This window comes from Methylocystis sp. (assembly GCF_050251305.1).
Lineage (GTDB): Bacteria > Pseudomonadota > Alphaproteobacteria > Rhizobiales > Beijerinckiaceae > Methylocystis.
On record NZ_JBFWNB010000021.1, the window covers coordinates 1 to 57671 of the forward strand.

50 protein-coding genes and 1 tRNA gene (1 of these 51 running past the window's edge) are annotated in these 57671 nt (G+C 63.9%); 18 read left to right on the forward strand and 33 right to left on the reverse strand.

Annotated features, from left to right (window positions below):
- Positions 1-294: 294 nt before the first annotated feature.
- The 14 genes from AB7F41_RS08990 to AB7F41_RS09055 all read right to left on the reverse strand — a co-directional run bounded on the left by AB7F41_RS08990 (position 295) and on the right by AB7F41_RS09055 (position 13353).
- Positions 295-513, reverse strand: a complete 219-nt coding sequence (locus AB7F41_RS08990) for a hypothetical protein (protein WP_428406512.1) — start codon at positions 511-513, stop codon at positions 295-297.
- A 222-nt stretch (positions 514-735) separates the two neighbouring features.
- Positions 736-1947, reverse strand: a complete 1212-nt coding sequence (locus AB7F41_RS08995; protein WP_428406513.1) for a cytochrome P450 — start codon at positions 1945-1947, stop codon at positions 736-738.
- A 75-nt stretch (positions 1948-2022) separates the two neighbouring features.
- Positions 2023-2295: a hypothetical protein gene (locus AB7F41_RS09000; protein ID WP_428406514.1), complete on the reverse strand. Its 273-nt coding sequence runs from the start codon at positions 2293-2295 to the stop codon at positions 2023-2025.
- Positions 2292-2600 (reverse strand): hypothetical protein, encoded by a 309-nt coding sequence (locus AB7F41_RS09005; RefSeq protein WP_428406515.1) that lies wholly within the window; start codon positions 2598-2600, stop codon positions 2292-2294. Before AB7F41_RS09005 ends, AB7F41_RS09000 begins: the two co-directional genes overlap by 4 nt.
- Positions 2601-3012: 412 nt before the next feature.
- Positions 3013-4422 (reverse strand): AAA family ATPase, encoded by a 1410-nt coding sequence (locus AB7F41_RS09010; protein WP_428406516.1) that lies wholly within the window; start codon positions 4420-4422, stop codon positions 3013-3015.
- The gene (locus AB7F41_RS09015; protein WP_428406517.1) at positions 4415-4672 is read right to left on the reverse strand and encodes a hypothetical protein; all 258 of its coding nucleotides are present in this window, start codon (positions 4670-4672) and stop codon (positions 4415-4417) included. The genes AB7F41_RS09010 and AB7F41_RS09015 overlap by 8 nt, the downstream gene beginning before the upstream one ends.
- Positions 4669-4926: a hypothetical protein gene (locus AB7F41_RS09020; RefSeq protein ID WP_428406518.1), complete on the reverse strand. Its 258-nt coding sequence runs from the start codon at positions 4924-4926 to the stop codon at positions 4669-4671. Before AB7F41_RS09020 ends, AB7F41_RS09015 begins: the two co-directional genes overlap by 4 nt.
- A gap of 3 nt (positions 4927-4929) precedes the next feature.
- Entirely contained in the window at positions 4930-5166 is a 237-nt protein-coding gene (locus tag AB7F41_RS09025) for a hypothetical protein (RefSeq protein ID WP_428406519.1), read from the reverse strand.
- Between the two features lie 106 nt (positions 5167-5272).
- Positions 5273-5950, reverse strand: coding sequence for a hypothetical protein (locus tag AB7F41_RS09030; RefSeq protein ID WP_428406520.1), 678 nt, complete (start codon positions 5948-5950; stop codon positions 5273-5275).
- Between the two features lie 97 nt (positions 5951-6047).
- Entirely contained in the window at positions 6048-7328 is a 1281-nt protein-coding gene (locus AB7F41_RS09035; protein ID WP_428406521.1) for a tyrosine-type recombinase/integrase, read from the reverse strand.
- A gap of 572 nt (positions 7329-7900) precedes the next feature.
- Positions 7901-9391, reverse strand: a complete 1491-nt coding sequence (locus tag AB7F41_RS09040) for a rhomboid family intramembrane serine protease (protein ID WP_428380796.1) — start codon at positions 9389-9391, stop codon at positions 7901-7903.
- A gap of 140 nt (positions 9392-9531) precedes the next feature.
- Positions 9532-11118 carry a GNAT family N-acetyltransferase gene (locus AB7F41_RS09045; RefSeq protein ID WP_428380794.1) on the reverse strand — a complete coding sequence of 529 codons (1587 nt, stop codon included), beginning with the start codon at positions 11116-11118 and terminating at the stop codon, positions 9532-9534.
- A 127-nt stretch (positions 11119-11245) separates the two neighbouring features.
- Positions 11246-12397, reverse strand: coding sequence for a patatin-like phospholipase family protein (locus AB7F41_RS09050; protein ID WP_428380792.1), 1152 nt, complete (start codon positions 12395-12397; stop codon positions 11246-11248).
- Positions 12398-12615: 218 nt separating this feature from the next.
- The gene (locus tag AB7F41_RS09055; protein ID WP_428380790.1) at positions 12616-13353 is read right to left on the reverse strand and encodes an acetoacetate decarboxylase; all 738 of its coding nucleotides are present in this window, start codon (positions 13351-13353) and stop codon (positions 12616-12618) included.
- 379 nt (positions 13354-13732) lie between these two features.
- On the opposite strand from AB7F41_RS09055, the gene cyoA reads away from it, so the two are divergent.
- The 5 genes from cyoA (at position 13733) to AB7F41_RS09080 (ending at position 20436) form a co-directional block, all read left to right on the forward strand.
- Complete coding sequence (cyoA, locus tag AB7F41_RS09060) at positions 13733-14662, forward strand: ubiquinol oxidase subunit II (protein WP_428380788.1); 930 nt, start codon at positions 13733-13735, stop codon at positions 14660-14662.
- On the forward strand, positions 14659-16671 hold the full coding sequence (locus tag AB7F41_RS09065; RefSeq protein WP_428380786.1) for a cbb3-type cytochrome c oxidase subunit I: 2013 nt from the start codon (positions 14659-14661) through the stop codon (positions 16669-16671). The genes cyoA and AB7F41_RS09065 overlap by 4 nt, the downstream gene beginning before the upstream one ends.
- Positions 16668-17333, forward strand: a complete 666-nt coding sequence (locus AB7F41_RS09070; RefSeq protein ID WP_428380784.1) for a cytochrome c oxidase subunit 3 — start codon at positions 16668-16670, stop codon at positions 17331-17333. Before AB7F41_RS09065 ends, AB7F41_RS09070 begins: the two co-directional genes overlap by 4 nt.
- Positions 17330-18475, forward strand: coding sequence for a cytochrome o ubiquinol oxidase subunit IV (gene cyoD, locus AB7F41_RS09075; protein WP_428380782.1), 1146 nt, complete (start codon positions 17330-17332; stop codon positions 18473-18475). Before AB7F41_RS09070 ends, cyoD begins: the two co-directional genes overlap by 4 nt.
- Positions 18476-18663: 188 nt before the next feature.
- Positions 18664-20436 (forward strand): pyrroloquinoline quinone-dependent dehydrogenase, encoded by a 1773-nt coding sequence (locus AB7F41_RS09080; RefSeq protein WP_428380780.1) that lies wholly within the window; start codon positions 18664-18666, stop codon positions 20434-20436.
- Positions 20437-20451: 15 nt separating this feature from the next.
- Here the strand turns inward: AB7F41_RS09080 and AB7F41_RS09085 are convergent, their stop codons facing one another.
- The 8 genes from AB7F41_RS09085 to ald form a co-directional block, all read right to left on the reverse strand.
- Entirely contained in the window at positions 20452-22095 is a 1644-nt protein-coding gene (locus AB7F41_RS09085; RefSeq protein WP_428380778.1) for an amidase, read from the reverse strand.
- Positions 22096-22104: 9 nt separating this feature from the next.
- Positions 22105-23499 (reverse strand): SagB/ThcOx family dehydrogenase, encoded by a 1395-nt coding sequence (locus AB7F41_RS09090; RefSeq protein WP_428380776.1) that lies wholly within the window; start codon positions 23497-23499, stop codon positions 22105-22107.
- A gap of 32 nt (positions 23500-23531) precedes the next feature.
- Entirely contained in the window at positions 23532-25784 is a 2253-nt protein-coding gene (locus AB7F41_RS09095; protein ID WP_428380774.1) for a TOMM precursor leader peptide-binding protein, read from the reverse strand.
- Positions 25785-26476: 692 nt separating this feature from the next.
- Entirely contained in the window at positions 26477-28156 is a 1680-nt protein-coding gene (locus tag AB7F41_RS09100) for a carbamoyltransferase family protein (protein WP_428380772.1), read from the reverse strand.
- A gap of 504 nt (positions 28157-28660) precedes the next feature.
- Positions 28661-28954 (reverse strand): YARHG domain-containing protein, encoded by a 294-nt coding sequence (locus AB7F41_RS09105; RefSeq protein WP_428380770.1) that lies wholly within the window; start codon positions 28952-28954, stop codon positions 28661-28663.
- Between the two features lie 50 nt (positions 28955-29004).
- The gene (locus tag AB7F41_RS09110) at positions 29005-29808 is read right to left on the reverse strand and encodes a M15 family metallopeptidase (protein WP_428380768.1); all 804 of its coding nucleotides are present in this window, start codon (positions 29806-29808) and stop codon (positions 29005-29007) included.
- 194 nt (positions 29809-30002) lie between these two features.
- Positions 30003-32006 carry a class I poly(R)-hydroxyalkanoic acid synthase gene (phaC, locus tag AB7F41_RS09115; protein ID WP_428380766.1) on the reverse strand — a complete coding sequence of 668 codons (2004 nt, stop codon included), beginning with the start codon at positions 32004-32006 and terminating at the stop codon, positions 30003-30005.
- Between the two features lie 239 nt (positions 32007-32245).
- The gene (ald, locus tag AB7F41_RS09120) at positions 32246-33376 is read right to left on the reverse strand and encodes an alanine dehydrogenase (RefSeq protein WP_428380765.1); all 1131 of its coding nucleotides are present in this window, start codon (positions 33374-33376) and stop codon (positions 32246-32248) included.
- A gap of 64 nt (positions 33377-33440) precedes the next feature.
- Here ald and AB7F41_RS09125 point away from each other — a divergent pair, with 64 nt between their 5' ends.
- The 3 genes from AB7F41_RS09125 (at position 33441) to AB7F41_RS09135 (ending at position 35940) form a co-directional block, all read left to right on the forward strand.
- Positions 33441-33905 carry a DUF3775 domain-containing protein gene (locus AB7F41_RS09125; protein WP_428380763.1) on the forward strand — a complete coding sequence of 155 codons (465 nt, stop codon included), beginning with the start codon at positions 33441-33443 and terminating at the stop codon, positions 33903-33905.
- Positions 33906-34035: 130 nt separating this feature from the next.
- Positions 34036-34374 carry a small metal-binding protein SmbP gene (gene smbP / locus AB7F41_RS09130; protein ID WP_428380761.1) on the forward strand — a complete coding sequence of 113 codons (339 nt, stop codon included), beginning with the start codon at positions 34036-34038 and terminating at the stop codon, positions 34372-34374.
- A 153-nt stretch (positions 34375-34527) separates the two neighbouring features.
- Positions 34528-35940 (forward strand): amino acid permease, encoded by a 1413-nt coding sequence (locus tag AB7F41_RS09135; protein ID WP_428380759.1) that lies wholly within the window; start codon positions 34528-34530, stop codon positions 35938-35940.
- 90 nt (positions 35941-36030) lie between these two features.
- Here the strand turns inward: AB7F41_RS09135 and AB7F41_RS09140 are convergent, their stop codons facing one another.
- From AB7F41_RS09140 to AB7F41_RS09155, 4 genes are all read right to left on the reverse strand, one after another.
- The gene (locus tag AB7F41_RS09140) at positions 36031-36369 is read right to left on the reverse strand and encodes a Rieske (2Fe-2S) protein (RefSeq protein ID WP_428380758.1); all 339 of its coding nucleotides are present in this window, start codon (positions 36367-36369) and stop codon (positions 36031-36033) included.
- A 118-nt stretch (positions 36370-36487) separates the two neighbouring features.
- A tRNA-Leu gene (locus AB7F41_RS09145) sits at positions 36488-36576 on the reverse strand.
- 44 nt (positions 36577-36620) lie between these two features.
- A complete protein-coding gene (gpt, locus tag AB7F41_RS09150) occupies positions 36621-37130 on the reverse strand; it encodes a xanthine phosphoribosyltransferase (protein ID WP_428380756.1) in 510 nt (169 codons plus the stop codon).
- Between the two features lie 20 nt (positions 37131-37150).
- Positions 37151-37918, reverse strand: a complete 768-nt coding sequence (locus AB7F41_RS09155; RefSeq protein ID WP_428380754.1) for a competence/damage-inducible protein A — start codon at positions 37916-37918, stop codon at positions 37151-37153.
- Positions 37919-38104: 186 nt separating this feature from the next.
- Between AB7F41_RS09155 and map the strand changes: the two genes are divergently transcribed.
- Genes map through AB7F41_RS09170 form a run of 3 tightly spaced genes read left to right on the forward strand, consistent with a single transcriptional unit; the run spans position 38105 to position 41112 of the window.
- A complete protein-coding gene (map, locus tag AB7F41_RS09160) occupies positions 38105-38941 on the forward strand; it encodes a type I methionyl aminopeptidase (RefSeq protein ID WP_428380752.1) in 837 nt (278 codons plus the stop codon).
- Complete coding sequence (radC, locus tag AB7F41_RS09165; protein ID WP_428380750.1) at positions 38938-39663, forward strand: RadC family protein; 726 nt, start codon at positions 38938-38940, stop codon at positions 39661-39663. Before map ends, radC begins: the two co-directional genes overlap by 4 nt.
- Before the next feature lie 60 nt (positions 39664-39723).
- A complete protein-coding gene (locus tag AB7F41_RS09170; RefSeq protein ID WP_428380749.1) occupies positions 39724-41112 on the forward strand; it encodes a DHA2 family efflux MFS transporter permease subunit in 1389 nt (462 codons plus the stop codon).
- A gap of 33 nt (positions 41113-41145) precedes the next feature.
- Here the strand turns inward: AB7F41_RS09170 and AB7F41_RS09175 are convergent, their stop codons facing one another.
- From AB7F41_RS09175 to AB7F41_RS09205, 7 genes are all read right to left on the reverse strand, one after another.
- On the reverse strand, positions 41146-41844 hold the full coding sequence (locus tag AB7F41_RS09175) for an RlmE family RNA methyltransferase (RefSeq protein WP_428380748.1): 699 nt from the start codon (positions 41842-41844) through the stop codon (positions 41146-41148).
- Complete coding sequence (locus AB7F41_RS09180) at positions 41841-43940, reverse strand: ABC transporter ATP-binding protein/permease (RefSeq protein ID WP_428380746.1); 2100 nt, start codon at positions 43938-43940, stop codon at positions 41841-41843. The genes AB7F41_RS09175 and AB7F41_RS09180 overlap by 4 nt, the downstream gene beginning before the upstream one ends.
- An 82-nt stretch (positions 43941-44022) precedes the next feature.
- Positions 44023-44355 carry an integration host factor subunit alpha gene (locus AB7F41_RS09185; RefSeq protein WP_428380744.1) on the reverse strand — a complete coding sequence of 111 codons (333 nt, stop codon included), beginning with the start codon at positions 44353-44355 and terminating at the stop codon, positions 44023-44025.
- Positions 44356-44568: 213 nt separating this feature from the next.
- The gene (locus AB7F41_RS09190; protein ID WP_428380742.1) at positions 44569-45393 is read right to left on the reverse strand and encodes a carbon-nitrogen hydrolase family protein; all 825 of its coding nucleotides are present in this window, start codon (positions 45391-45393) and stop codon (positions 44569-44571) included.
- Positions 45394-45501: 108 nt separating this feature from the next.
- Positions 45502-46146, reverse strand: coding sequence for a TetR/AcrR family transcriptional regulator (locus AB7F41_RS09195; protein ID WP_428380740.1), 645 nt, complete (start codon positions 46144-46146; stop codon positions 45502-45504).
- Positions 46143-49271, reverse strand: coding sequence for an efflux RND transporter permease subunit (locus AB7F41_RS09200; RefSeq protein ID WP_428380738.1), 3129 nt, complete (start codon positions 49269-49271; stop codon positions 46143-46145). The genes AB7F41_RS09195 and AB7F41_RS09200 overlap by 4 nt, the downstream gene beginning before the upstream one ends.
- A gap of 11 nt (positions 49272-49282) precedes the next feature.
- A complete protein-coding gene (locus AB7F41_RS09205) occupies positions 49283-50377 on the reverse strand; it encodes an efflux RND transporter periplasmic adaptor subunit (protein WP_428380810.1) in 1095 nt (364 codons plus the stop codon).
- Between the two features lie 340 nt (positions 50378-50717).
- Between AB7F41_RS09205 and dnaK the strand changes: the two genes are divergently transcribed.
- The 7 genes from dnaK to AB7F41_RS09240 form a co-directional block, all read left to right on the forward strand.
- Positions 50718-52613 (forward strand): molecular chaperone DnaK, encoded by a 1896-nt coding sequence (dnaK, locus tag AB7F41_RS09210; protein ID WP_428380736.1) that lies wholly within the window; start codon positions 50718-50720, stop codon positions 52611-52613.
- Between the two features lie 108 nt (positions 52614-52721).
- Entirely contained in the window at positions 52722-53843 is a 1122-nt protein-coding gene (dnaJ, locus tag AB7F41_RS09215; protein ID WP_428380734.1) for a molecular chaperone DnaJ, read from the forward strand.
- Positions 53844-54092: 249 nt separating this feature from the next.
- Positions 54093-54749 carry a pyridoxamine 5'-phosphate oxidase family protein gene (locus tag AB7F41_RS09220; protein ID WP_428380732.1) on the forward strand — a complete coding sequence of 219 codons (657 nt, stop codon included), beginning with the start codon at positions 54093-54095 and terminating at the stop codon, positions 54747-54749.
- A 201-nt stretch (positions 54750-54950) separates the two neighbouring features.
- Positions 54951-55595, forward strand: a complete 645-nt coding sequence (locus AB7F41_RS09225; protein WP_428380730.1) for a class I SAM-dependent methyltransferase — start codon at positions 54951-54953, stop codon at positions 55593-55595.
- Complete coding sequence (gene pyrF / locus AB7F41_RS09230; protein ID WP_428380728.1) at positions 55592-56284, forward strand: orotidine-5'-phosphate decarboxylase; 693 nt, start codon at positions 55592-55594, stop codon at positions 56282-56284. Before AB7F41_RS09225 ends, pyrF begins: the two co-directional genes overlap by 4 nt.
- 14 nt (positions 56285-56298) lie before the next feature.
- Positions 56299-56520 carry a ChaB family protein gene (locus tag AB7F41_RS09235; protein WP_428380726.1) on the forward strand — a complete coding sequence of 74 codons (222 nt, stop codon included), beginning with the start codon at positions 56299-56301 and terminating at the stop codon, positions 56518-56520.
- Between the two features lie 80 nt (positions 56521-56600).
- Positions 56601-57671: the 5' portion of a glycosyltransferase gene (locus tag AB7F41_RS09240; RefSeq protein WP_428380724.1), read on the forward strand. The gene runs 150 nt beyond the window's last position; the window shows 1071 of its 1221 coding nt (coding positions 1-1071); the start codon lies at positions 56601-56603; the stop codon falls past the right edge of the window.

Below are 57671 nucleotides of genomic sequence, written 5' to 3' on the forward strand. Positions count from 1 at the left end.
GCCTCTGATCACGCCGCCGCGCGCATCGTAACTCCAGTCGGGCTACGCCCTCCTTCCGTCACGACGCGCGCAACAAGGGGTCAATTTTGGACGCCGATATGGGGTCAAACTTCAACGCCGATTGACATCCGCCCAAGGGTTCTTCGAATAGTTCGAATTGGTGACTTGGAACGACGGCATCATTGTCGTGCCCATGGCGCTATCCTATCGCGATGTATTGGAAAGTAAGGTTGGTCTGTGCGCGCTGGGATTCCGCCAACACGAAGCGGCGTCCAGGAAGAGCGGGCGCGTCGGTCATAGATTCTCAATCTCAGAGATTGAGGAGGCGACTTTGCGAATGATGGACGAGGCCTCGTTGTTTGCCGCGTTCATTTCTTCGGCGAGGCGAAGCCCTTCGCATAGGCTGTAGCGAGCCCGGCGCAGCGCGGCGCCAGTCGGATCCACGGCGGACAGGACTGCATCCGTGATGCAGGCCAGCGCTATGGCGGTTTGATTGGCATCGGTCGAGGACATGCGCTGAGTCTACGGGCGCACATCCTACCCGCCATGTTGTGCTTGCGGGTCTTGCGGACTTTGCGGAGTTTTTTGCTGCGCGCGCCGGAGGCTTGGTCTTTCACGGGCGACGCCGGTCGTCGCCCGTGAAATGCACCGCAAAAAGTCGCGTCCGGAACAATGCGGAGGCAAAAGATGTGGAGAAGGAGGAGGAGGAGGGAGTGAGCAATGCGCCAGAAGCGGTCAATGAGGACGCACCACCACAGGCAGGCTAGCAATGGCACTGAGACCTGGCCGTTCCCGCCATCGAATTTCCGAGTCCGCAACACCCAATTCGAGCTTCGGCCAGCGTTTGAATAGTGCTTGCAATGCGCACTTGCCTTCCACGCGCGCGAGCTGGTGGCCGAGGCAAAAATGAATGCCCGCGCCAAAGGCGAGATGTCGATTGGGGCGCCTCTCGAGATCGAGCTTTTCAGGATGCTCGTTCGCGTCCGGGTCCATGTCAGCCGCCGCCAGCATGGCCATTATTTTATCGCCCTTCTTCAGCCGAATGCCCCCGAGATCTACGTCTTTTCGCACAAAACGCGGCTTGGAAAACTGCACAGGCGAGATGAATCGTAGAAACTCTTCGATCGCGAGATTGGCGCGGCTCCAGTCTGCTGCAAGCCAATCGCGAAGACTGGGATTTCTTACGAGTTCGTAGACAGCACCGCTGATCAGATGCGAGGTAGTCTCTGTGCCCGCCCCCAGCAGAAGAAAGACCATGGCAACCATCTCGCGGGGGCTGATGCGATAGCCTTCTTTCTCGACGCGGATAAGCTCCGCGATCAACCCCTCGCCGCCCTGCGCGCGCGCGATCTCAAGACGTTCCTCGATGTAGCGTTTCATCGCGTACAAAGCGGGGAGCAGGCTGACAAATCCAATGACACCTGTCACGCGCGTAAAGCTGTTGGTCCAGGCCATGAACTTCGGCCTGTCCGACTGCGGCAGACCGAGAAGCTCACAGATGACGGAAATCGGAAGCTTGCGCGCATATCTCTCGACGAGATCGGCTGGGCTTCCGACGGCGAATAGCTGGTCGGCGAGTTCATCGGCGATGGCAAGAATACGCGGCTCCATATCGAGAACCGACCGCCTGCGAAAGGCTTCGTCCACGATGCTGCGCAGACGCGTGTGATCCGGCTCGTCCATCGTCAGCATATTGTCGGCAACCGTGCGGATCAGTCCGGGCATCCACCACCGAAGTCCAGCAACCGTCCCGCCCTCCTTGCGCAGGGTGAACGTCTCGCTCTCTTTTAGAACTCGAGCGGCCAGGTCTTGCGTCGTCGTGACCCAGACCTTGCCGACGATTGGGAAATTTACTTCGACGACGAGCCCCGACGCCCTCAGCCTCTCGATCCCCGCGGCGGGGTTACGGAAATATTCCTGGCTTGCGATATCAACTCGCATCGTCATGGCGGATCCTCGTCGCTATGAGTGTCCACTTTGGATCAAAAGCGCTCTCGTTGGGTTTTTTGCCCCTATCGCGGTCTATAAGCCAGCTCGGCTCAAATAGGCAGCGACGCGGCCCGCGCGCTCGCCGGAGAGATAGGCTCGTAATGCAGCGTTGTCGCCATCGAGCAACATTTGAAGCGCCGGACGCGAAACTCGCCATGGACCGTTTGCAATGCGGCGGCCGATCCGATGGACAACGCACCAATGCTGCATCGTTCTCGGCTTTACGCCCGCGATCTTCGCGGCAATATGGATGGGTATGGCTTCGGAGGCATTGAACGGCCGCAGGACGTGATCTTCCTCGATCATGCGCTCTGGCCTCTGATTTCGTCTGCGATGGCGCCAAGCAATGACGCAGCCGAGCCGTCCGCTTCGCGTGTGAGGACGCGGCGGATCGTGGCGAGATAGGCTCCAGACTGGAGGGCGAGGCTCAGGAGGATTCCCGCGTCGCGGGCGAGCGCCGCATAGCCGCTGCCAGCGCGCGGAGCCGTGACGAAGACTTCGGCCGGAGCGTCTGTGTCGTCAAAGCCGACGCCCAGCGAGAAGCGGCGACCGTCAAACACAATGTCTCGAGACTCGTGTGCGCGGCGGTTGGGAAGACGGCGACGGGTCATGCGCGCCCCCTCGCTCGCAGGCACTCGGCGCATACCCACACGTCGCGGCCGTCATCGCCCGACCAGGCGAAAGTGGCGAGATGGCCGCAACGGCAGAAACGGTCGGTTATCGCCTCACGAGAGGCTGCGGCATTGCGTCGATCGGCTTCGCGCTGGAGGCGGGCCGGGTCGTATGCTGGGACAGGCTCGCCGTCGTTTGTCCGCCAACTTTTCCCACCTTGGCGGAGTGGCGGTCTTGACGGTCTTAATGTTACACCCGTCAGCTCGGCGAGCAGCTCGGACCTATGCTCGCGAAGGATCGGCAGCCATTTCGCGCGCGCCTCTGATGGTCCACAAGCCTTTAATTTGTTGTCACTTTCCAGCTTTACGTTCACGCCTTCGGCGGCTGCCTTTTTGATGAGGAGGGAGGCGTTCATATCTCGTCTTCCCCCCGATCTGGATTAAGACCGTCAAGACCGCCAAGATTTTGAGGTGACAGTGGTGACGGTGTTAATGGCGGCTTTAATCGCCACATCCATCGCCCACCACCACGTACGCCCTCCTCTCCGATGCGCGTAGCCTCGACGCCGAGCGTCTTCTTTGCGCGCTCGACTGTCCGCCACGCGATTGCGTGAGCCTCGGCCGCGGAGCGGAGTTCCTTCGTTGCGGCCGGGCCGTCCGCCAACTGCTCTTTCAGGAAGTCCTCGGCCTCGCCAAACGCGCCCTTGTCCTCTGACGATTCCGCCTCGGCCGCCGCCAGCATGTCGCGGGCCGTGCCCTCTATGGCCTCGCCGAAAATCGCAATGCTCGCGATAATGCGGTCGTCGCCAGGCATCGGCTCTTGCTGAAGCTCATAAGCGAAGCCTCCTTCGTCCGGGCCGATGTTGCTTTTCGCGCGGGCGAGGAAGCGACGCGGCGGCGTCCCGTCTTCGGTTTCACCTTCTTTGCCGGCGATCATTACGACGCGCGCCAGAGCGCCAAAGGCTATCGAGCCGGTAATTCGCTCGATCGGCTCTCGCCCGGCCGTGCCCTTACTGAGGTGAGTGACGCCGAGAAGCGCAGCGTTCGCCGACGCGGCGAGGTCGACCAGCGGCTGCAAGGCTCGGCGAGTCTCTGTGTTTTTGTGGCTGTCGCCCGCGACCGCATTGACCACCGGGTCAACGACTATAAGAGCCGCTCCGTCGATCTTTTCGATCTTCGAGGAAAGCGCCGGCATATCCTTCGCGGGATCGAACGGCCGGCGCTCGGTTCCTACCGTCGTATCGACAACGAAATGAATGCGCGTCATGTCGGCGCCGGAAGCGATCAAGCGGGGAACGAGCGTGTCGGCTGGATCGTCTTCGCCGCTCCATATGACGACGTTGCCGAGAGGTGAATGCGAGCCGTCCGGCCATCGTTCGCCGCGCGTAACGATCGCGGCCATCGCCATTGCGAGCGTCGTCTTTCCAGCGCCAGGCTGCCCGCCGATAATGTGAAGCTTTCCTCGAGCCAGCCAGCCGGGCCAAAGCCATCGGACAGGCTCTGGTCTCAAGTCCGAGGCTCGGACAAGATTCACAGTGGCGGCCGAACTGCCATTGTGCGCAGGATCGGTGACGCCGATCGCTTCTTGAGCGGCGCGGATGTGGTCGGGTTCTTCGACCGGCGCGAGCGCATAAAGTAACGAGCCATTTGCGCTCCGAATCTGATCGCCTGCCGCGGCACGCTGGAAAAGACCGGAGTTCCGTAAGCTGGAGCCGACACGCGGAGTTTGTGTCTCGCGTGTTTGCCTTTCGCGATATTTTCGTGCCTCCTCCGCGCAGTAGGCGTCGCGCTCCGAGGGTGTCATTTCGGAGAATTCAGCCATGGCGCGCGCCTCCTTCCTCTCGAGGCGGCACGGACTCGCGCCAGCTATGAATTGCGGTTGTCAGCGTGCGGCGCGAGGTCCACAGGCGCGCTTCGACCGCGGCCACATCAGCCGCCGCAGCCGCAGCGAGCAACGCGGCGGACTCGCCACAGAGGATCGAAGCAAACTCGACGATGGCGTCGCAGGCGATCAACTGCGCATCGGTCGGCTGTGCGGCGGCGCTGGGGATAGCAATTGGCGCGGCGCTCATTGTCTGCCCTCCGTTGTCTCGAAGGCTAGATCGGCAAGAATGCGCGCCTGCGGCTCGTCGACGCCATGGCGAGACAACAGCCATGCGATGCGGCGCGCCGTTAAATCGGCGACGACGGCATCGGCGGCGACGGAGATCGGTTGAAAGTTCGGCTGGGCTTGATTAGACTCGGGCACATTCGCCGCCACAGCGATGTATTCCCGAGCCCGGCCCGCGTCAGCCCGCGTGGCCGGGTTCGATGTTTTGGAGGCCATCCGTCAAGCGGCCTCCGCATCGGAAGTCGACTTCTGCGGCGCGCCGATCTTCGACAGCGCCCAGGCGTCTAAATCCTCTGGCCGATAGATCGCTGCATTTGCGGCTTTGTGGAAGATTGGACCGCCGCCGACGACGGCGAGCTTCGCCAGTGTCTTTTCGGAGCCGAATCCGAATTTGGATTTCAGATATTCGCCGGCCTGCTTGCGGCGGAGATATTGCGCAGGGTGCAATTTGGTCACTCCTTTGTTGAGCGCCGTAGCGCTTGGAATGACCCGGATATTTACCGGCATTTTCAGAGTTGCGTCGCGCAAAACCACGCAAATTTCTGGAATTGCGCAACTTTGCCTATTTCTGCGAATAAGCTAGGCTCAGTGCTTTATCAAATGTTCTCGGAGAAAATACGCCGATCTCCTTGAGATTTTCATTCTTCAGCAGCCTCATAAATTCATTTTTGTTCATGGATGGCTGCTTAGGAAAACGCTCGCGCATCCAGTCTGCAATCGCTTCTGGCTTCGTCCTACGCTTCTGCCTTTCAGGATCGGTGACAACTGGCTCGACCACATCGGCAACAACAGATTCAACCACATTGACTGGCTTTGACCAGATAGAAGTGACCTCGTCGCGGCTAATGTGAACATCTTCCCAGACCATGCGCCCATGCTGCACGACGCAACCAAGGTCGCCGCCTCCTGAACTTCCGTATGAGACGACACACGGGGAAAGCGCGTCTCCTGACTGAGCCTTTACCCATATTCCGGCGTGGATAGGGACGCGTCGGCCCTTTCCGTTAATGCCGTACGCGACCAACTTCAGATCGACGAGCGCCTGAAATAATTCTCTTTCTGCCGCAGCCCATCCCTTGTCGATTTCCTTGAACCTGCTATTCGCCAGGTACTTCAATGCAGCGTTCGATCCGGGATAAATGGCAGGCAAAGCACCGCCGCCTCGAAACTGATCATCGCGCCACGCGATCCAATAAACCGCTTGTCCCAGGAACCACCAATCGTCCGATAGATTCAGCATCGCGCGTCCTTCGCGATCGTCCAGTGTAGCATGTGAGCAACGAGTGGACGTTCCCGCTTTCGGCCCGTCGGCCTAGCTCACGCGCGTTCCCGCGCGCCTATCGGCGCGGAACTTTGCTCAACGGCACAACCTCGGCCTTCCCCCCATCCATCGCAGCCGAGATCGTCGCGCCTATCGTGTCGACAGCGCGGCGCAGTGGATCTGCGTCGAGATGCGCATAGCGATGCGTTGTCGCCGCCTGTGAATGTCCCAGCAACTTGCCGATGATCGGAAGGCCGAGCGACGCCCCTGCCCCGAAGCTGGCGAACGAGTGACGAAGATCATGCAGCCGGACGCCCTCAAGGCCAGCGGCTCGCTTCACAGCAGCCCAAGGCTTCTTGAGGTCTGCGCGCGGCGCGCCTTCCTTCGCCCCGGCAATGATGTGCGGATTGCCTTCGATGCGCGGCAGCGACGCCAATACGGCTTGCGCCGCGGCGCTCAAGTAGATCGGCTTCTTGCCCGTCTTGGAGTCGGCAAGGAAGATCACGCCCCGTTCCAAGTCGACCTGCGACCATCGGGCGTCGAGGATTTCCCGAAGGCGCGCGCCGGTGAGGATCAAGAGTCGGATCGCTGCGACGGCGAACGGATCGAGCTTGATACGGCGGTTGTCAGGCTTCGCAAGATGCTTGGCTCTTGGTCCGCCCTCATCGGCCGCCCACGGCAAGCCAATCGTCTCCGCGTCTCGCAAGGCGTCGCCAAGCCGGGAAAGCTCCTCGCTCGTCAGGAAGCGCTCCCGGCCTTGTTCGGGATACCGTTCGATCCCCTTGGCCGGGTTGTCGGCAAGCGCGACCTCGTCTCGACGTGCTGCCCAGTTCCAGACCGCGGAAACCAGCGCCACCGCGCGGTTCGCCTGAAATGGTCGATCGGCCATTCGCGCGTGAAGCCGCGCCACATCGGCGCGACGCACGTCGAGAATGCGCTTCGCGCCGATGGCTGGCAGAACATGGCCCCGCAAGAGCGCTGAGTATTCTTCGCTCGTCCGGCCTTTGCGCTTGGCGGCGACGTGGAGGGAAAGGAAGTTTTCCGCGACCTGGCCAAACGTCCGAACGGCCCGCGCGGCGCGACGCTCGGCGATCGGGTCACTGCCTTTTTCGACAGCCCCGAGGATGACCTTGGCCTGCGAACGGGCTTCGTCCGGAGTCAACCGCCCGTGCTCACCGATGGTGACGCGGCGCGAACGCCCGTCTTTGCGATACTGCGCCACATAAGCCTTGCGGCCCGTGGGAAATGCCACGGCGCCAAAGCCCGCGAGCGCGTCATCCCAAAGAAAGGCGCGATCTTTCCCGGCTTCACAATACAGAGCGTCGACAGCTCTCTTGGTGACGCGACCCTGCGCCATGCGCGGACCCTCTGACTTTCGGTTCTGGTAAGCAGCCGGTAAGCAGATGCTGGAAACATCAGTCGCTTACCAGAAATAGCGAGGGTACGGTAGATACCTTGTATTACATACCTTCTAGCGTCGATGGAAATTTGTGGAAATTGTCAGAAAACAACAACCGTCAAACTCTTAATCAGCGGGTCCAAGGTTCGAGCCCTTGTGCGCCCACCAATAAAATCAGGAAGTTACGGCAACTTTGTCCGTCCCGGCGGCCAACGTGGTTCGCGAAAGGCCGCATCGCGGCGGCGGTTGATCGAATGACGCGCTCGGGGTTGAGCCGGAACCACTCGCCCAACTAAGCGCCCGGCGATACCTTCGCGCGATGCAGCTAACCACTGCCGATCTTCGCGCCGAAGGCGACGCTCGCGCATTGGATTCGGCGCGGCGGCTTCGCGTGCGCTCGATGCCTTTGGCGCGAGCGTGTTACGCCTTTTCTTGGCGATCAGACCCGTTGTGGCCTTCGAACCGCTCGGACCCGGCTCATCTCGACGCCGCACGATGCGGGCTCGACTTTAGTGTTGATGCCGTTAGCATCAGCGCCTTGCCGGCGGCGCGCTCGGTCCGTTGAGTTGCAGCGGCGCCCGGCTTCGCGCCATAGAGTCAGGCAGCCGATAATTGGAGAAGTCGCTCTGCGGAAGGCGCGGCAGAGATTCCGCAGTCGCCGGCCGAGTGGCGGTCTGCTCGGGAACGTCATTGTTCGAGATCACCGCGCCGACGCCGATTAACGCGTACAGGCCCGCGCCGATTGCCGCGACTTTCCCAAAGCGTGGCCGGGTGAGCGCCTGCGGCCACAACGCGAGTAGCGCGAAACCAAGCGCCGCGCCGCCAAGAGCGCCGCCAAAATGGGCGGCGTAGTCGATTTTATTCCCGCCTGGCGCAGTGATGAGCGGAATCAGCGAAGGCAGAAGAGTCTGCACCGCCGTCGTCGCCATCAGCGTGCGCATCCGACCCGGCGGGAAATGCCGGCTCGCCAGAGCCGTCGCGGCGAACAGGCCGACGATGCCGCCCGAGGCCCCGACGCTGACCAGATTCGGCGGATTGAACGCCACCGACATCAGCGATCCGGCAATGGCGCTGCCGGCAAAAACCGCCGCAAACCATCCAGAGCCGACATAGCGTTCGAACCGCACGCCGACGATCCACAATGAAATGCAGTTCAGCGCCAGATGTTCGAAATTCGCATGCAAAAGCGGCGCGGTAAAAATGCGCAGCCACTGCCCCTCATCGACCGCCGATCTGAAGACGCCGCCAAATTGCACCAGCGTCTCAATCGAAGGCGACATCGCGTCGCCTGACGATCCGTTCGTCAGGCCCAGTTCGGCGAAGAAAATCAGGGCGAGCAACGCGGTCAATCCCGCGGTGACGTATGGGAAAGTCGCTTCGGCCTCGCTCTGCGACTCATGCGCCTGAGCCCGTGCGGCGACATCGGCGTTTCGCGCGTCGATCTGCCGCAAATGCGAATCTTCAGGCTGCGCCGCTTTGGCGGCGCCCACGCGCGCGCTGAAGACGTCAAGAAACCGCGCCTCGTCTTCGCGACGCGAATTGAGCGGGATGGCGAAACCCGCCGGCGACTTCTTTCCGTACAAGGACGAGGTCCAACCGGTGAAGCCTTTCCAACTCATATCGTCGGCGACATGGGGATAAGGCGTCACAATTAGGACGCGGCTCTTGCCCCTTTCGACACATTCGTAGTTCTGCACCGCTCCCCAGGGAAGCACGCCGTCATAGGCCGCGGGATACGTCACGCCCTCATGCGTCAGAATGGCGGTGGCGCGCCCGGATGCAATGAGGCGACCTAAAAGCACTAGGCCGCCCAGCCCAAAGAAGACGACCGCCATGATTCCAAAGGCCGCGTCCGGTTGGCTAGGCCGAGGATTTGACACCATCGCCACGCCAATCGCGACGAAAACAAGACTGATGAGAAACCAGGCTAACAGCCGGCCGCGCGACTCGCGCAATTGGAAGAATATCTGGTCAGTTTCGATTTGCACCGCAGGCGCGGCCTGCTGCGTGGCCGAGACCATGCCCCGCCTTTCCGAACAATGATTCAGTGAGTTTTGCCTAAAGCGCCAACTTGACTATAGGCTTTCCTCGAATTTGTCACCCTCAGAAGACGCAACGGCGTCAAAGGGGGAGGCGCCATCAGACGCGGCCGGGGCGGCGCTTACTTAGAGGATTTCGCTTCGTCGCGCCACACCAGGCGGTACAGATCGAAGCGTCGGTCGCGAAGGTTGCGAACCGTGCCCTCGCGCCGCGCCCAGCCAATGTCGGAGAGATCGAGATCCGCTACCGCGATGGTTTCGACGTTCTCCGTGGTCTCCGCGGCGACGCCGTCGCGCGCGAAAGGGAAGTCGCAAGGAGTCAATATGCACGACTGCGCGTATTGCACGTCCATATTTTCGACGCCGGGCAGATTGCCGACATTGCCGGACATGATGACATAACATTGATTTTCGATGGCGCGCGCCTGGGCGCAATAACGCACGCGCAAATACCCCTGACGATTGTCCGTGCAGAACGGGACGAACAGCAGTTTCGCGCCCTCGTCGACAAGCCGCCGTGCAAGTTCCGGAAACTGCGTATCGTAACAGACGAGCACGCCGATCGGCCCGCAGTCGGTGTCGATCGCCTGAATCTTTTCGCCGCCCTTGATGTTCCACCAATTGCGCTCATTCGGCGTCGGGTGAATTTTTTCCTGGGCGTGCACGGAGCCGTCACGCAGGAAGACATAGGCGACATTGCGTATGTCGCCATTGGAGACGCGGGTCGGATGCGATCCGCCAATAATGTTGATGTTGTAGGACAAGGCCATCTCGCGCAGCGCGTCGACCAAAGGATTGGTTCGCTTCGTCAGCGCCTCGATCGCCTCGACCGGACCCAGGCGGCCTTTCTCCAACGCCAGCAATTGCATGGTGAACAGCTCGGGAAAAACCACGAAATCCGATTTGTAGTCCGAGACGACGTCGACGAAATATTCGATGTTGGAGATAAACTCTTCGAAACTCGTCACGGCGCGCTGTTGGAACTGCACGGTTGCGACTCGCACCCAGCTCTTCGGATGAATCGCGTTCTTTGGCGCGCTCGTATCCTGATCGACATAGGGATTGCGCCAGACCATATGCGCGGCGTAACCAAGGCTTTCCTTGTCGCTCGGCAGGTAGTCCTCGAGCAGCCCGATCGGCTCGAAGCCGTTGCCCATCTGAAAGCTGGCGACCTGATCGCGCACTTTCCCGGATTTGACCGCCTCGAGATAGGATTCGGCGCTCTTGAATTCACGGATTCTACGCGACAATCCGGGCAAGCGTCCGCCAAAGACGACGCCTTTCAACTCCAGTTCTTCGGCGAGGCGCTTGCGCGCTTCATAGAGACGCTGGCCAATTCTCAATCCGCGCCAGTCCGGATCGACGCAGACCTCCATGCCATAGAGCCACGCGCCCGACGCGTCATGACGAGACGCGTGCCCGCCGCCGGTGATCTCGGCCCAGCTATGCGGCGCGAACGCCGTCGCCTCGTCGATTCTGAAGGTCGCCGCATAGCCGACAATCTGCCCCTCATATTCGGCGACGAACTGTCCTTCCGGGAACGCGGTTATCTGACCCAACAGATTTCCCGGCGTAAGGGCCGGCAGGTTCGTATAGGCGCGCTTCATCATTGCGATGATGTTGGGAACGTCCCGGCGCGCCGCATGGCGAATTTCCAGCCGCTTCTTCGATCTCGACGCGCGCGACTTCAACTTACTCGGAGCTGTCATCCTGGTTCCTTCAACGCCGTTACGCGATCTTATCATGCGCGACGCGTCAGCGCATTTGCTCATGTCCGATTGATCGCGCGCCGACGCCCGCTCGTTTGGGGATGCTCTGGTCGACGCGTTGAGTCCGTCAATCCACCTCGGCGCGCACGAATGTATCCAGATGTTCGTCGTGTTCAAAAAGCGCGACGCCGGACACGCCGTCCGGCGGCGTTCGCCATTGGTTCGACAACAGGGCGTTGTCGGCGGCGGCGCGCCCCGCGTCCCAGTGACGCTCCATCGAAACTCTCGAGAACTCGCAATCCTTGGCGACGCCTTCAAAGGCCGCGCCCGAGTAGACGAGACGCACGATGGCGAAAACGCATTCCTTGCCATGCGCGAGCAACTCCGCGATCTTCGGCGTCGACGCGATATCGGAGGGTATGACGTCGCGCAACAGAAAGATGGCGCGCCGCAATTCATGAATCTCCTTGAAATGAACGACGCTCGTGCGCGTGCGGCTCGAATAGATAATGTCCTTCCGCCGTTCCAGAACGTCGTTGATCGTTTTCGGCGCTTTTCCCCTCGGGCTAAAAAGATCGACTTCGAAGATCAGCGATTTCGGACGCTGGGCGGCGTCGAGAACATAGGAGAGCGGCGTATTCGAGATGATGCCGCCATCCCAGTAATAATCAGACCCGATCTGGATCGGCGGGAATCCCGGCGGCAGCGCGCCGCTCGCCATGACATTCTCAGGGCCGATGCGCGTCTCGCGGTTGTCGAAACAGGCCACCTGGCCGGTTTTCACATTGACGGAGCGAAGGCTCAGTCGCACGGAGCCGGAATTGATGATGTCGAAATCGACATGCTGTTCGAGCCGCTTCCGCAATGGCGACGTGTCGTAGAAGCTGGTGTCGCCGGCGCCGACAAGTTCGTCGAACGAAAAATCGATGCGCGGCGAAAAAAATCCCGGAACCCCGAACGTAAAGCACCGTAGGGCGCTGAGCGATGCATAGAGGCTTTGGCCGCTCGCGCCTGAAAAAGCAAAGGCGGCCGGCGGATAATCCGCCGTCACGCTTTCCCAGAAAGACCGCAGCCTGTCCACGCGGCGCTCGGGCGGGTTGCCCGCGATGATCGACGCGTTGATCGCGCCGATCGAGACGCCGACGATCCAATCGAATTCGAGCCCCGCGCGCGCAAGGCTCTCGAAGGCTCCCGCCTGATATGCGCCCAACGATCCGCCGCCTTGAAGCACGAGAATCTTTTCGTCATATTCTCTATCGAGCCCAAGCTGATTGTTCATGGTTCAACGTCCGGGTTGCGAAGGACGCCCGCCGCCGCAGCTCCCGGGCGCTCGTTATCTGAATCTACGACCTTGCTACATAGCGTCCTTGCCGCGTCCTGCTTTTGACGCGAGCGCGAACGCCGTCGCGGCCCGTTTCGACCTACGCGGTCGAGACTTCGGCGGCCGAGACTTGGGCGGCCTCAGAATATGATGGATCGCAGACGAGCTCGACTCCTTCAGGCAAGATAATCGAAGACGACCTTGCCGAGGCCGAGCGTGAGATCGGCGACGATGTGCGTGGCGCCAAGGATTTCGCGCACCGGCAGATCAGCGACCGGCGCCAGCGCATGTGGATGAAGTTCGAGCGAGGCCGGACCCCTATAGGCGCTTTTCAAAACGACGTCCTTGAGACGATAATCGACGAGCTCCAGAACGCGCGGCGAACCGTCGACATGCGGAATGATCTTCAGGAGATAGTTCGGCGTCGCCAGCGCCTTGAGGATCTCGTCATGATCCAGGCTCTTGTGATTATAGCCCATGACGCCGCTCGCGACGCGCACGGGTCCGTAGTCGAGCGCGCCGACAAGCGCGTCGCGCACGACATGAAGCTTTGGCTGAGCTAATTTTTTGGGAAACCCCCAGAGCTCGCGACCGCCGTAGATCGGCGGACCGTCGTTCAAGAACATCGCATGGGTATATTGGCCTTTGACGCCGTTGAAGCTGACGGGAATGACCTGTCCCGACTCGCAATAATCGCCGAAACCCGTCGAGTCGGGCATTCTGATGAATTCGAACCTGACAATTGGCTCGTCGATTTCGAGCGGCTCCGGCACCACGCGCTCCAGCGCCTCGCGATCGGTGCGGTAGCTTATGACCAGAAACTCACGGTTGAAGAACCGATAAGGCCCCGGCGGAAAGGCGGGGCTTGTGAGCGGCATGGCGAACGCCGTCTTTCGTACCTCGTCGATCTTCATGATGCGACTCTCCTGGTCAGTTCCCTGATGCAGTCAAAGACGGCGAGCGAACCTCGGCTGGACGTCAGTTGAAAGACATAGTTCGAATTGAACGCCGGCACGAGGCCATATCGCTCGATCCGAAATCGTTGGCCGCGGCGCGCCGTCTGATCTTGGATGAATCCTGCAATTTGAATTCCAAGACGTCAGTGACGCGATCCGCGGCGCGCGCGGCGCCGACTCTTTGCCTTGATTGTCGTGCGACAGAGACCTATCCTTCACGAAGCGCTTTTAGCCTCCGATCGCTCGTCGGCCGCCCTTCGACGACGGGCGGAATTCACGTCACGCCATTCCGCTCTGTCGACTGAGAAAGACCGCTTAACTCAGAGAGATCGTTCACATGCGGCCGAACCCTCCAGCGCGGCGCCGTCTGGCGCGGAGTTTCAGAAGACTGGAAGCGGTTGGGCTCGGGGCGTCGCTGCTGCTGTTGGCGGGCTGCTCTGGCGGCGTGCTCGACCCGAAAGGTCAGATCGCCGCCGAACAAAGCGAGATTCTCCTCAATTCAGTCGCCACCATGCTGGTCATCGTCGCGCCGACGATTCTCGCGACGCTTGGAATCGCCTGGTGGTTCCGCGCATCCAATCGCAGGGCGCGCTATCTTCCCAATTGGGTGTTCTCCGGACGCTTGGAGCTCGTCAACTGGGGGTACCCGCTGCTGATCATTCTCTTTCTCGGCGGCTTGATCTGGATCGGCTCGCACCGACTCGATCCGTTCCGGCCGATCGCCGCCGCCGGCAAGGAACTCGAGGTGCAGGTCGTCTCGCTCGACTGGAAATGGCTCTTCATCTATCCGGAGCAGTCTGTCGCGAGCGTCAACGAGCTCGTTGTGCCGGTCGAAACTCCGGTTCATTTCTCCATCACCTCCGCCACGGTGATGAACTCGTTCTTTGTGCCGCAACTCGGAGGCATGATCGCCGCGATGCCCAGGATGATCACGCAGCTCCATTTGAAGGCGGATCACCTGGGCGATCTCTGGGGCCTGTCGACGCAATTCAGCGGCGACGGTTTCGCCGGCATGCGCTTCAACGTGCGGGTCAAATCGAAGGAGGATTTTGACGGCTGGGTCGCGGATGCGCGCAAGAGCGCCTGCGATCTCGATCACGACGGTTTCGCCGCTCTCATGCGCGAGAGCCAGAACGTGCGTCCCTTCGTCTACCGCTCCGTCGCGCCATCTCTCTTCACCCAGATCGTTAACGGGAAATTCTCGCCGTCGACTGCGACGGGCGCACAGAAAGCTTCCGTCGTCGCGTGCCCGGAGGCGTCGCAATGAACTTCTTTGGCAATCTGTCCTGGGACGCCATTCCGTGGAATTCGCCGCTGCCCTTGATCGCCGGCGGGGTCGTCATCGCCATTTGCATCGCGATCGCCGCATGGATCGTGCTCGCCGGCCACCTGCCCTATCTCTGGAAGGAATGGATCACCAGCGTCGATCACAAGCGCATCGGCGTCATGTATATCGTGCTCGGCTGCGTCATGATGCTGCGCGGCTTCGCCGACGCGATTCTGATGCGCTCGCAGCAGGCCTACGCCTATCGCGCTGAGGGCTATCTCCCTCCGGAGCATTTCGATCAGATCTTCAGTTCCCATGGAACGATCATGATCTTCTTCGCCGCCATGCCGATGATGATCGGGCTGATGAATTTCGTCATCCCCCTACAGCTCGGCATACGCGACGTCGCCTTTCCGACATGGAACTCGACGAGCCTGTGGCTCACCGCCACCGGCGCGCTGCTTGTCAATATCTCGCTCGTCGTCGGCGTGTTCTCGCGCGCCGGCTGGCTACCCTATCCGCCGCTCTCCGAGCTCGAGTTCTCGCCCGACGTCGGCGTCGATTATTATTTATGGGCGCTGCTCATTTCCGGCGTCGGCACGCTCGTCACCGGGATCAATTTCGTCACCACCATCCTCAAGATGCGCGCGCCCGGCATGGGCTATCTCAGGATGTCGATGTATTGCTGGACCGCGCTTGCGTCCAATCTTCTGATCGTCGCCGCTTTCCCGATCCTGACGGCGACGCTCATCATGCTCACTCTCGACCGCTACCTCGGCTTTCATTTTTTCACCGCCGACGGCGGCGGCAATATGATGATGTTCATCAATCTGATCTGGGCCTGGGGGCACCCTGAGGTCTACATCCTCGTCCTGCCCGCTTTCGGCATTTTTTCGGAAATCATCTCGACGTTCTCCAACAAGCCGCTGTTCGGCTATCGGTCAATGGTCATCGCGACCCTCGGCATCTGCATCATCTCCTTTCTGGTGTGGCTGCATCATTTCTTCACCATGGGCGCGGGCGGCACCGTCAATGCGGCGTTCGGCATCGCCACCAGCGTGATCGCGGTCGTGACCGGCGTCAAAGTCTTCAATTGGCTCTTCACAATGTATGGCGGCCGCATCCACTACAAGACGCCGATGCTGTGGGCGCTCGGCTTCCTCGTGACCTTCGTGATCGGCGGCATGACGGGCGTTCTCCTCGCGGTTCCGCCCGCGGATTTTCTTCTGCACAACAGTCTCTTCCTCGTCGCCCATTTCCACAACACCATCATCGGCGGCGTGGTGTTTGGCGCCTTCGCCGGCATTGCCTACTGGTTCCCGAAAGCCTTCGGATTCCGCCTGCACGAAGGCTGGGGCGCGGCCGCCTTCTGGTTTACGCTCGCCGCCTTCTACGCCGTCTTCATCCCCCTCTACATGGTCGGCCTGCTCGGCATGCCGCGCCGCATGCAGCACTATGACATGGAGATGTGGCGCCCCTTCATACTGGCGGCGATGGTCGGCATCTTCCTCTTCTGCGTCGCCTTGATCTGCCAAGTGATCCAGCTCGTCGTCAGCATCCGGCAGCGCGAACGACTCCGCGACGAGACCGGCGATCCCTGGAACGGCCGCTCGCTTGAATGGGCGACCTCGTCGCCGCCGCCGAAGTTCAACTTCGCGGTGCAGCCCACCGTCTATGGCGAAGAGCCATATCAGGAGCTCAAGCGGCGGGCGATCGCCCGTCCGCAGAACGACGAGCGCTACGAAACGATCAAGCTGCCGAGAAATAGCGCGACCGGATTCGTGACAGGCTTTTTCGCGACGATCACCGGCTTCGCGATGGTGTGGAAAATCTGGTGGCTCGCGATCCTCGGCCTTGTCGCCGCCTATGCCGTGTTCGTCTGGCACGCGTGGCGCGAAATTCCCGAGGAGCAAATTTCCGCCGAGGAAGCGGCGCGCATCGATCGCGCCTACCGCGAACGCCGCGCCGCGTGGCTCGCGCAGCATTCCGAGAAAGGCGAGACGGCATGACGACGATCGAGGCGCAGCCCGCCCCGCGCGGCCGACCGCTCGACCCCTACGGGCTCGGCCGCGCCGAGGGCTTGGCGACGAGCCATAGCGAGGCCGGGCCGGCGTCGGAGCGCGTCATCATCGCCTTCGGATTCTGGATCTTCCTGCTCAGCGACATCGTCATGTTCTCCGCCTTTTTCGCGGCGCATGCGGTGTTGCAGACGGCGACCGACAACGGGCCTACCGGCCGAGAACTGTTCGATCCGTCGCGGGTCGCGATCGAAACCGCCTGTCTGCTCGCATCAAGCTTCACATGCGGCCTGTCCGCGGTGGCGACGAATGCGCGCAACTATGTCTGGACGCAGGCGGCGCTGCTCGCGACGGGCCTGCTCGGCCTCGCCTTCCTGGGCCTGGAGGCGCATGAATTCTCTGGCATGATCGCCAATGGCGCGGGGCCTGATCGCAGCGCCTTTCTCTCGTCCTTCTTCGCGCTCGTCGGCCTGCATGGCGCCCATGTCAGCGTGGGGCTGCTTTGGCTCGGCACGATGATGGCGCAGCTCTTCGTCAAGGGCTTCGGCCCCATCATCCATCGGCTGATCTGCTTCAATCTCTTCTGGCATGTGCTCGACATCATCTGGGTCGCGATATTCACGGTCGTCTATTTGATCGGAGAGGGGCGATGAGCGAGACCGAAGGACAAAACGCCGCGGACGTCGCGCCTGGGTTTATGGACGCGCCGGACCACAGCGTGCGTGAAGGTCTCCTGACCTACACGATCGGCTTCGCGCTCGCCGCCGTTCTCACCGCCGCGTCCTTCCTTCTCGTTCGGACGGATCTGATTTGGGGACCCGGCATCACCATGGCGCTGGTCGCCCTGGCGATCGCCCAGATCGGCGTGCATCTCGTCTTTTTTCTCCACCTCACCACGGCGCCGGACAACACCAATAATGCGCTTGCGCTCGCATTCGGCGTGCTGATCGTCACGCTGGTCGTCGGCGGCTCCTTATGGATCATGGCGCATCTCAGCCACAATGTGATGCCCGGCCACGGATTGGCGCAGATGGATCAGGAGACTCTTGCGGCCGAGGATGTCGTGCGCGCGCAGGGCGTCGTCGCTTCCGTCGCGCCGGAGTCGATCGAGGCGCCCGTCTCGGGCGTCGTTACGTCCGTTCAATGCGAAGAAGGCATGCATGTCGAAGCGGGCCAGGTCTGCGTCGAGATCGATCCGCAGCCGCTTCAGGCGGCCGTCGACAAGACGGCTGACGAATTGCGCGCGGCCGCGGCGGGCCTCGAACGCAACCAGAAAGCGCTCGGCGCCGCGCGCGCCACTCTCGAGCGTCGGGAAGCCGCCGGCGCACGCAGCAGATCCGTCAGCCGGCTGCGACGATCGGTCGAACGACTGCAGGCGCAGGTCGAGCGCGCCGAGAGCGACGTTCAGCGCGCGCAGGCCGCGCTGACGGCGGCCAAGACCGCGGTCGGCGAGACGCGCATCGTTTCGCCGATCGAGGGAACGATCCGCACGCGCAATGTCGCGCAGGGCCACAAGATTTCGGCAAAAGCCAAAACGCCGCTGTTCGTCGTTGCGCCGGATTCGGCGCAGGTCGACGTTACGATCGACGCCGCGCAAGGCGGCCGGATCTCAGTCGGCGATGCGGCGGTCATCACCGTGGACGACCTCCCGGGCCAGACGTTTTCAGGCGCTGTGACGAAGATCGAACCTGCGCAAGCCGGCGCGGAGACGATTGTCGGGATTGCCGCGCGCGATCCGAATCACGCCCTCAGTCCCGGAATGGCGGCGACGGTGCGCTTCCCAACGCTGCAGTAGCGCGATTTTTCGCCATTGCGCCGAGACGTCGCGTCGAGCCTCCAAACTGGCCTGGCCGCCCGCGCGGGGGAGACGGGCGGCGCTGAATTTTGAGCAAGGACGGCGAAGCTTCGGCGCTGGAGGCTTCGGGACGCTGGAAGCTTCTGCTTTTTTGCAAGCCGACGTCATCCGGCGAGAGGAGCGGGCCGATGAAGAAAGCGACAAAAATAGCGATTGGCGTGACGGCCGTCGTCGGCGTTGCGGCCGCTGGCGCGATCTACGCCAATTGGAACGCCTTCGTTCCGATCGCCGCCATGGGCATAAATTATGTGCGCTATCTCAATGCGCCCAAGGGCGAGCTGATAGTCGAGACCGCGCAGGATTTTGATGCTGCGCACACGGCCGCCGCAGCCCGCCCTGTTCCGCCTGACGATGGTCTTTGGCCAAGCTACAACAAGACGCTCACCTCCGACCGCTTCTCCTCCCTAAACGAGATCAACCGCGAGAACGCGGCACGGCTCAAAGTGCTCTGCACCTACGACACCGGCCAATACACCGGCTTCAACTCCGGTCTGCTGATGGTGGAAGGAGCGCTGCTCTTTGCGACCGAATATGACACCTTTTCCATCGACCCGACGACCTGCCGTGAAAACTGGCGCAAACATGAGAACTATACGCCGGCGACGCCTCAGGGCGTGAACCGCGGCGTCGCCTATCTAGACGGGCGCGTGTTCCGCGGCACGCAGGACGGGCGCGTGCTCGCTTATGATTTCAAGACCGGCGAACGCCTGTGGGAAACCGCGATCGCCGACCCCAGGAAGAGCGAGAGCGCGCCCGCCGCGCCTATCGCCTGGAACGGCCTCGTGTTCATCGGCAATGCGGGCGGCGACTTCAAAGGCGTGAAGGGCCGCATGTATGCGCTCGACGCGGCGACCGGACGGATCGTCTGGGAGTTCTATCTGGTCCCCAAACAGCCCGGCGATCCGACCCGCGGCCCGCAGGGCGAAACGCCGCTCGACGCGTCGAGCTGGAAAATGGCCGCCAATTTGCCGATCTCGGGCGGCGCGACCTGGACGTCCTATACGCTCGATCCGCAGACGGGACTGCTATATGTGCCGGGCGGCAATCCGGCGCCGGACTTTGCGGTGATGCTGCGCGGGGGCGAAAATCTCTACGCGAATTCGGTGATCGTGCTCGACGCGAAGACCGGAGCCTATCGCGCGCATTTCAAGCTGCTGCCCAAGGATTGGCATGATTGGGACGTCTCCAGCGCGCCGGCGCTGGTCACGACCGCATCGGGCCGGCGCATGATGCTGGTCGCGCCCAAGGACGGGCATCTCTATGGCTTCGATCTCGACACGAAAGAACGGCTCTATCGGGTCCCGGTGACGAAGATCGAGAACGCCGACGTTCCTTTCGCGGCGGATAGGAGCGTGCATTTTTGTCCCGGTTCGGTGGGCGGCGCCGAATGGAACGGACCCGCCTACGACCCGCAGAACAATCTTGTTCTCATCGGCGAGGTTCAATGGTGCACGACTGTCCGAATCGAGCCTGAGAAGGAGATCGAGGGCGCGCCGATATTCACGCCCTGGTCCGGAGAGGATTCCATCAATCCCTTCAACATGTGGGGCAAAGCCGATCCGGTGTTCCAATGGGCGGGCTGGCTCTATGCGGTCGATGCGGACAGCGGGCGATGGCGCTGGCGCGCCAAGACCAACTATCCCGTGCAGAGCGGCGTCGCGCCGACGGCGGGCGGCGTTGTTTTCTTCGGCGATATGGGCGGAAATTTCTATGCGCTCGACGCGGCGACGGGACGCAGGCTGTGGGGCGAGAAGATCGGCGGCGCCGTCGGCGGCGGCGTCATCACCTTTTCGACGCCCAAGGGTCAACGCGTCGCAGCCGCGACCGGTCTGACGGAAGTCCTGTGGCCGACCGAGATCACGACGGCGAAGGTGTCGATCCTGGGCGTCGCCCCGAATTGAGGACGCGGCGCATGGTCACCGGCAGACGCGCCGCGCACCATTCATCGCAGGCGGCGTGAATCCGCCGAAGGCGCGCTCAAGCTGCGTCGCAAAGGCGATCGTTGTGCGATCCTCGAGATAGGGGCCGATGATCTGCACGCCGATCGGCAGGCCTGAGCCGTCGTGATCGATCGGCGCGACAGTCGCGGGCAGTCCGGCGATCGTCGCCGGCGCCGCCCAGATCGTGTGGACATCCAGATAGGCGTAGAGCCTGCCGTCGATGCGGGCGCGGCGCGCCTCGAGCGGCATCGAATGATCGTGCGGAAACGCCGTCGTCGGCGCGGCGGGACAAAGAACCACGTCGAAGTCGTGGAAGAACTCGCGCCATTTCCGCCGCAGTTGCGCGCGTTCAGCCTCTGCGCCGCGCCACTCCCGGAAACTCAGCACCGCGCCGCGGGCGCGCTCGGCCGCGAGGCTCTGGTCCCGCAAAGACCGCGAGTCCGCATCTCGAAAAAGTTTTTCATAGGTGCCGAACGGAAGACCGGCGCCCCAATAGGCCGACAGCAGGCGCGCATGCAGACGCGTCGCTTGTGCGAGATCCGGCGCGCGCGCGCGTTCGTCAGAGACTTTGGCGCCGGCCTGCGCGAGCCTTTCCGCCAATCTCGCGAGCGCCTCGCGCACGACGTGCGAGGTCGGTCCCAGCGGATGCGCGTCAATCATCAGCGCTCGAAAGTCGCTCAGCCGATCGTGACGCGGCGGCGGCAAGGCGAGCCCGTAGCCGACGCCCGCGGTCATCTCGTCCGGCCCGGCGACGACGTCGAGCGCCAGCGCGAGATCGGCGGCGCTGCGCGCCATCGGGCCGATCACCGCAAGTTCGTGCTCCTCCGGCAAGGGCGCCGCGCCCGGACGCGCATGGCCCCTGCGCGGAACAAGCCCTTGTGTCGGCTTATGGGCGTAGATCCCGCAATAATGCGCCGGCTCGCGCATCGACCCGCCCATGTCCGAGCCGAGCGAGAGCGCGCAAAACCCCGCCGCCAACGCCGCCGCCGAGCCGCCGGACGATCCGCCCGGCGTGCGGCAAGGATCGAACGGATTGTGCGTCGTTCCGTAGACCGGGTTGTAGCTCTGCCAATCGCTCAGCCATTGCGACACATTCGTCTTGCCGAGAATGACGGCGCCGGCCGTTTTCAATCGGGACACGGCGAGCGCGTCGTCCTTCGGCGTGAAACGCCTGAAGCGCGGATCGCCCCAGCTGGTCGGCAATCCGGCGACATTGAAGGATTCCTTCACAGTGACGGGGACGCCGAGCAGCGCGCGCTTCTCGCCGCGCGCGAGCGCCGCATCGGCGACGCGGGCGGCCGCACGGGCGCGCTCGAAGTCGCGCGCCGGCACGGCGTTGACGCCCGCATCCAGCGCCTCGATCCGCGCGATCGCGCGATCCGTGAGCTCCAAGGCGGATATGCGCCGCTCCCGAAGCGCGGCGACAAGGTCGCCAGCGGACCAGTAATCCCACTCCGAGGGCGCAAGCGCCTGCGCTGCGACCTCTTGCGCCGCGATCGCCGCCGATGCGCCGCCGGCCCCCGCCGAGGCCGCACAGGCGCCCGCCTTAAGAAGAAAATCGCGTCTTGTCGAAGCGGCGGCGGCGCCGTGTGACGATCGGGACTCATCACGGCGATCCATGCCGGCGCGTCACGCGTTGGGCGCGGGCCGGCCAATCGCCATCTGGCCCACCGCGCCTTCGACGTGAAACGGCAGCCCGGTCATCCGGGCGAAGAGATCGATGTCGCCGACGCCGATGGCGCAGGCGCCAAGCTCCATCTCCGTCGCCATCAGATAGAGCGTCTGCATGACGACGCCGACATGCTTCAAGACCAGGGCATAAGCGAAGCCGCTGTATTTCCACGACACGCGTCCAAAGCGCGCCGCCATTGTGATCATGATCTGCGGCGGCTTGGGCGCGCCCATCGCAAACTGGCCGTCGTCGATGATCGCTTCGAGCTGGCGCTGCGTGACCTCGATCGCCACGAGCGCATGGCGATCCGCGTCATAATGATAGAAACCGCGCGCCAGTCCGTCGCATTTGTCGACGGCAAGATAAAGCTCCAGCTCGTAGCTCGCGCCGCCGGAAGGGTACGGCCGTGCGGCGATCTCGATCTCGGCGCCGTCCGCTTCGATCAGCCGTTGGCGCGAAACGATCCGCGCCGCGCCGTCGAGAAATCGCGCGACTTCAGCGAGGGTGATTGGATGCGCATCGTCGAAGATGCGTTCCGAACGCCGTTTGCGCAGCAGCGCCGCAACAGCGGAATCATTCGCGTCGGCGATCCTGGCGAGCTCGATCGCCGGGCCAGGCCAAGCGGGCCGCGCCGCGGGCGGCTGCGGGACGAGATCCGCATGGGCGTAAAGTCCGCCGGTTGGATTGGCGTGGCGGCCGTTGGTGCTGCGAACATGGAAGAGAAGATCGTGAAACTCCCAAAGCGCGAGATCTTCATCGCCCTCGCCTGCGCGCAAAGCTTTGCCCGGATCGGTCGCGAAGGCGATCCTGCAATCGACAAGCAGCGCGAGAAATTCTTCTCCGGGGAAATCCGGCTCGCTGCGCAACTCGGCGAGCGTTCGCGGCGTCGCGAGCAGCGCAATGGCGGAAGCCGCGCGCGCGTCGCAAAGGCGAAATGCGGCGCCAGCCAGAGGCGATTCCAAAATCAGGTCCTCGCCGCGCCGCCGCAGATAGGCGAAGCGCGAAAGAACAAATCGACGCGCGGCGTCGAGTTTCTCAAGGTTCGGCCGATAATCCCGCATCTGCGGCTCGACGACCAGAATGTCCCGTCCGCCCGCGCCGCGGGCAAGCCGGTATTCGACGAGGCCGTGAAGAGCGAGCCGCTGGATCAGCCCGCGCAGCTCCTTGTCCTCGGGGCCCTCATTCCTCCTGACGGCCGACAGCGGGCGGCCCGTGGCGAATTCGGACGCGTGGCGGAGGGAGGCGGCGCTGAACTTCCCGAGGAGCAGCGTTTCACGATCGAACCGCGCGCGAAGGACGCCGCCCGCCTCTTCGTCCAGGGAAACCCCAGGGCCCAGTTTGGCGAGAAGCATTGCGGGCGCGCGGCTCCGATCGGCGCTCAATTTTATGTCCGTGGGTGCAAAGGATTGAGATCCCGTTCCCGCGTCGGGCGCTGACGCAAGCCCATCGCGACGGGCGTGTCGTAGAGCCGGCCAGGTCCGAAGCGGCGATAGAAATGCCTGAGGCCCGGAACGATCACCCGCACGACGGGCACCTCGATGTCGGGCCGCGTCTGATCGAGCACGAGGAAGTCGAACCCCTTTTTGGCCATATGCGCCACGCAGGCGCGCACCTGTTCGCGGCGGTCGCGGGTCGCAAAATCCTTGAAGCGCGACCGGCCGAAACTCGCCTTGCCCTTCGGGCGCAAATAAGCGTGCTTACGCAGCGGCAGCGGATCGCCCCCGTAATCGTCGCCGTCCTGTTCCGGCCGTCCCCGCAAATGCTCGATCGCGAGAAACTGGTTGAGCTCGGTCATCGCGCGCAGCGTCGCGATACGGGGATCGAAATGCGCGCCGGCGGCGACTTCGATGAACTCGCGTCCCTCATCCTTCCAGTGCGCCACGGCGATGACGGCGGGAATGCCGACGTCTGTGGTGACGTTGAGCGCCCACACGTCGCGCCCCATTGCGGCGAAGGCGGCGCGCAGGTCGCAGACATAGCTGTCGCGCAATTTGTCGAGATCGATCTCCGGAGCCCGCAACCGGTTGTACCACCAGATCGCATAGGCGTCCCGCTCAACGAGTTCGAGAAACCCCTGGAGGATCGCTTCTTCGATCGTATTGCCGGCCGCGCAGCCGTTCGAGTCCGCGCTCAGCGCGTTGCCGCAATCCGAATTGTGGAAAAAATAGAGAAGGCCGGTCGGCGCATATTTGAAGCGTTCGTCGCGCAGCGACCAGACGGGCGACCATTCCGTCTCGAGCGAAGGATCGAACCGGCGCGGCGCCTCATCGCTGGAGCAGCAGCCTTGCGCGCCCTCTCCATATTGCGCGTCGCTGTAGTGGACGATCTCTTCGGGATGGATCGCCTCGCCGGCCGAGAAATCGACGAAGCGGCGCGCGACCCTGATCTCGTCGCCCTGAAAGATCCCGCAATAGCGTTCGATCGCCTCCATCAGGGCGCTGGCTTCGCCCTGCTCCGCGATGCTGCCCTTGCCATAGCTGTCGCCGCTCAACCCAGCCTGCAGGGCGTCGACCGTGTCCGGACGAGGCGAAAAGTTGTGGCGGGCGAGGAAGCTTGCGTCGAGCGGCTGATCGCTCTTGATCCGCTCGAGATGCGAGACGACGCCGGTCAGCGGGCTCACATGTTTGCGATAGCGGGCGACGGTCTCGCTGGGCGTCATGGAGCGATAGCCGCCGCTCGTCACGACGATTCTGCCGCCGGCGCGCAGCCGGATGGGAATCGGCTGGCGTTCGGGATCCCGCGACGGCGCGTCGCCGCAGACCGGGCATTGCGGCCGCGCCGGCACATAATGGCGCGCCACTTCGGAGCCCAGCATGTCGAGACTGACGATATGCTGGCCGAGGTCCGTGCGAAATCCGCTGGCGATGGCTTTGCCGATCTCGACGGCGGCGAGCGAGACGCCGCTGCGTCCGAGCGTCTCTGCGCCAAGCGGCGAAGCCGAGACGCAGCGCGCCGCCTTGCGATCGAGAAAGGCTTTGACCTGCCGGTTCCATTTCATCCGATCGGACAGGCATCTCCAGCAGGCGCCTTTGCCGGGGCTGAAAATCGGGCCGACGAGCGGAAACAGTCCTGTTGGCTGAACAGGCAGCCAATCCGCCTTCGCTTCAAGCTGGCGTTGATTGAACGCCGCGAGCCGCTCGTCGAGATAATCGCCGACCAGCGCGACGGTAAGATCGCCGCCGCCATCGACCAGCCTGACGCCGAAGCCGCGCAGCGCGTCTGCGCATTCCTCTTTGCCGCCGACGCCCAGCGATTCGATCGCCACGCTGACATTTTGCAAATTTTCACCCGCGGCGTCGGGGCTGAGACCGAGGCTTGCCCAATAGGCGGCCGTCACGTCCTGCGCAGCGTCGGAGGGGACGACGAAGCGGCGATCCGTCAGCCGCCTGAACGCCTCCTCGATCTTGGCCACGGGAAACTCGGCGGCGAGCGCATGGACGATCGACGTCTGATCCTCGCCCGCGGCGATGCGTTCGGCGAGCGCGCAATACAGCGCGCCGCGCAAAAAGAACTTCCTGTTCTCGGAATAGAGGCAGACGACGTCAGGCGGAAAAATATAGACCGCAAAATTCGGCGCAAAGCGAAGCGCCCCGCCGGCTTGCGCCTCCAATTGTCGCGCGGGCGCTTCCATCGCCATCTATCGACCGCCGGCCTCCTCAGTTCTTCCGCCAGCGACGCGACGGGCGACGCCGCGCACCCGCAGCAGCGATTCGCGCGCGCATAGGACATGGATACCCGCCGCCGCGGGCTCTGATGAACTCCCGCGGCGCATGCCCGCTTGACGTCAAACCTTATGGAAAAGGACTTAGGCGCCGCAGCCCCTGCAGCCTCTGCATCCTCTGCAACCGCCACAGCCGCGGCATCCTCTGCAACCGCCGCAGCCGCGGCATCCGCCACAGCCGCGTCCCCAGGCGACGGTTTCGGACTTGGCTTCGCCAATGTCCTCACGATCGAACAGACGGAAGGAGCTGAGGCCGACGTCGAACACCTCCTGTTCATGGAGGTCCATGTCCATCAACCGCATATTGCTGGTCGCCGGCTCGGTCGCAGCCTCGGCCGGAGCGCTCTCTGCGCAGGCGGCCCCCGCGAGCGAGAAAGAGACACCGATAACGCCGAGCGCCTTTGCGCTTCGATTTGGGCTCTTAGAATGGTCCGATGAACGCGCCATTGCCCGACCTCCCCAAAAAGTAAATGCGGCCCCAACGGCTTTAGTCTAGCACCCGTCCCCCGGTCGTCAATGCCCGGGTCGGCGCGCGACGCGGGTCGCGCCAGCGAATCAAATGCTTGCCCCCTGTTTGGCCGCGCCCGAGGCCGATCGATGCATGCGCATCAGCTTTCGGACGTGACGCAAATGTCGCCCATGAACAGGGCGTCGAGACCGGCCCCGCGAAAGGTGGCGACGGCGTGGGACGGGGTGCAGACGATCGGCTCATTGTCATTGAAGGAAGTGTTGAGCACCAGGGGCACGCCGGTCCGCTCGAAAAATCGCGAAATCAGCGCGTGATAACGGGGATTCGCGGCGCGGCGCACGATTTGGACGCGCGCGGTCCCGTCCTCATGGAGCACGGCGGGAATGCGCGCCGCGCGGCCCGGCTTTGTCGGACAGGCGAAGAGCATGAATTCGTGACTGAGCGACGCCGGCCCCAGATCGAACCAATCGTCCGCATGTTCCGCGAGCACGCTCGGCGCGAACGGCCGAAAGTCTTCGCGGTGCTTCACCCTCTGGTTGAGAATGGCGCGCGTGTCCGGCCGACGCGGATCGGCCAGCAGCGACCGATTGCCCAGCGCCCGAGGACCAAACTCCATCCGCCCTTGAAACCAGCCGACGATATTGCCGTCGGCGATCATCTCCGCGGCCTCCCGAGGCGCATCCTTGCATTTGCGCGGCTTCAGACCGGCGGCGCGGACGGCCGCCAGAGCTTCCCGCTCGTCATATTCAGGTCCGAGATAGGGCGTTGCGCCGCCTGTCGGCCGCTTCGCCCCGCGTTGCGCGCAATGCGCGACAAGCGCGGCGCCGATCGCGGTCCCGGCGTCGTGCGGCGCGGACGGAATGAAAATGCCGCTGAAGCCGCTTGCCTGCGCGAGCCGCGCATTGGTCACGCAATTGAGCGCGACGCCGCCGGCCAGACATAGGGCGCCGCCCGGCGCCTCGCGTTCGAGACGGCGCAGAAGCGAAAGCGCCGCGAGGTCCGTCGCGTTCTGAAGCGCCGCCGCAACATTCATGTGGTGGGGAAGGAAGTCGCCGTCCGGCGCGCGCCGCGGACCAAAAAGCGCGTCGAGCCCGCGCGGTTCGAGCGAATTGAAGCCGATCGCCGCGGCGTCCACGGCGTAGCCCTGCTCCGTGACCTGAATGATCGAGGCGAACTCCCGCTGAAACGCCTCCGGATCGCCATAGGCTGCAAGGCCCATGACTTTTGCGGCGTCATAGGCGGAAAAGCCGAGATAGACGCTCGTGTGCTCCCATACGAAGCCGAGCGAGTGCGGATAGGAGAGGCTCGCGAGAACGCTGATATGGCCGCCTTCGCCACGCGCCAGCATGGTGCAATCGGCCTCGCCGATTCCGTCGACCACCAAGATCGCGGCCTTGTCGAAGCCCGAAGGATAATAGGCGGACGCGGCGTGGGCGAGGTGATGCGGCACGAATTTGAGCGCCCGGCCGAAGCGCCGCCCCATCAGCCGCGCCACGGCGTCGTCGACCTCGTCCAGCCACTTCAGAAACACGTCTTCGAGACTGCTGTCCGGCCACCATTCGGAACGAAATTTGGTGCGGCGCAACCGCGGTTCGAAGGAATAGGCCACGATGTCGACGTCTTCAGGCCGCAGGCCGGCATAATCGAGACAAAACCGCATCGCCTGCTCGGGCAATTCATGCGGATTGTCGACCCGCGCCTCCTTGGCGTGTTTGACGCGCGAAAAGCGTTCCTCTTCACAGGCCGCGACGACCTTCCCATCCACCACAAGCGCCGCCGACGATTCGTGAAAGACAGAATTGATTCCGAGAATATTCATCTGTCGGACTGTCTCCCTTTATCGCCGCGCTGGTCCGGATGGACATCGGGGAGCTTAATCGAGAGCGTGAACTGGGAGAAACCCGAACGCGACGCTGACCGCCCAATCTATGGCAAAAGAGAATCGCCGGAAATGACTCGCTTTCGGCGCTGTCGATCGATCATTTTCCGCCGCGTCTCGATAAGCGCCGCACGCGTCCGGAGCGTATTTGCGATGGCCAAGCGCCGGCGCCTTCGCAGAGGCGACAAACCTCCGCATCCCGCCGACGGCGTCGCGTCGAGAAACTGTTCGTTGTTACGAAATTTGTCCGAGCTTCAAGCCGCATGGCCGACGCCAACCGTTATGGCGCGACGTTGCGCGAGACCGGCGCATGAACCGCCTCCAACAGATCGCGGAGGCGTCACGTAAGCCGTCTGGCGCCGGCCTTCCGATCCGGCGCCAGTTCGACGTTTGCGTCAGGACGGAACTTCGCGTTCGGCGCGCGCAGGCGTCGGCCGAAACGGATCAGCACCCTTTACGCGCTTCCCACATCTGCAATTCGTTCACGCGACGGCGTTCCCAGCCGCGCAACGCGCCATAGGGCGGGAAACAGCCGCGTCCGAACTCGGCCCGCGCGCGCGGGGTCTTGAAGCAATAGCCGTTGCGCGCGTAAATCGCGTTTCGCGCATACCAAAGTTCGCCGCAGGACATATAAGCGGCGTCTTGAGCACGGGCGGGCGACGGCGCGCCCAGCATCGTCAAACCGACAAGCGCGCCTGCGGCGGCGCCGAAGACGGAGAGAAAGATCGTCTTTTTCATTTTTCGTTCTCCCTACAAGGATTCCAATCTAGCGCGCGCATGCATCTCAGTTAATGCGGCGCTTTGTCCGAATTCTCCTTATGTGGGGCGCCGACGAAAAACTCCGGCCGATATTCGAAATGCATCGTGTCGTAATGCCCCCATTTTCCGCCCCAGATGAATCCGTGGCGTTCGAAAATCTCGACGATTTTATAAGGGATCCGGTTGCGATAGGCGCCTTTGCTCCATAGCCAGTAATCCGAATATTTCACATTGACGTCGATCGCGGCGCCATAGGCGTGCATGCTCCGCTTTCCCGTGTCCTTCACCACCCGACAACTGAATGTTCCTGCGCTCGGAACGGCGAAGCGCTTCAAATCCGCCGGCAGAGTTTCGAGCTCGCGAGCGACGCTTCGCAACTTCTCGGCGACGCCATTGACCGACGTCGCCTTCAGTTTTTGCCCGCCGACCCATGCGATGGTCACCAGGCGCTTCTGCGTCTCTCCTCGATCGCAGTCGCCATACATTTTGTCGAAAAAGGCGGCGTTGCGAAAACGTCCGGGATCGTCTTGCGGTCCCGGCGGCTGAGACAGCGGACCCTTCGGATATGGCAGGCTGAGCTGATCGAGAAGCGAAGCGTTTCTCAGCTTTTCGTCGAAACTCTTGTCGCGCGATCCATTCGACAGCGGCTGCTTCGTTCCTTCACGCCAAACAAGCGAATCGCCATCCAGACCGCGAAGCTGTTCGGGATAGGCCGCGACGAGCGCCTCGGGCGAAATCGCCTGCGCGCAGGCGAGTCCGCCTCCTCCGACGACGCACGCACCGACGACGAGAACGCGCCAAACGCCCGCAACGCGTCGCTCTTCATTTTTCATGAATCCCTCCCCGAAGTCGCCGCGACCTTTACTCCGCTTGAGATCGCGCTCGCCCCACATGCGGAGCGTGAGTCGACGCCCGCCGTTCTTGCCGACGCATGGGCGCAGTTCGAAGCGCGACCTTGTTGCGGAAATCGACAAACGCCATCTGGCGTTCCGACCAAAACGTGCGGCTTAAAGCGCGACGCCGGCGCCTATCCACGCACCCGCACATATTCGCCGGGCGCGTCGCAAATGACCTTGAGCTTGCCGCCGCCGGGCTGGCGCGCGGGCGTTTTTTCGGGAGCCTGCGCCGTGATCCAGGCCAGCCAGAGCGGCCACCAGGAGCCTTTCGTCTCCTTCGCCTTCTTGATCCAGTCCTCGAAGACGCCCTGCACAGGGCCGCCTGTCCAATACTGATATTTGTCCTTGGAGGGCGGATTGATGATCCCCGCAATATGGCCCGATCCGCCAAGCACGAAGGTCACGTCGCCGCCGAAGAACTTCGCGCCGCGAAACACGGATTGCGCCGGCGCGATATGATCCTCCTTGGTCGCGATCTCAAAGACCGGAATTTGAACCTGACGCAGATTCAGCCGGATCCCGTCAATGACCATCTCGCCGCGCGCGAGTCGATTTTCGAGATAGCAGCTCCGCAGGTAAAAGGAATGATTGGCGCGCGGAATGCGCGTCGAATCGGAGTTCCAATACAGGAGATCGAACGCGGCAGGCTCGACGCCCTTCATGTAATTGTTGACGACATAGTTCCAGATGAGCTCGTTCGGGCGCAGCATGTTGAAGGCGTTGGCCATCTTCACGCCTTCGAGATAGCCGGTGCGCGCCATGCTTTCATCGAGCGCCGCAAGCCGCGCCTCGTCGACGAAAATTTGCAGGTCGCCTGCATCTGAAAAGTCGACCTGCGTCGCAAAGAAGGTGACGCTGTCGATGCGATCGTCGCCGGTCGCAGCCATATAGGCGAGCGTCAGCGCGAGCAGCGTGCCGCCGACGCAATAGCCCGCCGCCGTCACCTTGCGCGCGCCCGTCGCCTTTTCGATCACATCAAGCGCGGTCAGCACGCCTTCGTGCATATAGGCTTCGAAGCCCTTCTTGGCCTTGCTCTCGTCGGGATTGACCCAGGAGATGATGAAGACCGTGAAGCCCTGCTCGACCGCCCAGCGCACGAAACTTTTTTCGGCGTTGAGATCCAGCACGTAGAATTTATTGATCCAGGGCGGGGTGATGAGCAGCGGCCGCGCATAGACCTCCGCCGTCGTCGGCTCATATTGAATGAGCTCCATCACGTCATTGCGCCAGATCACCTTGCCGGGCGTGTTCGCCAGATCGGCGCCGAGTTCGAATTTGCGGTCCGCGCTCTGCCGAATCTTCAGCACGCCGCCGCCCGCGGAGATGTCTTCCGCAAGCATCTTCAAGCCGCGGACGAGATTCTCGCCTTTCGCGTCGATCGTCGCGCGCAGCAGTTCGGGATTGGTCGGCACGAAATTCGACGGCGAGACAGCGCTCGAAATCAGCCGCGTGTAAAAGACCGCCCTGGCCTTCGTCTGCGGGTCGAGGCCTTCGGTTCTCTCGACCATGTCGCCGGCCCAGCGCGACGCCAGCAGATAGGATTGCCGCAGCCAATCGAAGAATGGATTTTCGTTCCACTCAGGACCGGCGAAACGCTTGTCCGAGAAATCGGAAGGAACGATCGGCGCGACATCCTCGCCGCCGTAGCGGCGCAGCGTCTGGCGCCAGATTTCGCTGAGGCCGCTGTAGAGGTCGGCTTGCGCGGCGGCGGCGCGTTCAGGCTTCGACAGCCAATATTCGGCGACCGCGCCGAGAGTTTTCGTCGCGTCGGCGACGCTCGCGGCGAGTTCGCTGCGCGCCTCGTCGGGGTTGACGCCGCCGATCGCCGCAGCCAGCGCCTTGCGGCCCTGATCCACAAGCTGCGCCATATTGTCGGCCATCGCTTCGATGTCGAGCTTGGCGAATGTTTCCAGGCCGGGCGGCGGCGCGAGCGCGCCGGCGCTGTTGGGCTTGGCGACAACAGCCTCTAGCGCGGGCGCGGGGGCCGCCGAGGTGTTCTCAGCGACAGATTTTTTCTTGGCCTTGCGCGCCGGTTTCTTCGGCGCCGCGGCTTTGTCGCGCGATGGGACCTTGCCCGCCGCCGGGGCCCGTCGTCTCCGGCCGGCCGCGGAGTCTTGGTCCTTGTTCGCGCTCATGCCCTAACCTGTCCCGTTTCAAAATGCGCGGGCGCCGCTTCGCGCCGCCGCGTCATTCTGGTCTAACAACTGCGCGCTGATGAGAAAAGCTCTATGGCCGGGCGTCGAGAGGATGCGCTTCGGCGAGATAAGCTCGAAATATTACAATGCAATATCGGGTCCTCTCCGCCGGACAGAGCAGCCTGTCGCGGAAATTCGGCGAAAAGGTCGCACGGGCCTTGCTCTTCGTGGAAGCGACGCTATGCGGCCCCGGCGCTGTCCAAGACATCGAGATGCGACGACAGCGGCAGGCCATGCGCGGCCGCGACCGGCGGCGACAGGATGCGGCCCGACGAGACCTCCAATCCGGCGCGAAGATGCGGATCATTTTCTATGGCGCGACGCCAGCCCTTGTTGGCGAGCGCCAGCACGAAGGGCAAGGTGGCGTTGTTGAGCGCGAACGTCGACGTGCGCGGCGTGATCCCGGGCATGTTGGTGACGCAGTAATGCACGACGCCGTCGACGACATAGGTCGGATCGGAATGGCTCGTCGGTCGCGACGTCTCGCAGCACCCGCCCTGATCGATCGCGACATCGACGATCACGGCGCCCCGCTTCATCGTCGTCAGCATGTCGCGCGTGATCAGGATCGGCGCTTTCGCGCCCGGCGCCAGAGCCGCGCATATGATGAGATCGGCGCGCTTCGCCGACTCGGCGATCGCGGCGCGCGTCGAATAAATGGTGCGCGCCGCGAAACCGAAGCGCGTCTCGAGACGCCGAAGCGCCTCCGGATTGCGGTCGGCGACAAGCACGCTGGCGCCCATGCCGAGCGCAATGGCCGTCGCCTGCGCGCCGACGCTGCCGGCGCCGAGCACGAGGACATCGGCCGGCGGCACGCCCGGCGCGCCGGCGAGCAGAACGCCGCGGCCGCCCGCCTGCTTCTCGAGAAAATGCGCGCCGACTTGCGGGGCGAGGCGCCCTGCGATTTCCGACATTGGCGCAAGCAGGGGCAGTCCGCCGCCGGGCGCCGTCACCGTCTCATAGGCGATGCAATGCGCGCCGCTCGCCATCAGCGCGCGGGTCAGCTCAGCGTCCGCGGCAAGATGAAAATAGGCGAAAAGCGCCTGGTCAGGGCGGAGATAGGCGATCTCGCGCCTTTGCGGCTCCTTCACCTTGACGATCAGTTGCGCCGCGGCGAAGAGCGCCTCGGGACCGTCCACGAGCTTCGCTCCCGCCGCCGAATAGTCCGAATCCGACAGACCAGCGCCCTCGCCTGCGCCGCGCTCGATGAAGACGTCGTGTCCGGCATGAGCGAGTTCGGCGACCGAAGAAGGCGTCAGGCCGACGCGATATTCATTGTCCTTGGTTTCCCGCGGCGCGCCGACACGCATGTCCTGCTCCAAAAAAGACGGCGTCGACTTGGGTAAAAATCTCGCCTGAGAGAGATATATGCAAATGGCCGCCTTTCGCGGCAAGGGCGAAGGTCAAGCGGGCTTTCAGAACGGGAGCGAAGGAAAAATGCCCACCATCAATACGGACAAAGTCTGTTTCATCGTCGTCAAGGCTCGCGAGCTTGAAAGCGAAGACGAAGGCGTCGAACCCGACGCCTCCAACGCCACGGACGACGGTTTCGTCAGCGTGCTGACCGAAGACGCCTTTCCCACCATTCGCAAGGAGATTTCGTCCTTCATCGAATCGATGGACATCGATGAGCAGGTCGAGCTCGTCGCCCTGATGTGGGTGGGTCGCGGCGACTTCGTCGCGAGCGAATGGAATGAGGCGGTCAGGCAGGCGCGGGCCCGGCATGAGGGCGCGACGTCGACCTATCTCCTCGGCGTTCCCCTTCTGGCCTCTTTCCTCGAGGGCGGGCTGGCGGAATTCGGCGAAAGTTGCGAACTTTACGCGGCCGACCGCCAGTGAGCGCGCCGCAAAGCAGGCGCGCGCGCAGGCGTTCTCGGCGATTGGCGTCAAGGCTAAGGATCAGCCCTCGATACTGCAGCGAAAATGACCATATTACGGATCATGCGGCGCAAGCAGTGAGGAGATGCCTATGAATCGCAGAATCTTTGCAACCGCACTGGCTCTATCCATCGCAGCCTTTTTCGCTCCGCGACTGGCCTATGCAGAGGACCATCTGAGTGAAGCCATCACCCACACCAAGCAGGCGATCAGCGAAGGCAAGGCAGGAAAGGCCGACGCGCTGACGACGCATGCGGAAGAAGCGCTGAAACACGCCAAGGCGGCCGAGGCCGAGAAGGCGAACGAGCACACCAAGCAAGGCGTGTCGCATCTTGAAATGGCCATTGATCACGGCAAGCAGAATCACGCCGACGTTGCGACCAAACACGCCGAAGAGGCGCTGACCCATCTGGAGGCGGCGACGAAGTAGGCGTCGTTTCGCCAAACGAAAGAGCGGCCTTCCAGGGCCGCTCTTTTTTCGTCTGCGCCGCCTCTGTCGGCGCCGCCCTGCGGAACGCCATGACAGCGCCGGCCGGATCGCCTATGGACGTCGTGGCGGACCGCCCGCCGACGGGCCTGATTGATGAAGCTGTCCTCCTCGCTGTTGCGCGCCAAATCCATCGAATCGCTGCAAGCGGAAGCCGACCGGCCCGGCGGGTTCCGTCGCGTGCTGGGCGTCTGGCAGCTCACCGGCATCGGCCTCGGCGGCCTCATCGGCGTCGGCATTTTCGTGCTGACCGGCGTGGTCGCCGCCACTCAGGCGGGGCCGGGCGTCGCCCTTTCGTTCCTCATCGCGGGCGTCGCGAGCGCCGCGGCGGCGCTCTCCTACGCCGAATTCGCCGGCATGATCCCCGTCGCCGGCAGCGCCTACACATATGCCTATGCGGTGCTGGGCGAACTCGCCGCCTGGATTATCGGCTGGGACCTTCTGCTTGAATATGCGCTCGTCGTCGCCGTTGTGGCGATCGGCTGGTCGGCCTATTTGCAGGCGCTCCTGGCGCAATTCGGCCTCGCTCTTCCCGACTGGGCCAGCGGCGCGTCGGGCACCGGTCCGGGCCGGGCGGTCGATCTCTTCGCCGCGCTCGGCGCGCTCGGCGTCGCCGGCCTGTTGACGCTGCGCATCGAGCTTGGCGCGCGTTTCAACGCCGTGATGGTCGTCGTGAAGATCGCGGCGGCGCTCCTGGTGATCGTCGCCGGCGCGCCCTATGTGCGCCTCGAAAACTGGTCGCCCTTCATGCCCTACGGCTTTTCCGGCGTGGCGCAGGGCGCGGCGGTCGTCTTCTTCGCCGTGTTCGGCTACGACACGCTGACGACGGCGGCCGAAGAAGCCCGCGCGCCGCAGCGCGACGTGCCGCGCGCCGTTCTCCTGTCGCTGGTCGTGGCGCTGACGCTCTATATCGCCATGTCGCTCGTGCTCACCGGCGTCGTGCGCTACGACACGCTCGACAATCCGGCGCCGGTCGCGACGGCGTTCGCGTCGATCGGCCTGCCCTGGATCGCCTTCGTCGTATCGCTTGCGGCGGTCGCCGGCATTATCAGCGTCATGCTCGCCTTTCTCCTTGCCTGCGCGCGCATCTGGTTCGCGATGAGCCGCGACGGCCTGCTGCCCGGCTGGTTTGCGGAGGTTCATCCGCGATTCCACACGCCCTATCGGCCGACGCTGATCGCCGGCGCGCTGACCGCGCTCGTCGCCGCGCTGTATTCGATCAAGGAAGTGGCGGAGCTGGTGAATATCGGCACGCTCTCCGCTTTCGTCGTCATCTGTTCGTCGATCATCGTGCTGCGGCGCACGCGTCCCGACGCGGCGCGCAGCTTCCGCACGCCTTTCGTGCCCTATACGCCGCTGATGGGCGTCGCCTTCTCACTCTGGCTGCTGTCGCGGCTTCCCGCCGTCGCCTGGGAGCGTTTCGCGATCTGGATGGCGATCGGGCTCGCGATCTATTTTCTCTATGCGCGCAAACGAAGCCGGCTGGCGGAGAACGCTGCGGAAAACTAGCGCCGGCGCCGACGCCGCAACGAGAGTTATGCGCGGAACCAGACACGGATGTTTCCCGCCGCCGCCGCGCGACTGGCTCGTTCGGCGGTCCTACGCCTGCGCGCGCGCCGGCTTGACCGGTCCGACGTCGACCTGAATCTCGTCGCCCTCCACGCGAATCTCATAAGGGTGGAGCGCATTGCGGACGAGATGCGTCACGCATTTGCCGCTTGTGCTGTCGAATCCCCATTGGTGGTGCGGACAGGTGACTGTCTGCCCGTTGAAGGTGGCTTCGCTCAATGGCATGTCGGCATGCGGACAACGCCCGCGATAGGCCTTGAGCTCGCCGCCGGTCGGCCAAACCAGCAGCACGCTCTTCTTGCCGGCGTGAAACAGGCCCATGCCGCCTTCGCTCACGGAACCGGTGTTGCAGATTGTGGTGAACGCCATCGTGATCGCCTTCAGCAAATCAATTTCTGTGAGGCGTTAGCAAGTAGCGGACCAAGAGCCCCGCCGCTGTCCGCGGGGCCGATTTGCAGCGCGCGGCGGTCATCGCGGCGATGCGTTCTGGTGCGGGCGGCCGGAATCGAACCGGCACAGGCCTTGCGGCCCTACGGATTTTAAGTCCGTTGCGTCTACCAGTTTCGCCACGCCCGCGAGCCGCTCGTATATAGGCGGCGCCGTATCCGAACGCCAAACTTTTATGCCCGGCGGCGCGGCTTGGCGTCGGGCTTGCCGATCGGCGCCTGAAACGACAGGCCGGTGTCCCAGGGAAAGAAGATCCAGGTGTCCTGCGAGACTTCGGTGACGAATGTGTCGACCAACGGCAGGCCCTGCGGCTTGGCGTAGACCGTGGCGAAATGCGCGTCGGACAGCATGTCGCGCACCGCCTTCGCCGTGGCCCCCGTGTCGACAAGATCGTCGATGATCAGCACCTCGGCGCTCGGCCGCGCGAGAATCGTGTCGGTCAGCGGCTTCAGCACCTGGACCTCGCCGCGCTCCCGCTCCTCGTGATAGCTCGCGACGCAGACGGTTTCGACGACCCGGATTCCGAGTTCGCGCGCCACGATCGCCGCCGGCACGAGTCCGCCGCGGGTCACCGCCACGATCGCCGAAAATCCGCCGATGGAGGCGAGACGCCAGGCGAGCGCGCGCGCGTCGCGATGAAACGTGTCCCAGGAGACCGGAAAAACCTTGTCAGACCCATGCATTTGCTTCGAGCCTCCGCAGGTCACGCCTTCAGCGCCAGTTCCTTCGACAGCGACGCGATCATCGCCCGCGCCGCTTCCGTCGCTTGCGCCAGCAGCGTCGCGTCGCGGCTGCGCAGCACGATCTGGTTCCTGATCCCGCCGCTGGTGAAGGCGGGATAGGAGCCGACGCTCACGCCGACATGGCCGCGCGCGATTTCCTCCAAGCCTGCGGCGTAGGCGCCTTCGGAAACGCCATGCGCCTCGACCGTCTCGACCAGCACCGGCGGACCCGCGGCGAGCCGCGGCCCGACCACATCCATCATGTTCTGCATGATCATCGGCACCCCGGCCATGACGATCACATTGCCGATCCAGAATCCCGGTGCCTTGGAAATGGCGTTGAAAATCAATTCCGCGCCGCTCGGTATGCGGGCCATCCGCCGGCGCGCCGAATTGAGCTCCGCCTCGGCGAAGCGCTCGCTCAGCAAAGCGATGGCGCGCGGGTCCTCGCCGATCTCGACTCCAAAGGCGCGGGCGATCGCGTCGGCGGTGATGTCGTCATGGGTCGGCCCGATGCCGCCCGTCGTGAAGACATAGGTGTAGCGGGCGCGCAGCGCGTTGAGCGCCTCGACGATCGCCTCCATATCGTCGGGCACAATGCGCGCCTCGAGCAGATCGACGCCGATCTGCGCGAGATAATTCGCGATGTAGCGTGTGTTCACGTCCTGCGTGCGGCCGGACAATATTTCGTCGCCGATCACGAGAACCGCCGCGCTCGCCGGCTTGTCGCCAGCCGTTTCTTGCGCCATTGCCGGCCTCCCTGCCGCCGATTATGACCATGGCGGCGGCGAACGCCAACCCTGCGCCGCCGCGCCCCCCGGGCAAGGCCCCGAAAGCCGGCGGAAAGCCCCTCCGGCCCGGCAGCCTTGCGTTGCGGCCTCAAACGATTACCTTGTCGGGGAATCTCCGCCCGGAAAGCCGAACCTCCGCGTGACATGACCTTTATCGAATCCCATCTCGCGCCCGCCGCCCGCAAAAGCGGACAGATCAAGCTGCATGGCCCCGCGGACTTCGAGGGGATGCGCGCCGCCGGCAAACTGACCGCGGAGGCGCTGGACATGCTGGTCGAACACGTCGAGCCGGGCGTGACGACGCAAGCGCTCGACGATCTCGTTTTCGACTTCGCGATGGCGCATGGCGCCTATCCCGCGCCGCTCGACTATCGCGGCTATCGAAAATCCATCTGCACCTCGATCAACCATGTCGTCTGCCATGGCGTGCCGGACAACAAGCCGCTCCGCGAAGGCGACATCGTCAATATCGACGTGACGTTCATCCTCGACGGCTGGCACGGCGACGCCAGCCGCATGTTCGCCGTGGGCGAAATTCCGCGGCGGGCGCAGCGACTGATCGATGTCACCTATGAATCGCTGCAGCGTGGAATCGCCGTCGTCAAGCCCGGCGCGACGACCGGCGACATCGGCGCGGCGATTCAGCAATATGCCGAAGCCGAGCGCTGCTCCGTCGTTCGGGATTTCTGCGGCCACGGGCTGGGGCGCGTTTTCCACGACGAGCCGAACATTCTGCACTATGGCGCGAAGAGCCAGGGCGTGGAGCTGCGTCCCGGCATGTTCTTCACCATCGAGCCGATGATCAATCTCGGGCGTTCGCAGGTCAAAATCCTGTCGGACGGCTGGACGGCCGTCACGCGCGACCGCTCGCTGTCCGCGCAATTCGAACATTCGATCGGCGTCACCGAAACGGGCGTGGAAGTCTTCACGAAGTCGCCGGCGGGGCTCGACAATCCCTCAGCCGCGCGCGCCGACGCATGAGGAAGGCGGCTGACGCCGCAACAAGCGACGGCCCAGGGTCGCGCGATTCTTCGCCACACTATCTTGGTCACCGCCAGCGTCTGCGCGATCGCTTCATGGACGCCGGCGAAGCCGCGCTCGCCGATTATGAAATGCTGGAGCTGCTGTTGTTTCGCGCGATCGCGCGGCGCGACGTGAAGCCGCTCGCCAAGGCCCTGATCGCCCGCTTCGGCTCCTTCGCCGAGACTGTGACGGCGCGGCCGGAGCGGCTGCGCGAAGTCGACGGCCTCAGCGACGCAGCGATCGTCGAACTCAAGCTTGTCGAGGCGGCCGCGAAACGCCTGGCGCGCGGCGCCTTGCAGAAGCGTCCCGTGCTCTCCTCCTTCATGGAGGTGCTCGATTATTGCCGAACGGCGATGGCTTTCGCCGAGCGCGAGGAATTCCGCATCCTGTTTCTCGACAAGCGCAACGCGCTGATCGCCGATGAAGTGCAGGGCGTCGGCACCATCGACCATACGCCCGTCTATCCTCGCGAAATCGTCAGACGGGCGCTGGAGCTCGGCGCGAGCGCGCTCATCCTCGCGCATAACCATCCCTCCGGAGACCCGACGCCATCGGCCGCCGACATACGCATGACCAAAGACATCGCCGTGATCGCGCAGCCGTTCGGCATTACGGTTCACGACCATCTGATCGTCGGCCGTCACGGCCATTCGAGCTTCAGAGGGCTGAAGCTCATTTGACGCGGAGCCCCTTTCCAGACGTCAGGATCGACGCAACGCGCCTGAAAAAGGGGTGACGCGTTGTCCTATTTCGTCACGCCGCTCATCATCGCCACGGCGCTCTTTATGGAGCAGCTCGACGGCACGGTGCTCGCCACGGCGCTGCCGGCGATGGCGGCCGATCTTCACGAGGATCCGGTCGCGCTCAAACTTGCGCTGACCTCCTATCTTCTTTCACTTGCGGTGTTCATCCCGCTCTCCGGCTGGGCGGCGGATCGTTTCGGCGCGCGACGCGTGTTTCGCGCCGCGATCATCGTCTTCACCTTCGGCTCGATTCTCTGCGGCCTGGCCAATTCGCTCGGCGCGATCGTCGCCTTTCGGGTCGTGCAGGGCCTCGGCGGGGCGATGATGACGCCCGTCGGGCGCCTCGTGCTGCTGCGCACCGCGCCGCGCCATGAACTCGTGCGCGCCATGGCCTATCTCACCATTCCTGCGCTGCTCGGCCCGATGATCGGTCCGCCGATCGGCGGCTTCATCGCCACCTATTTCAACTGGCGTTACATCTTCTGGGTGAATGTGCCGATCGGCGCGCTCGGCGTCATGCTCGTGACGCGCTTTATCCCGGATCTGCGTGAGGAATGGACGCCGCCGCTGGATGTCGCCGGCGCGATCCTTTCAGGAGTCGGCCTCTCCTGCCTCGTCTTCGGCTTCACGATCGCCGGACGCGGATTCGCGCCGACGCCGGTCGTCGCGCTGATCGTCGCGCTCGGCGCCGCGGCGCTCTTCGCCTATGTCCGCCACGCCAAACGCGCCCCCTATCCGATCGTCGATCTCGATCTGTTGCGCATTCCGACCTTTCGCGCGGCGGTCTTCGGCGGCTTCCTGTTTCGCATCGGACTCGGCGCGACGCCCTTTCTGCTGCCGCTCCTGCTGCAGGCGGGCTTCGGCCTGTCCGCCTATGAAGCGGGGCTTCTGACCTTCGTTTCGGCGGCGGGCGCGATGGCGATGAAGACGACCGCGCAGCCGATCCTGCGGAGGTTCGGCTTTCGGCGGGTGCTGATCGTCAACGCCCTCATCTCCGCCGCGTTTCTCGCCTTCAACGCCAGTTTCACGGTGGCGACGCCGCATCTCCTCATCATGGGCGCGCTGCTTGTCGGCGGCTTTTTCCGCTCGCTGGAGTTCACCGCGCTCAACGCCATCGCCTACGCCGACGTCGATCAGGAGGCAATGAGTCGCGCGACGAGCTTCGCCTCCGTCGCGCAGCAATTGTCGCTGTCGACAGGCGTCGCCATCGGCGCCGCCGCGCTGGAGGCCGCGCGCGCGCTGCGCGGCGGCGGCGCGCTGGAGGCGGCGGATTTCACGCCGGCGTTTCTCGTCGTGGCGGCGATTTCGACGCTGTCGGTGACGAGCTTCCTGCCGCTCGCGTCCAATGCGGGCGACAATCTGGTCAGGCGGCGAGGACGCGTGTGATCTTCGCCGGCGATCGAGGTGCGGCCGCGCCTGCTATTCGGCGCTGCGCCCGCGAAAGCCCGTCGCCAGCACATAGAGCTCGGCCGAGTCCGCCCGGCTCGCGGCCGGTTTCACATGGCGCACGCTCGCAAAATCGCGCTTGAGCCGCGCGAGCAGCTGGCCCTCGGTGCCGCCCTGCAGAACTTTCGCGACGAAGAAGCCGCCTTCCGCCAGCACGTCGCAGGCGAAGTCGGCGGCAAGCTCGGCGAGCGCGACGATGCGCAGATGGTCGGTCGCCTTATGGCCGGTGGCGTTCGCGGCCATGTCCGACATCACCCCGTCGGCGCCGCCGCCGAGCATGTTCTTGATGAATTCCGGCGCGTCAGGATCGTTGAAATCCTTCACGGCGAATTCGACGCCGGCGATCGGCTCCATGTCGAGCAGGTCGACCGCGACGACTTTGCCTTTTCCCTCCTTGGCCTTCACGCGCGCGGCGGCGATCTGCGACCAGCCGCCGGGCGCGGCGCCGAGATCGACGATGCGGCCGCCCGGCTTGAACAGATGATGGCGGTCATCCATCTCGAGGAGCTTGTAGGCGGCGCGTGAACGATAGCCCTCGCGCTTGGCGCGCGCGACGTAAGGGTCATTGAGCTGACGCTCGAGCCACAGCGTCGACGAGAGCGATCGCTTGCGCGCCGTCTTGACGCGCGTCTTGAGCGACCTTCCGCCTTCGCGCCCCGACTCTTTCGTCACGCGTGCACCTTGTCATGCGGGCTGAAAACGCCGCCCGGCGCCGGCTCCATGACGATGTGACGGTCGTGGAACGCAAGCAGAGTCGAGCGATGGCCGATCGAGACGATCGTCGCGCCGGGCAAACGCTCGCGCAGCATGGCGTAGATGTCGTCTTCGAGCTGTTCGTCGAGCGCAGAGGTCGCTTCGTCGAGGAAGAGCCAGTCGGGCTTGGCGAGAAGCGCACGGGCGATCGCGACGCGCTGCTGCTCGCCGCCGGAGAGGCGTTGCCCCCAGTTATTTTCTTCGTCGAGGCGGTCGACGAACGGCGCAAGCCGCGCAGCGCGCAACGCCTCCTGCATCTCGGCGCGCGAGTAGTCGTTGACATGGCCCGGATAGACGATCGCCTCGGCCAGCGCGCCCATAGGAATATAGGGACGTTGCGGCGCGAGCATCACCTTCGCGCCGCGCGGCGTCAGCACCTCGCCCGAGGCGTAAGGCCAGATGCCGGCGATCGCGCGAAACAGCGTCGACTTGCCCGAACCCGACGGGCCGGTGAGCAGCGCGGATTGGCCGGCGGCGAGCGTCAGATCGTCGACCGTCACGATCCGCCGCCCGTCGGGCAGCGCAAGCGTCAAGGCGCGCAGGCGAATGTCGGCGCCCTCGGCCGACGCGATGAGCTGCGTCGCAAACATCTGCCGACGCGCCGTATCGATGGCGTGGTCGAAGGACGTCAGGCGGTCGAGCACCGACTTGAAGTTGGCCAGCGAGGTATAATAGTTGATGAAGAACGTCAGCGCGCTCTCCACCCGTCCGAAGGCGCTCGCCGTCTGAGTCATGACGCCGAGCTGGATGCGGCCGGCGAAGTAGAACGGCGCCGTGATCACGTAAGGGATGATCGGCGACATCTGTCCGTAAGTCGAGGTGAACGCCATCAGCTGTTTGCGCTTCTGCACGATCGCCAGATAGTTCACGATAATGCCCGTGAAGCGTTGAAGCAGCGAGCCGCGCTCGGCGGGCTCGCCGCCAAGCAGAGCGATCTGCTCGCTGTATTCGCGCATGCGCGCCAGCGAGAATCGGAAATCGGCCTCGCGCCTCTGGCGGTCGAAATAGAGCCCGGTGAGCGAGCGGCCGATCAGATGAGTCACCAGCGTTCCGACCGCCGCATAGAGCAGCACCACCCAGAAGAGAAAGCCAGGAATATAGATTTCCGTTCCCGGCAGCGGATAATTGCCCGACAAATCCCACAGCACATAGGCGAAGGAGACGAGCGAACTCAGAGTGGCGATCAGCAAGATTGAGTAGGAGTAGATGCCGTAGCCCTCCTCTGCGCCGCTGATGAAGCGATTGACGTCTTCGGCGATGCGCTGGTCGGGGTTGTCGGCCCCGCCGCCAGCGAGCGCCATGCCGTAATGCGTATGCGCGCCGAGCCAGCGCTCGATGTAATGTTCCGTCAGCCAGCGGCGCCAACGGATGATCAGCATTGACTGCAGAACGAATTCGATGATGACGGAGGTGACGTAAACGAACGCCCAGGGCGTGAAGACGAAGAACAGCTGCCGCCAAAATTCCGCGGCGTTCTTTTCCTGAATGGCGTTGAACCAGTCGCGATTGAAGAAGGACAGGCGCACGGTGATGCCGACCTGTCCCTGATTGAGGAGCACCAGGACGACGACCATCGCGGTGGCGATGGCGCTCTCGCGGGCCGCGAAAGACGGAAACGGCCAGACGCGCCCTTCGCCACGCTCGCGGGACTCGAAATAGAGATCGGCGATGCGCGTCATTTCCCGAACGACGGGAATGTACGAGATCGCGTAAACGATGATCGAGAACACGGCCACGGTCAGCGGCATGGTTTCGGGCGGCGCGTAGTCTTTCAGCGACTCCGGCCAGATCCCTTCCGCCTGCATGAGGCCGATGAGTCCGAAGACGATCGTCTCAGTCGAAAAAATGAAGGCGAAGATCTTCAGGAAGCTCGACATGCCGGCCGCGCGCCATGTCGTGTATGCGCATAGGGCGGCGGCGGCGGCGAGAACGAACAGGCTGGAGTCGCCCCTATGGGCGCCGACCAGCGCGGTAAGAGCCGCGAAGACGGCGACCGCCACGCTCAATTTCTGCATCTTTCACCTTGGATATGAGAAGCCGCTCGGCCCGCCGCGAACGCGTCGCCGGCTTTTACCGTCTCGCCCCATGATAGAGGAGTCAGTCCTCTTCAGGAATGACCGCGTCTCCATTGACATGGGCGACCAGCACTGGCGAGGCCTTGAAGGTCAGCACCCGCCGCGGCGTTATCGTCGCCTCGACGCCCGTCTTCGGGTTGCGGCCGACGCGCTCCCGCTTGGAGCGCACGTTGAAAGTCCCGAAAGATCGTAATTTTACGGATTCTCCGCGAAGCAACGCTTCGCTGATCTCGTCGAAGGTCGCGTCCAGGATCTTGCGGGCTTCGGCGCGGGACAGCGAAGGACAGCAGCCATAGACGGCCTCACGGAGCGCCGCCCGCGTCAAAGTGCTGCCCGGAGCAGTTTTCCTTACCATCCGAATGGAGCGCTGAATGTTAGCTTTATCGGGAATGGGCTGAACACAACTCCCCCTCGAAGCTTCTGGCAATGGTTAACATGGCAATGAATGGGCATCGCGCCCCGCGCCACAATAGTACGCATAAACGGTCGATTTGCAAGGGCGATCACGCCCTCGCGCGCTCCGCTGCACAGCGGGCGCGCGAGCTCGGACGGAAACCAGGCGGCGCGCTCAAACCGCCAATTTCACCTTATGTTGCGCCACCGGTATCATGGCGCGGATCTTACGAATGCGGTCGACGTCCACATAGGACGACACCAGCCCCGGTCCGTCAGACGCCTTGGCGACGACATGGCCCCAGGGATCGGCGATCAGCGAATTGCCGTAGGTGAACCGGGTTTCATGGCCGGCCTTGTGCGCGCCCGTCTGCGCCGGCGCGCAGATATAGGCCTGCATCTCGATTGCCCGCGCGCGGCACAAGACTTCCCAATGGTCCTTGCCCGTGACGAGCGTAAACGCCGCCGGCAAAGCGACGATATCGGCGCCCTTCTCGGCGAGCGCATGGAACAGATAGGAGAACCGCAGATCGTAACAGATCGCGCAGCCGACGGTGACGCCCTCGCAATCATAGGTGACGACGGCGTCGCCCGGCTTGAAAGCCGCGCTCTCGTGATATTTGGCGCCGTCCGGCGCCGTGATGTCGAACATGTGGATCTTGCGGTAGCGCGCCACCTCCTCGCCCGCGCGATTGAAGGCGACGCTCGTGTTGTGCAGCCGCTCTTCTCCAGGCGCCTTTTCGAGAATGGATCCAGCGTGAATAAAGACCTTATGCTCACGCGCGAGCGTCCGGCACATCTCATAGGCGGGACCGCCCGGGAGTTCCTCGGCCGCCGCCATCTTCTCGGCGCGCGAGCCCCCGATGAAATCGAAGACTTCCGGCAGACAGATCCAGTCTGGACGCTCCTGGACGACGGCGCGCTCGATCAAGGCGCGGGCGTTGGCGAGGTTCAAGGCCTTATCGCCAACGGAATTCATTTGAACCAGAGTAACCTTCATTGACCGCCCGATATCTTTCGCTCTTGCTCGGCGACGTCGCAGCCGCTCCGCTCTAACCCAATCGCGTCATTATACGTCGCCGACGCCGCAGGTATAGGTCCAATCGCGCTAACGCGGCGACGCCGGAGAGGGCTCGGGATCGCGGGCGCCGGCGCGCAGCGCGGCGATGCAAAATTCGACCATTTGCGCGCTCGTCGGAATCGGGCGATCGGCGCACTCCACCATGAGCCGCGGGTGGCAGTAGCGGATACAGGCGGCGTGCACCAGCCGCGCCGCAAGCCGCGCATCGCCCTTGGCGAATTCGCCGCTCGCCATGCCCGAGCGAATGATCTCCTCGATCGAGGCGTCGATGCGATCGATGTGGTCCGAAATGATCGGCCAGTTCTCCTCGAGCGCGGCTTCGACCATGTCGTGCAGCTTGCGATCGGCGACATAACGTTCGGCGTTCATCGCCTCGTTCGACAGGATCAGCTTGCGTAGCCGCTGCTCGGCCGAGCCGGGCCCTTCCGCAACGCTCTGCGCCGCCTCCTCCACTTCGTTCATCAGATGACGCGCGACGGCGGCGTTGATTTCCGATTTGGCGCTGAAGAAACGGTAGACGTTCGCCGGCGACATTCGCAATTCGCGCGCGATGTCGGCCACCGTCGTCTTCTGAAAGCCGATCTCGCGGAACAGCCGCCCTGCGGTGGCGATGATCCGCGCGCGTTGCTCGGTCTCGCGCGCGCTCTGCGCGCTGTCTCCCATGACGCTCATTCGGCCGCCCCCCTCGCATAGCCGTCAGTCAGCGCATCGACCCGCGCGCCCCCGGTTTCGGCCAGCCCCTCGCCCAGGTGACGCCGGAACCAGGTCGCATAAAGCGCCGGCAGGAACAGAACGGTGAGAAAAGTGGCCACAAAAAGCCCGCCCATGATGGTCAGCGCCATCGGCCCCCAAAAGGCGGAGCGCGACAATGGAATCATTGCGAGAATCGCGGCGAGCGCCGTCAGCGCGACCGGCCGCACCCGCCGAATGGTCGCGCCGATGATCGCCTCGCGGTAGTTCTCCCCGCGCTCGAGGTCCTGCCGCACCTGATCGACGAGAATGATGGAATTGCGCATATCCATGCCCGACAGCGCGATCAGGCCGAGCAGCGCGACGAAGCCGAAGGGCGCATGCGCGAGATTGAGCGCGAGCGAGGCGCCGATGACGCCGAGCGGCGCGCTCATCATCACCAGCGCCACGCGCGTGAAATTCTGCAGCTGGAACATCACGATCGTCAGCATGACCAGGCCGACGAGCGGAAACACCGCGAAGATCGAGGCGTTGCCTTTCCGCGACTCCTCGATCGCGCCGCCAATTTCGATGCGATAGCCGGGCGGGAGAGTTTCGCGAATCTGCGCAAGCCGCGGCCAAATGCGCGTGGTCACGTCGGGCGCCTGCACGCCATCCTTCACGCCGGAGCGCACGGTGATGCTCATGTCGCGATTGCGGCGCCAGAAAATCGGCTCCTCGTGATCGTAGACGATCTTCGCGACCTGCGAGACCGTCACCGCCTTGCCGTCGCGCGAATAGATGACCATGTCGCCGATTCTGGAGAGATCGCCCCGCTCCTGCGGCACAGCGCGCGCGACCACCTCGACCTGATCCACCCCGTCGCGCAACGTCGTGACCGTCACGCCGGAAATCGCCAGACGGAGCCGGTTCGAGATGTCCTGCGGCGTCAGACCGAGGAGCCGCGCGCGGTCCTGATCGATGACGAGCCGCACCCGCGGCGTCTGCTCGTTCCAGTTCAAATGTGGATCATCGACGCCTTCGTCGCCGCGCATGACGTCGCGCACCTGATAGGCGATGGCGCGCACCTTCGCGGGATCGGCGCCGACGACCCGAAACTGCACCGGAAAGCCGACGGGCGGCCCGTAATAGAATCTGTCGACGCGGGCGCGCGCCTGCGGCACCGCGCCATTGGCGATGGCCGCCTCGAGCTTCTTCTTCAAGCGTTCGCGCGCCGCGATGTCCTTCGCGACGATGACGATCTCCGAATAGGCTTCATTCGGCAGCTGCGGATTCAATCCGAGCCAGAACCGCGGCGGACCCTGCCCGACATAGCTCGTGTAGAGCGCCGCGTCGGGGTCGTCCTTCAGCAGCGCCTCGGCCTGCTTTGTGGCCTCGAGCGACGCGCCGATCGACGATCCCTCCGGAAGGCGCATCTGGAAAAAGAGCTCCAGACGCTCGGCGTAAGGGAAGAACTGTTTCTGCACGACGAAGAAGCCGAAGACGGCGAGCGCGAAAATGCCGACAATGCCCGCGATCACCACGCCGCGATAATCGACCGCCCAGGTGACAACGGCGCGCAGCCGCCGATAGAAGGGCGTCTGATAGATTTCGTCCGGATCGCGGTGCGGATGCAGCTTCGCGAAATCCGGAAGGAGCTTCACGCCGAGATAGGGCGTGAACATCACCGCGACAAACCATGACGCGATCAGCGCAACGAGCAACACCCAAAACATCGATCCCGTATATTCGCCGACGCTCGAATTCGCGAAGCCGACGGGCAGGAAGCCCGCCACGGTGACGAGCGTGCCGGTGAGCATCGGAAAAGCCGTCGAATCCCAGGCGAAGGTCGCGGCTTTGATCCGGTCGAAGCCCTGCTCCATCTTCACCATCATCATCTCGACGGCGATGATCGCATCGTCGACGAGAAGCCCGAGCGCGATGATCAGCGCGCCGAGCGAGATGCGCTGGAGATCGATGCCGAGCGGCCCCATGAAGATGAAGACGATGGCGAGCACCAGAGGCACGGAGAGCGCGACGATGATCCCCGTGCGGAAGCCGAGCGAGAGGAAGCTCACGCCGAGCACGATCACCAAAGCTTCGAGAAAGGCGCGCGTGAATTCGCTGATCGCCTCCTCGACGACTTTCGGCTGATCGGCGATCTGATCGATGTCGATGCCGACCGGCGTTTTCGCGCGCATCTCCTCGACCGCCGCATCGACGTTCTCGCCGAATTTGAGGACGTTGGCGCCTTTCGCCATGACGACGCCGACGACGATCGTCGGCTGGCCTTTGTAGCGCGCGAGAAAACTGGGCGGATCCTCGAAGCCGGAATACACGTTCGCGATGTCGCCGAGCCGGACCACCTTGCCGTTGGCCTCGATCGGAATGGCGGCGATGGCGTCGGCGCCTTTCAGATCGCTCGTCACCTGGACGCGCACGCGGTTCGAAGAGGTCTCGAACACGCCGGCGTCGTCGATCGCGTTCTGCTTGGCGAGGGAATCGAAGACGGCCTGCGGCTGGATCGCCAGACTCGCGAGCTTCGCCTCGCTGAACTCGACGAAGATGCGCCGTCCCTGATCGCCGTAGACGTCGACCTTGACGACGTCCTGGACGGAGAGCAGCCGCTGTCGCAGCGCCTGAACCACCTTGTCGAGGACGTGATAGTCCGCGCCGTCGCCGGTCACCGCATACATCACCGTATCGACGTCGCCATATTCATCATTGACCTGAGGGCCGCGCACGCCGGCGGGAAGCGTGGGCGCGATGTCGTCGAGCTTCTTGCGCAGCTGATAGAAGAGTTGCGGCACGTCTTTGGGCGGCGTCGTGTCCTTGAAGGTCACCTGCATCGCCAGAAAGCCAGGCTTGGTGTAGGTCTCGATCTTGTCGAGGAACGGCAGCTCCTGAAGCTTCTTCTCCATCAGATCGGAGACCTGATCGCGCATCTCCGTCGCTGTCGCGCCCGGCCAGGAGGCGGTGACGATGGCGACCTTGATGGTGAACGACGGATCCTCGGCGCGCCCCAGCTTCAGATAGGAATAGACGCCGGTCACGCTGATCGCGATCATCAGAAACAGCATCAGCGTCGGCCGTTGGACGGCCCAGCGCGAGAGGTTGACGCCAGCCATGGCCGTTTCCTTTAGAGCGCTTGCCGCGACATCACGCGGACTTTCATGTTGGGATCGAGCTTGTGAACTCCGAGGACAACGATGTTGTCCCCGTCCTTGACGCCGCCGGACACGAGCGCGGAGTCGCTTTCAAGGCGCACCAGCGTCACAGGAACGAGCTTCAAATTCCCTTCGGCGTCGACCTTCCAGAGCGAGGGTCCGGAACCCTGATTGTAGATCGCCGAGAGCGGCACGCTCACGACGGGTTGCGCATCCGAGCCGGCAATGCGCAGCGTCGCGCTCATGCCGAGCGCAATGGCGGAGTCCGGATTGAGAATGGAGAAACGCGCGGCGAAGGTGCGCGTGACCGGGTCGGCGGCGGGACTCAATTCGCGCAGCTTGGCGCGATAGACAGCGCCAGGCTTCGACCAGAGCGTCAGACTCGCCTCCCCTTTTCCCGCCGCCGCGGCGAAGGCTTCCGGGAGGGCGACGGCGGCCTCGAGTTCGCCGGCGTGCGCGATGCGGACGGCCGGCTGCCCCGCCGCGACCACCTGGCCCGGTTCGACGAGCGTTTGCGTGACGACGCCGTCCGCGCCGGCGCGCAGCGTCGCATATTCGAGCGCGTTGCGGGCGAGTTCGACCGCGCGTTCCGCCCGTTGGAAACGGCCGCGCGCCTCCTCGCCGGCGGCCCGCGCCTTGTCGAGCGCCGCCTGAGCGACCCAGCCTTTGGAGCGCAATTGGGCGGCGCGCTTCTCGTCGGCCAGGGCCTGCGTCTGCGCCATGCGCGCGGCGGCGAATTCGGCGTCGGCCTGTTCCTTCTGCAGCCGCAGATCCTGCTCGTCGAGCGCCGCGATCGGGTCGCCCGTCTTCACCCGCTGACCCACTTCGACGAAGCGCTTGACCACTTTCCCGGCGACCCGAAACCCCTGGTCGGACTCGACCCTCGGGCGGATGGTGGCGACAAATTCGCGCGTCTGCGACTGCGCGGCGTAGCGCGCCGGCGCGACAAGCACCGGCCGGTCGCTTTGCGCGCTCGCCTCGGACGACCGGTCCTTCCCGTCGCATGCGGCGAGTCCCGCCGCCAGAAGCGCGGCGACCCCATAAGCGGCCGAGCGAATGCTGAACATCGAATAGTGTCCGTGTTGGCGGGAGCCCGCGCAGAGCTTCGACTGATGATTTTCAATAATCGTCAATCATCATCCGTTCGTCAACTGCAAAGACCTGTCCGGACGGCGCCGCGGCCAGCCGTCCGGCGCGCCCCTCCCCCGGCGGAGACGGCCCGGACGGCTTGTCGCAAGGAAATGATTCTTCTATATGCGGCCTGCTCTTGCGGCCGGGTGAGCGCAACACAATCTTGGGAGAGCTAGCGCGTAGGATCGCGCGGCGGGCTCATGGCGAGCCGCCGTCCTTCGCGTCTTGAACCGGACCGCTTCGGGGTCCGGCGTTCACCAGCGAAAGGAAATCGAAATGGGCAAAATTATCGGCATCGACCTCGGCACGACCAATTCCTGCGTGGCCGTCATGGAAGGGTCGAGCCCCAAGGTTATTGAAAACGCAGAAGGCGCACGGACGACGCCTTCGATTGTCGCCTTTACCGACGACGGCGAGCGTCTCGTCGGCCAGCCGGCGAAACGTCAGGCGGTGACCAACCCCGACAAGACCTTCTTCGCCATCAAGCGACTGATCGGCCGCACCTACGACGACCCGATGACCAAGAAGGACATGGGTCTTGTCCCCTATAAGATCGTCAAAGCGAATAACGGCGACGCCTGGGTCGAGGCCTCCGGCAAACAGTATTCGCCGTCGCAGATTTCAGCCTTCATCCTGCAGAAGATGAAGGAGACGGCCGAGGCCTATCTCGGCCAGACCGTGACGCAAGCCGTCATCACCGTTCCCGCCTACTTCAACGACGCCCAGCGCCAGGCCACCAAGGACGCCGGCAAGATCGCCGGCCTCGAGGTGCTGCGCATCATCAATGAGCCCACCGCGGCGGCGCTCGCCTACGGCCTCGACAAGAAGCAGTCCGGAACCATCGCCGTCTACGACCTCGGCGGCGGCACATTCGACATTTCGATCCTCGAGATCGGCGACGGCGTCTTCGAGGTGAAGTCGACGAACGGCGACACCTTCCTCGGCGGCGAAGACTTCGACATGCGTCTCGTCGAATATCTCGCGGGCGAGTTCAAGAAAGAGCAGGGCATCGACCTGACGAAGGACAAGCTCGCCCTGCAGCGCCTGAAGGAAGCCGCGGAAAAGGCCAAGATCGAACTCTCGTCGGCGACGCAGACGGAGATCAACCTGCCCTACATCACCGCCGACGCCACCGGGCCGAAGCATCTGACGCTGAAGCTCACGCGGGCGAAATTCGAAGCGCTCGTCGACGATCTCATCCAGCGCACGATCGAGCCCTGCCGCAAGGCGCTGAAGGACGCCGGCCTCTCGGCGGCCGACATCGGCGAAGTGGTGCTCGTCGGCGGCATGACCCGCATGCCCAAAGTGCAGGAGGTCGTGAAGCAGTTCTTCGGCAAGGAGCCGCATAAGGGCGTCAACCCCGACGAAGTCGTCGCCATCGGCGCGGCCGTTCAGGCGGGCGTGCTGCAGGGCGACGTCAAGGACGTGCTGCTGCTCGACGTGACCCCGCTGTCGCTCGGCATCGAGACGCTCGGCGGCGTGTTTACGCGCCTGATCGACCGCAACACGACGATCCCGACCAAGAAGAGCCAGGTGTTCTCGACGGCCGAAGACAATCAGACGGCCGTCACCATCCGGGTCTTCCAGGGCGAACGCGAAATGGCGGCCGACAACAAGCTGCTCGGACAGTTCGATCTCGTCGGCATCCCGCCGGCGCCGCGCGGCATGCCGCAGGTCGAGGTGACCTTCGACATCGACGCCAACGGCATCGTCAACGTCACGGCGAAGGACAAGGCGACCAACAAGGAGCAGCAGATCCGCATCCAGGCGTCGGGCGGCCTGAGCGAGGCCGACATCGACAAAATGGTCAAGGACGCCGAGGCGCACGCCGCGGAAGACAAGGTCCGTCGCGAACTCGTCGACGCCAGGAACCACGGCGAAGCGGCGATGCACGCGGCGGAGAAGTCCGTCGCCGAATTCGGCGACAAGGTCTCGGCCGCGGACAAGAGCGCGATCGAGGCGGCGATCGCCTCGCTGAAGAGCGCGATCGAAGGCGACGACCTCGAAACGATCAAGGCCAAGACCAATGAATTGGCGCAGGCCTCGATGAAGCTCGGGGAAGCGATGTATAAGGCGCAGCAGGCGGAAGCCTCGAGCGCCGGCGCTTCCGAAGCGCCCAAGGACGACGTGATCGACGCGGAATTCAAGGACGTCGGCGACGACAAGAAGTAAGCCGGGACTGGCCATAGCCGCTCCGATACGGTAGCGAAACGGGAACCCGGCGCGAAGAGCGCCGGGTTTCGTTGCGTTCACGCCGCCGCACCTCAGCAGAAATCGAGCATGTCCAAACGCGACTATTACGAAGTTCTGGGCGTCAGCCGCACCGTGACGGAAGTCGAGATGAAGATCGCCTTCCGTAAAGCGGCGATGCAATGCCATCCTGACCGGCATCCGGGCGACAAGCAGGCGGAGACGCGGTTCAAGGAATTGAACGAAGCCTATCAGTGCCTCTGCGACCCGCAGAAGCGCGCGGCTTACGATCGTTTCGGGCACGCCGCCTTCGAACAGGGCGGCGGGTTTGGCGGATTCGGCGCCGGCGAAGGCTTCGGGGCCTCGATGGCCGATATTTTCGAGGATCTGTTCGGCGACGTCATGGGGCGGCGCGGCCGCTCCGGCGGCCGCGAGCGCGGCTCGGACCTGCGCTACAACATGGAGATCACGCTCGACGAGGCCTATCACGGCAAGGCCGCGTCGCTGAATATCCCGACCTCGGCGACCTGCGAAGCCTGCTCGGGCACTGGCGCAAAAAAAGGCTCCAAGCCCAAGACATGCGCAACCTGCGGCGGCATGGGCCGCGTCCGCGCCCAGCAGGGCTTTTTCGCGATCGAGCGCACCTGCCCGGCCTGTCAGGGACGCGGCGAGATCATCGAGAACCCCTGCCCCTCCTGCTCCGGAACCGGACGCAAGACGATCGAACGGTCGCTGTCGGTCAATGTGCCGCCCGGCGTCGAGGACGGCACGCGCATCAGGCTCGCCGGAGAAGGCGAGGCGGGCCTGCGGGGCGGGCCGGCCGGCGACCTCTACATCTTCCTGTCGGTGAAGCCGCATCCGTTTTTCCAGCGCGACGGCGCCGACCTCTATTGCCGCGTGCCGATCTCGATGGTGCGGGCGGCGCTCGGCGGCGAGATCAAGGTGCATGCGCTCGACGGCTCCGAGGTGAAGCTCAAAGTGCCCGAGGGCACGCAGTCCGGGCGTCAGCTCAAGGCCAAGGGCAAGGGCATGCCGGTGCTGCGCGGACGCGACTACGGCGATCTGCATGTGCAGATCAGCGTCGAGACTCCGCAAAAGCTCACCAAGCGCCAGAAGGAGCTCCTCGCCGAGTTCGAGGAAGAATCTTCGCATGACACGCATCCCGAGGAGACGGGCTTCTTCGCGCGGATGAAAGATCTGTTCGGCGGGTAGCATCTTCCCGAAGAGCGCTGCGCGCTTTTGGGACGACCGGGCGCGATCAGCTGCGCGGGCAAATTGCCCGAACGCTTTCGGGCGCGCTCCACTTGCGCCGCGGTCGCGCCTTTGCACACAGTCTGAGCTCGTCCTTCATCGCTCGTTCTTCATCGGGAGAGACGCGAAACATGTCGGCGGCGTGCGGGGTTCGACGATTTTTCGCCCGCGCGTCAAGAGCGCAACGGCGGCAGGCTCGGGAGAAAATCCATGTCCAATTATTACGGCGCGGCGCATCGCGCGTTTCAGGATGAATTCGACACGCGCCGCCTCGCGGATCTGATGGAAGGCGGCGTGATGCACGCCGAACTCGCGCCGCACGAAATCGATTTCATCCAATCACGCGACATGTTTTTCCTCGCCACCGTCGATCCACAGGGGCGGCCGACCGTGTCCTACAAGGGCGGCGCGACAGGATTTGTGCGCGTCGCCGGACCCAATGCGCTGATCTTCCCGTGGTACGACGGCAATGGAATGTTTTATTCGGCCGGCAATCTCGTCGAGACGGCGAATGTCGGACTGCTGTTCATCGACTTTCTGAGGCCGAACCGCTTGCGCGTGCAGGGCGCAGCGGCGATTTCGCGCGACCCGGCGATTCTTGCGACCTATCCGGGCGCGCAATTTCTTGTCGGCGTGACGGTGGAAAGCGTCTGGGTCAATTGCCCGCGATATATCCACGGCTATCAGAAAATCGCCGACTCCAAATATTTGCCGGACGCTGCGGGCGAGGCGCCATTGCCGGGCTGGAAGCGTCTCGACGTCGCCCAGGAGGCGCTGACGCCCAAGGATCGCGCCGCCGTCGACGCCGCTGGCGGCGTCATCGATGTCGACGCCTATGGCGAACTCGTCGCTAAGGGCGAAGGATAGTCCACGCTTCAGACGGCTGACGCCTCTGAGGCGGCGCTTCAGCTGACCGCGGCGGGCGTCTCGAAGCCGGCGGCAGGTCGCGCCGCCGGCGCCAATCCGCGTTGTCTTTGACGCGCGGCTCTCCTATCATCCGCCAAAACGGCCCTCGAAATCGGGGGCCGTTTGCGCGTCTCTAACGCGCGTCGATCGGGAGGGGGCGCTGTGTCGCATAGACCGCAAAAAGGCAATGGGCGCGCAAAGCTCGTGGATAACGCCCGCTTCATCCGCCAATGGATCGAAAACCCGCGCCTCATCGGCGCCGTTTCGCCGTCGGGGCGCGCCCTGGCCAAGACGATGGCCGGCTTCGTGGAGCCGGACAGGGACGGGGTCATCGTCGAACTCGGCCCCGGCACGGGTCCCGTCACCCAGGCGCTGCTCGCACGCGGAGTCGCGCCAGAGCGGCTCGTGCTCGTCGAATATGAGAGCCGCTTCTGCCACCTGCTCGCCGAACGTTTCCCCGGCGTGAAGATCGTCCAAGGCGACGCATACGGACTCAGGGCGACGCTCGACGGCAAGATTTCGGGGAATGTGGCGACCGTCGTCTCCAGCCTGCCGCTGCTGGTGCGGCCGGAGCGCGATCGGGTCGAACTGCTCAATCAGGCCTTCGAGCTGATGGGCGACGAGGGGCTTTTCATCCAGTTCACCTACGGCCTGACCAAATCGCCGATGCCGATGCACGCCCATGGCGTTCACGGCGCCTATGTCGGCAAGGGATCGCCGCCGATCGTGCTCAACATTCCGCCCGCGCGCGTCTGGCGCTACCGCAAGGCCGGCTACGCCGGCTTCGCGGGAAAGCGCAAGGCGTGACGCCGCAGGAACGCTTGATCGTCGCGCTTGACGTGGAAAGCGTCGCCGACGCGCGCGCCATGACGGCGACTCTCGGCGAGGCGGTCTCCTTCTTCAAGGTCGGCATGGAGCTCGCCTATGCGCCGGGCGGCTTCGACTTCGCCCGCGAGCTGAAGGCGGCGGGCAAGCGCGTCTTTCTGGATTTGAAGCTGCACGACATCGGCGTCACGGTGGAGCGCGCCACGCGGCAGATCGCCCGGCTCGGCGTCGACTTCCTCACCATTCACGCCTTTGCGCAGACGATGGCGTCGGCGCGTCAGGGCGCGTCCGACGGCGCGCTCAAGCTCCTCGCCGTGACGGTGATGACGTCCTATGACGACGCCGACCTGAAAGAGGCCGGCTACGCCTGCGGCGTCGAAGACCTGGTCGCGCGCCGAGCCCGGCAGGCGCGAGCGGAGCGCGTCGACGGGCTGATCCTGTCGCCGCTGGAGCTTGCGGCCATTCGTCCCATCGCCGGTCCGGACATGCTGCTCGTCACGCCGGGCGTGCGGCCGGCGGGCGCCGACGTCGGCGACCAGAAGCGCGTCATGACGCCGCGGCAGGCGGTCGCCGCCTCCGCCGACTTTATCGTGGTCGGCCGGCCGATCACGCGCGCAATGGATCCCGCGGCGGCGGCGAAAGCAGTGATCGACGAGATCGCCGAGGGCTGAGGAGCGTTCTCCGCGTGCCTTACGCCCACAACGCCGACCTGCCCGCAAATCTCCAGCGCATCCTCCCTGAACATGCGCAGGACATTTACCGCGAGGCCTTCAACCACGCCTTCGACGCCCATCGCGGCGATCCCCGGCAGGAGGAGGCGGCGCGCCGCATCGCCTGGGCGGCCGTCAAGCGAAGCTACGTCAAGACCGCGACGGGCTGGGCGAAACGCTGCGAGAACGCCCCATGAACAACCGCTGGTAGTCTGGCGAGACTAGAGCGTGAGTGATAGAACGCGACTGCGTCGAATCCATCACCCCGATTCGCCCCATGCTCGCGACTCTCATCTCCGTCATTGGGCTGTTCGCCTGGCTCTACCTCATCGCCCTTCGTGGCGCGTTCTGGCGGCTGACCGAACACGACGGGAACCTGAGCGGCAAAGGCGGCGCGGACCCGGCGACCTATGTCGTCGCGATCGTCCCTGCCCGTAACGAAGCCGACGTCATCGAAAAAAGCCTGTCCTCGCTGTTCGCTCAAGAGTTCAACGGCCGATTCGACGTCGTTCTGGTGGATGACGAGAGCGACGACGGCACCGCCGAAGCGGCGCGACGCTGCGCGGCCGCACGTGGCGCCGCCGACCGCCTGACGGTTCTGTCCTCGCGCGGGCCCGATGCGGGCTGGACCGGAAAGCTCGCGGCGATGCAGCGCGGATTCGATCATGTGCGGCGATTGTCGCTCGGCCCCGAATTCGTGCTGTTCTGCGACGCCGACATCGAATTTTCGCCGAACGTGCTGGCCCGCCTCGTTTCAGGCGCCAAGGCGCGCGGCGCGGTTTTGACGTCGCTGATGGTCAAGCTGCGCTGCGAAAGCGTCGCAGAGCGCTGGCTCGTTCCTGCCTTCATCTTCTTTTTCCAAAAGCTCTATCCGTTCCGCCACGTCAATGATCCCGAGCACGCAGCGGCGGGCGCAGCGGGCGGGGTGATGTTGGCGCGCCCCGAAGCGCTCGCGGCGGCGGGAGGCTTTCGCGCCATTCGCGGCGCGCTGATCGACGATTGCGCGCTGGGCGCGCTGATGAAGGCCCAAGGTCCGATCTGGCTGGGCCTGACCGAAGACGTCCAAAGCCTTCGCGCCTATCCGCGTCTCGCCGATATTTCGCGAATGATCGTGCGCTCGGCCTACGCTCAGCTCAGCTATTCTCCCTGGCGTCTCGCCGGGGCGCTGTTCGGCATGGCGGCCGCTTATCTCGCGCCGCCCTATCTGGCGCTTTTCGGCGAATCGCCGGCGCGCGAGGCGGCGCTCGTTTCCTGGATTCTGATGGCGCAGGCCTATATGCCGACGCTGAAATTCTATGGCCTGTCGCGGTTGCGCGCCTTCGCTTTGCCTGGCGTCGCGGCGTGCTAT

Bases quoted from the DNA above. Each gene is read 5' to 3' on its own strand.
- AB7F41_RS09005 (WP_428406515.1), bottom strand. From the start codon at position 2,600: ATGACCCGTCGCCGTCTTCCCAACCGCCGCGCACACGAGTCTCGAGAC.
- AB7F41_RS09180 (WP_428380746.1), bottom strand. From the start codon at position 43,940: ATGCAGAAATTGAGCGTGGCGGTCGCCGTCTTCGCGGCTCTTACCGCG.
- AB7F41_RS09020 (WP_428406518.1), bottom strand. From the start codon at position 4,926: ATGGCCTCCAAAACATCGAACCCGGCCACGCGGGCTGACGCGGGCCGG.
- AB7F41_RS09185 (WP_428380744.1), bottom strand. From the start codon at position 44,355: ATGGTAAGGAAAACTGCTCCGGGCAGCACTTTGACGCGGGCGGCGCTC.
- AB7F41_RS09110 (WP_428380768.1), bottom strand. From the start codon at position 29,808: ATGAAAAATGAAGAGCGACGCGTTGCGGGCGTTTGGCGCGTTCTCGTC.
- AB7F41_RS09040 (WP_428380796.1), bottom strand. From the start codon at position 9,391: ATGGTCTCGGCCACGCAGCAGGCCGCGCCTGCGGTGCAAATCGAAACT.
- AB7F41_RS09125 (WP_428380763.1), top strand. From the start codon at position 33,441: ATGGCCGCCTTTCGCGGCAAGGGCGAAGGTCAAGCGGGCTTTCAGAAC.
- dnaK (WP_428380736.1), top strand. From the start codon at position 50,718: ATGGGCAAAATTATCGGCATCGACCTCGGCACGACCAATTCCTGCGTG.
- AB7F41_RS09030 (WP_428406520.1), bottom strand. From the start codon at position 5,950: ATGCTGAATCTATCGGACGATTGGTGGTTCCTGGGACAAGCGGTTTAT.
- AB7F41_RS09200 (WP_428380738.1), bottom strand. From the start codon at position 49,271: ATGGCTGGCGTCAACCTCTCGCGCTGGGCCGTCCAACGGCCGACGCTG.
- AB7F41_RS09035 (WP_428406521.1), bottom strand. From the start codon at position 7,328: ATGGCGCAGGGTCGCGTCACCAAGAGAGCTGTCGACGCTCTGTATTGT.
- AB7F41_RS09105 (WP_428380770.1), bottom strand. From the start codon at position 28,954: ATGAAAAAGACGATCTTTCTCTCCGTCTTCGGCGCCGCCGCAGGCGCG.
- AB7F41_RS09065 (WP_428380786.1), top strand. From the start codon at position 14,659: ATGAACTTCTTTGGCAATCTGTCCTGGGACGCCATTCCGTGGAATTCG.
- map (WP_428380752.1), top strand. From the start codon at position 38,105: ATGACCTTTATCGAATCCCATCTCGCGCCCGCCGCCCGCAAAAGCGGA.
- AB7F41_RS09085 (WP_428380778.1), bottom strand. From the start codon at position 22,095: ATGGATCGCCGTGATGAGTCCCGATCGTCACACGGCGCCGCCGCCGCT.
- AB7F41_RS09220 (WP_428380732.1), top strand. From the start codon at position 54,093: ATGTCCAATTATTACGGCGCGGCGCATCGCGCGTTTCAGGATGAATTC.
- AB7F41_RS08995 (WP_428406513.1), bottom strand. From the start codon at position 1,947: ATGACGATGCGAGTTGATATCGCAAGCCAGGAATATTTCCGTAACCCC.
- AB7F41_RS09070 (WP_428380784.1), top strand. From the start codon at position 16,668: ATGACGACGATCGAGGCGCAGCCCGCCCCGCGCGGCCGACCGCTCGAC.
- AB7F41_RS09080 (WP_428380780.1), top strand. From the start codon at position 18,664: ATGAAGAAAGCGACAAAAATAGCGATTGGCGTGACGGCCGTCGTCGGC.
- AB7F41_RS08990 (WP_428406512.1), bottom strand. From the start codon at position 513: ATGTCCTCGACCGATGCCAATCAAACCGCCATAGCGCTGGCCTGCATC.
- AB7F41_RS09010 (WP_428406516.1), bottom strand. From the start codon at position 4,422: ATGGCTGAATTCTCCGAAATGACACCCTCGGAGCGCGACGCCTACTGC.
- AB7F41_RS09155 (WP_428380754.1), bottom strand. From the start codon at position 37,918: ATGGCGCAAGAAACGGCTGGCGACAAGCCGGCGAGCGCGGCGGTTCTC.
- cyoA (WP_428380788.1), top strand. From the start codon at position 13,733: ATGCGGCCGAACCCTCCAGCGCGGCGCCGTCTGGCGCGGAGTTTCAGA.
- phaC (WP_428380766.1), bottom strand. From the start codon at position 32,006: ATGAGCGCGAACAAGGACCAAGACTCCGCGGCCGGCCGGAGACGACGG.
- AB7F41_RS09195 (WP_428380740.1), bottom strand. From the start codon at position 46,146: ATGAGCGTCATGGGAGACAGCGCGCAGAGCGCGCGCGAGACCGAGCAA.
- radC (WP_428380750.1), top strand. From the start codon at position 38,938: ATGAGGAAGGCGGCTGACGCCGCAACAAGCGACGGCCCAGGGTCGCGC.
- AB7F41_RS09045 (WP_428380794.1), bottom strand. From the start codon at position 11,118: ATGACAGCTCCGAGTAAGTTGAAGTCGCGCGCGTCGAGATCGAAGAAG.
- gpt (WP_428380756.1), bottom strand. From the start codon at position 37,130: ATGCATGGGTCTGACAAGGTTTTTCCGGTCTCCTGGGACACGTTTCAT.
- AB7F41_RS09050 (WP_428380792.1), bottom strand. From the start codon at position 12,397: ATGAACAATCAGCTTGGGCTCGATAGAGAATATGACGAAAAGATTCTC.
- AB7F41_RS09055 (WP_428380790.1), bottom strand. From the start codon at position 13,353: ATGAAGATCGACGAGGTACGAAAGACGGCGTTCGCCATGCCGCTCACA.
- AB7F41_RS09100 (WP_428380772.1), bottom strand. From the start codon at position 28,156: ATGAATATTCTCGGAATCAATTCTGTCTTTCACGAATCGTCGGCGGCG.
- AB7F41_RS09000 (WP_428406514.1), bottom strand. From the start codon at position 2,295: ATGATCGAGGAAGATCACGTCCTGCGGCCGTTCAATGCCTCCGAAGCC.
- AB7F41_RS09135 (WP_428380759.1), top strand. From the start codon at position 34,528: ATGAAGCTGTCCTCCTCGCTGTTGCGCGCCAAATCCATCGAATCGCTG.
- cyoD (WP_428380782.1), top strand. From the start codon at position 17,330: ATGAGCGAGACCGAAGGACAAAACGCCGCGGACGTCGCGCCTGGGTTT.
- AB7F41_RS09190 (WP_428380742.1), bottom strand. From the start codon at position 45,393: ATGAAGGTTACTCTGGTTCAAATGAATTCCGTTGGCGATAAGGCCTTG.
- dnaJ (WP_428380734.1), top strand. From the start codon at position 52,722: ATGTCCAAACGCGACTATTACGAAGTTCTGGGCGTCAGCCGCACCGTG.
- AB7F41_RS09140 (WP_428380758.1), bottom strand. From the start codon at position 36,369: ATGGCGTTCACCACAATCTGCAACACCGGTTCCGTGAGCGAAGGCGGC.
- AB7F41_RS09090 (WP_428380776.1), bottom strand. From the start codon at position 23,499: ATGCTTCTCGCCAAACTGGGCCCTGGGGTTTCCCTGGACGAAGAGGCG.
- AB7F41_RS09015 (WP_428406517.1), bottom strand. From the start codon at position 4,672: ATGAGCGCCGCGCCAATTGCTATCCCCAGCGCCGCCGCACAGCCGACC.
- ald (WP_428380765.1), bottom strand. From the start codon at position 33,376: ATGCGTGTCGGCGCGCCGCGGGAAACCAAGGACAATGAATATCGCGTC.
- AB7F41_RS09095 (WP_428380774.1), bottom strand. From the start codon at position 25,784: ATGGCGATGGAAGCGCCCGCGCGACAATTGGAGGCGCAAGCCGGCGGG.
- smbP (WP_428380761.1), top strand. From the start codon at position 34,036: ATGAATCGCAGAATCTTTGCAACCGCACTGGCTCTATCCATCGCAGCC.
- AB7F41_RS09205 (WP_428380810.1), bottom strand. From the start codon at position 50,377: ATGTTCAGCATTCGCTCGGCCGCTTATGGGGTCGCCGCGCTTCTGGCG.